This is a genomic window from Streptomyces sp. MMS24-W38 (assembly GCF_059889265.1).
The window spans coordinates 3,378,532-3,436,202 of the sequence record NZ_JCBCPP010000001.1 but is presented as its reverse complement, the minus strand read 5'-3'; the positions used below and the strand labels follow the sequence as shown (position 1 = coordinate 3,436,202).

Below are 57,671 nucleotides of genomic sequence, written 5' to 3'. Positions count from 1 at the left end.
TGCTGGGCCTGCCCCGGTGGGCGGTGGAGATCATCCCCTCGCTCACCCCGGGCATCGCGGTCTGGGACGTCAACGGCAATGTGCAGGTGGTCAAACACCTGATCACCGAGACCGAGCGCCCGCTGGTCTTCACCGACCGCGCGATGACCGAGTCCTCCGCCGACCTGTCCCACGACGCCCTGCTCGCCGCCGAACTGGAGGCGGAGGAACGGGCGGCGGCCTTCGTGGAACAGCACGTCGGCGACTCCCGGTCGACGGTGGCATAAGGGCGTCGGTGGCGTAAGGGCGTCGGTGGCGTGAGGGCGTCGGGCGACAGGGGAAAGGAACACGCGTGAGACCGGAGGGCCACGGCAACGGACGGAACGGCCAGGGGGGTGTCCCGGACGGGCTGCTGGTCGGGTTGCTCGCGTTCCTGCTCGGCATCACCCTGCTGGTCTGGACGGCCACCGGCCTCGCGGGCCTCGTCGCCCGCGGCTCCTGGCCGTCCGGCGTCACCTTCACCCGCACCCCGGTCGCCATGCGGCACCTCGTCGCCGAACCCCACGACATCCCGGGCGCCTGGCCAGACGCCCCCGCCTCCGCCCTCTCGGGGTACGGACTGTTCTGGGGCCTGTTCATCGGCCAGCTGATGCTGCTGCTGGTCCTCACCATCTTCGTCCTGGGCACGGTGACCCGGTGGCGGGCGGTACGGGCCCGGCGGAAGGCGGAGCGGGCGGCGGGCCCGACTGCGGCGCCGGAGCCGATCCAGCACGAGGTACCGACACCGAGAGCGGCACCCGAGCCCAAGCCCGTACGGGAACGGGAAACGGTGCCACCACAGGAAGCCGCCCCCTCTGCGGCTCCAGCGCACCCGGAACCTCCGGCGCTCTCGACCCACCCGGTGTTCTACGGCTCCCCGGACACCCGGCACACCACCGCCGCCTCGGCCGTACGGGACGCGGAGGGCCCCGTCCTAGTCGTCACCTCCAACCCCTCCCTCTGGGCGGAGACCAAGGACGCACGGGCGAAGCTCGGTCCCACCCACCTCTACGACCCGACCCACCGCTGCGACACCCCGGCCCGCCTCCACTGGTCCCCCACGGCCGGCTGCGAGGACAAGGAGACGGCCGTCGCACGCGCAGCCGCCCTGCTGGCCCCGGTCCGCCCCGCCTCCCGGCTCGACCAGGCCGTCAGCGACACCGCCCAGACCCTCCTGCGGAGCTACCTGCACGCCGCCGCCCTCGACGGCCGCACCGTCCGCCACGTCCACCGCTGGGCGCAGGGCATCCAGGTCCAGGACGCGGTACGCGTGCTGCGGACCAACCCCGAGGCCGCCCCGGGCGCCGCGGGCGAACTCGAGGCGACCCTCACCGCGTACCCGGAACGCCGGGACATCGCCCAGCAACTGACGACGCGTGCGCTCTCCGCCCTGCTCACGGTCAACATCCGCGAGGCCTGCACCCCGAACCGAACTGATGCCCTCGCCCTGGATTCCTTCGTCCACGAAACGGGCACGCTTTATGTGGTGGGTGAATCCATCGAGGATCCCCGCACCCAGCCGGGTGCGATGCCGTTGCTGACGGCCCTCACCGCAAGCGTGGTCGAGCACGGCCGGCGCATGGCCGAACGGTCATCCTCCGGTCGGCTCGACCCACCATTCACCCTGGTCCTGGACGACGTGGCGGCCGTGGCCCCCCTCCCCCAGCTCCCGGAGCTCCTGGCCACCGGCGTGGACCGGGGCATGCCCACCCTGGCCCTCCTCCGCTCCCGCGAACAGGCCCGCACCCGCTGGCCGCACGACGAACTTCCGGTGTAGGCACCTCAGGTCAGCGCTCGACGACCATCTCCAGCTCGTGCTCGTCCGGCTTCCCCGCCAGCGGCAGGCTCACCCCGCTCTCCACGAAGCCCGCCTTGCGGTAGAAGCCGAGGGCACGCGCGTTGTCCGGGTGCACGATGAGCCGCACCCGCTCCAACCCCACCCCCCACGCCCACTCCAGCGCAGCCTCGAACAACGCCTTGGTGAGCCCGTTCCCCCGGTGCTCGGGCCGTACGAACACCCCGAAGAGATGTCCCTGCCGCCGCTCGACGGTGAACCCGGCCAAGTCCGTCGTACCGGGCTCCTCGACCAGCACGGCGACCGACCCCACCCAGGTGCCGTCCGCGGTCTCGGCGATGAACTGCCGCATCCCGTCCACACCCTCGGCCGCCCGCGCCGTCCGCTCCTGCCAGTACGTGTCGGGCCGCGTCACCGCCGTCTCGTACGTCTCCAGGAAGGCGATGTCCGCGACCGGGTCCCGCAGCGCGATGAGCCGCAGCCCCTTCACCGCGGCCCACTCCTCGGCCCGCACCTGCCGGATCACATAGTCCCCGAAGGCGGTGCCGATCCCCGCCCCGGAACGCGTAGTAGTCATACCGGCCACCGTAGTACCGGGGTACCCCCGCCCTCACCCGAATTGCTGCCCGTGGTCCGACGCCCGCTGCCCCCGCGCGGACGAGCATCGAACCATGATGACGGCACAGGAACTCACCGAACGCCACGGCGACCGGACCGTCGTCACCGACCTGTCCTTCGCCGGCCGCCCCGGCACCGTCACCGGCTTCCTCGGCCCGAACGGCGCCGGCAAGTCCGCCACCCTGCGCATGATCCTCGGCCTGTACGCCCCCACCCGCGGCCACGCCACCGGCCGCTCCCACGCCGCCCACCCGGCGCCGCTGACCGAGGTCGGTGCCCTGCTGGAGGCCCGCTCGATCCCCCGCGCCACCGGCGCCTGCATCGGCCTCGTCACGATCGCCCCCGAGGTCCTGCGGATGCTCCCCCACTCCGTCGTCGAGGACGCCGTCCGCCACCTCCCCGCCAAGGCCTTGGAGTCCCTCACCACCGCCCAGCACGGCCCGGGTGCGGCGGCTCCGGGCGCCGCGCTGCTCGCCCTGACCCTGTGGGCGTCGGCCTCCCTCGCGGCAGCGGCAGTGACCCTGCGCCGCCGGAACGTCTGACCGCCGTGGCGCCCACCGTGTTCCGCCCGACGGCCGGACCGGCCACCATGAGCCTCGTGGCGAACGACGACCGGGAGACACCCACGGCAGAACAGCCGTCTGAACGGCCCGCGGAACCTCTCACCCAGCACGTGCAACGCCTCAACCAGCGGGTGCGCGCGTTCGACCGGCGCCACCCGCTGCTGTGGGACCTGCACTTCACCGGCTTCTGGACGACGGCCGCCCTCATCGACTACGGCGGCGGCGGATGGCGCACCGTCACCCACAACCCGGACACCCCCGGCCCTCTCCTGCTCGTCCTGAGTCTGGGCCTGTCCCTCCCTCTCCTGTGGCGCCGCACCCACCCCGCGGCGGTCCTGCTCGCCATGGCGCCGTTCGCCCTGGTCAACGCCTGGTCAGGCGCTGTCCTCCAGGCAGCCCTGCTACAACTCGTCGCCGTCCACCACGTCGCCCTGCGCCTCCCCTTGCGACACCTGTGGTGGACGACCGCCCTCGTCCTCACGCCGGTCGCGGTCTCCACGGCCCGCCACGGGGAGGGCGACTGGAGTCAGCAGATCGGCTCGCATCTGACGTCCGTCATCGTGGCGGCCCTCATCGGCGTCACGGTCCGCACCCGCCGGAACTACACCGAGGCTCTGGAGGACCGCGCCCACCGCCTCGAGATCGAACGCGACCAGCAGGCCCAGCTCGCCGCCGCCGCCGAACGCGCCCGCATCGCCCGCGAGATGCACGACATCATCGGCCACAACCTCTCCGTCATCACGGGCCTGGCCGACGGCGGCAAGTACGCGGCCACCAAGTCCCCGGAACGCGCCGCTCAGGCACTGGACGCCATCGGCACCACCAGCCGCCAGGCGATGAGCGAACTCCGCCGCCTCCTGGACGTCCTGCGGGACGACGAGAGCAGCCGCCACCTCGCCGAGCTGACTCCCCAGCCCACCCTCACCGACCTCGAGCAGCTCGTCAACGGCGTCCGCGCCGCGGGCCTCCCCGTTCACACCACTGTCGACGGCCGAGCCGGCCTCCCTCCAGGCCGCCAGCTCACCGTCTACCGCGTCATTCAGGAGGCCCTCACCAACACACTCAAGCACGCCGGCCCGAACACCACCGCCGAGATCACCCTCGCCTACGGCGACCAGGGCTCCGTCACGGCCACGATCACCGACACCGGAACGGCCGGAAACACGGGGACCACCGCAACGGACACTCCCGCCGACGGCCGCGGCCTCCCCGGAATGCGTGAGCGAACCGCCCTGTACGGCGGCACACTTGAAGCCGGCCCACGGCCCCACCCCGAACAGGGCTGGCGCGTCCACCTGCACCTTCCGGAGGAACCCCCGCAATGACCACCGTCCTCATCGCCGACGACCAGCCTCTTCAGCGATTCGGCTTCCGCATGCTGCTGGAGAGCCAGGACGACATGACAGTCCTCGGCGAGGCATCGGGAGGCAGCGAAGCAATCCGTCTGACGGCCGAACTGCACCCCGACGTCGTTCTGATGGACATCCGCATGCCCGGCATGGACGGTATCGAGGCCACCCGCCGCATCGTCGCCGCCGGCGACCGCACCCGTGTCCTCATCCTCACGACGTTCGACCTCGATGAGTACGCCTACGCAGGACTCCGCGCCGGCGCCTCCGGGTTCCTGGTCAAGGACGCCCAGCCGGAGGAACTCCTCTCCGGCATTCGCTCCGTCGCCACCGGGGACGCGGTCGTCGCGCCCGGCCTGACCCGCCGTCTCCTGGACGCTTACGTCCACCATTTGCCGACACCGACTCGACGGGGCCCTTCCACGCCCACAACCCCGCACGCCGACCCCCGCCTGGGCGCTCTCACCGAGCGCGAACTCGAGATCCTCACGGTTATCGGTCAGGGCTGGACCAACACGGAGATCGCCACCCGCCTCCACCTCGCCGAATCAACGGTGAAAACACACGTGGGCCGCATTCTCGCGAAGACAGGCTCGAGGGACCGCATCCAGGCAGTGATCCTGGCGTACGACACAAAACTGGTGGAGCCGTCGTAAACACAACGGGAAATGCAGAAAGCCCCGCACCTGTCGGTGCGGGGCTCTCCCACGATTTGTTCGGCGGCGTCCTACTCTCCCACAGGGTCCCCCCTGCAGTACCATCGGCGCTGTAAGGCTTAGCTTCCGGGTTCGGAATGTAACCGGGCGTTTCCCCCACGCTATGACCACCGAAACACTATGAAACACTCAACCGCACCACACCCAACGGGCGCGGGGTCGTTCGTGGTTTCAGAACCAACACAGTGGACGCGAGCAACTGAGGACAAGCCCTCGGCCTATTAGTACCGGTCACCTCCACCCCTTACGAGGCTTCCAGATCCGGCCTATCAACCCAGTCGTCTACTGGGAGCCTTACCCCATCAAGTGGGTGGGAACACTCATCTCGAAGCAGGCTTCCCGCTTAGATGCTTTCAGCGGTTATCCCTCCCGAACGTAGCCAACCAGCCATGCCCTTGGCAGAACAACTGGCACACCAGAGGTTCGTCCGTCCCGGTCCTCTCGTACTAGGGACAGCCCTTCTCAATGTTCCTGCGCGCGCAGCGGATAGGGACCGAACTGTCTCACGACGTTCTAAACCCAGCTCGCGTACCGCTTTAATGGGCGAACAGCCCAACCCTTGGGACCGACTCCAGCCCCAGGATGCGACGAGCCGACATCGAGGTGCCAAACCATCCCGTCGATATGGACTCTTGGGGAAGATCAGCCTGTTATCCCCGGGGTACCTTTTATCCGTTGAGCGACGGCGCTTCCACAAGCCACCGCCGGATCACTAGTCCCGACTTTCGTCCCTGCTCGACCCGTCGGTCTCACAGTCAAGCTCCCTTGTGCACTTACACTCACCACCTGATTGCCAACCAGGCTGAGGGAACCTTTGGGCGCCTCCGTTACCCTTTAGGAGGCAACCGCCCCAGTTAAACTACCCATCAGACACTGTCCCTGATCCGGATCACGGACCCAGGTTAGACATCCAGCACGACCAGACTGGTATTTCAACGACGACTCCACCACCACTGGCGTGGCGGCTTCACGGTCTCCCAGCTATCCTACACAAGCCGAACCGAACACCAATATCAAACTGTAGTAAAGGTCCCGGGGTCTTTCCGTCCTGCTGCGCGAAACGAGCATCTTTACTCGTAATGCAATTTCACCGGGCCTATGGTTGAGACAGTCGAGAAGTCGTTACGCCATTCGTGCAGGTCGGAACTTACCCGACAAGGAATTTCGCTACCTTAGGATGGTTATAGTTACCACCGCCGTTTACTGGCGCTTAAGTTCTCAGCTTCGCCAGGACGAATCCTGACTGACCGGTCCCCTTAACGTTCCAGCACCGGGCAGGCGTCAGTCCGTATACCTCGCCTTACGGCTTCGCACGGACCTGTGTTTTTAGTAAACAGTCGCTTCTCGCTGGTCTCTGCGGCCACCCCCAGCTCACCGAGTAAATCGGATCACCGGGCGTGGCCCCCCTTCTCCCGAAGTTACGGGGGCATTTTGCCGAGTTCCTTAACCATAGTTCACCCGAACGCCTCGGTATTCTCTACCTGACCACCTGAGTCGGTTTGGGGTACGGGCCGCCATGAAACTCGCTAGAGGCTTTTCTCGACAGCATAGGATCATCCACTTCACCGCAATCGGCTCGGCATCGGGTCTCAGACACATGTCAGGCGGATTTGCCTGCCTGACGTCCTACACCCTTACCCCGGGACAACCACCGCCCGGGCTGGACTACCTTCCTGCGTCACCCCATCACTCACCTACTACAGGTCTGGTCCGTCGGCTCCACCACTCCCCTTCACCCGAAGGATCCGGGGCGGCTTCACGGACTTAGCATCGCCTGGTTCGATGTCTGTCGCTTCACAGCGGGTACCGGAATATCAACCGGTTGTCCATCGACTACGCCTGTCGGCCTCGCCTTAGGTCCCGACTTACCCTGGGCAGATCAGCTTGACCCAGGAACCCTTGGTCAATCGGCGCACACGTTTCTCACGTGTGAATCGCTACTCATGCCTGCATTCTCACTCGTGAACCGTCCACAACTCGCTTCCGCGGCTGCTTCACCCGGCACACGACGCTCCCCTACCCATCACGATCCCCGTTGGGGGTACATATCGCAATGACACGACTTCGGCGGTACGCTTGAGCCCCGCTACATTGTCGGCGCGGAATCACTAGACCAGTGAGCTATTACGCACTCTTTCAAGGATGGCTGCTTCTAAGCCAACCTCCTGGTTGTCTGTGCGACTCCACATCCTTTCCCACTTAGCGTACGCTTGGGGGCCTTAGTCGATGCTCTGGGCTGTTTCCCTCTCGACCATGGAGCTTATCCCCCACGGTCTCACTGCCGCGCTCTCACTTGCCGGCATTCGGAGTTTGGCTAAGGTCAGTAACCCGGTAGGGCCCATCGCCTATCCAGTGCTCTACCTCCGGCAAGAAACACGCGACGCTGCACCTAAATGCATTTCGGGGAGAACCAGCTATCACGGAGTTTGATTGGCCTTTCACCCCTAACCACAGGTCATCCCCCAGGTTTTCAACCCTGGTGGGTTCGGTCCTCCACGACCTCTTACAGCCGCTTCAACCTGCCCATGGCTAGATCACTCCGCTTCGGGTCTTGAGCGTGCTACTGAAACGCCCTGTTCGGACTCGCTTTCGCTACGGCTTCCCCACCCGGGTTAACCTCGCAACACACCGCAAACTCGCAGGCTCATTCTTCAAAAGGCACGCAGTCACGACATGCAGGCAAGCCTGCATGCGACGCTCCCACGGCTTGTAGGCACACGGTTTCAGGTACTATTTCACTCCCCTCCCGGGGTACTTTTCACCATTCCCTCACGGTACTGTCCGCTATCGGTCACCAGGGAATATTTAGGCTTGGCGGGTGGTCCCGCCGGATTCACACGGGATTTCTCGGGCCCCGTGCTACTTGGGTGTCTCTCCAACGAGCCGTACAGATTTCGGCTACGGGGGTCTTACCCTCTGCGCCGGACCTTTCGCATGTCCTTCGCCTATCCATACGGTTTCTGACTCGTCCCACGGCCGGCAGACCGTGGAAGAGAGATCCCACAACCCCGCATGCGCAACCCCTGCCGGGTCTCACACGCCTGCGGTTTGGCCTCGTCCGGTTTCGCTCGCCACTACTCCCGGAATCACGGTTGTTTTCTCTTCCTGCGGGTACTGAGATGTTTCACTTCCCCGCGTTCCCTCCGCATACCCTATGTGTTCAGGTATGGGTGACAGCCCATGACGACTGCCGGGTTTCCCCATTCGGAAACCCCCGGATCACAGCCTGGTTGACGGCTCCCCGGGGACTATCGTGGCCTCCCACGTCCTTCATCGGTTCCTGGTGCCAAGGCATCCACCGTGCGCCCTTAAAAACTTGGCCACAGATGCTCGCGTCCACTGTGCAGTTCTCAAACAACGACCGACCACCCGTCACCCCGAGCCGAGGCTCGGGTGCACCGGGGCCGGCACCGAAGGCTTCCCGGCCGTGCGGCCGTGCCCTCAGACACCCAACAGCGTGCCCGGCCGGCGTCCGTCCGGAGATCATGCGTTCCACGCTCCGGGGAGCAGTACTTGCAGTCTCCGGCCCGAGACGGCCGGCCGAATAATCAACGTTCCACCCATGAGCAACCAGTGCGAGACGTTCGCCCGCATGCTGGCCCCTGAACCGGGCAAGCCCGGTTGAGAAGTGCTCCTTAGAAAGGAGGTGATCCAGCCGCACCTTCCGGTACGGCTACCTTGTTACGACTTCGTCCCAATCGCCAGTCCCACCTTCGACGGCTCCCTCCCACGAGGGGTTGGGCCACCGGCTTCGGGTGTTACCGACTTTCGTGACGTGACGGGCGGTGTGTACAAGGCCCGGGAACGTATTCACCGCAGCAATGCTGATCTGCGATTACTAGCAACTCCGACTTCATGGGGTCGAGTTGCAGACCCCAATCCGAACTGAGACCGGCTTTTTGAGATTCGCTCCACCTCGCGGTATCGCAGCTCATTGTACCGGCCATTGTAGCACGTGTGCAGCCCAAGACATAAGGGGCATGATGACTTGACGTCGTCCCCACCTTCCTCCGAGTTGACCCCGGCGGTCTCCCGTGAGTCCCCAGCACCCCCGGAGGGGCCTGCTGGCAACACGGGACAAGGGTTGCGCTCGTTGCGGGACTTAACCCAACATCTCACGACACGAGCTGACGACAGCCATGCACCACCTGTACACCGACCACAAGGGGGACCCTGTCTCCAGGGTTTTCCGGTGTATGTCAAGCCTTGGTAAGGTTCTTCGCGTTGCGTCGAATTAAGCCACATGCTCCGCTGCTTGTGCGGGCCCCCGTCAATTCCTTTGAGTTTTAGCCTTGCGGCCGTACTCCCCAGGCGGGGCACTTAATGCGTTAGCTGCGGCACCGACGACGTGGAATGTCGCCAACACCTAGTGCCCACCGTTTACGGCGTGGACTACCAGGGTATCTAATCCTGTTCGCTCCCCACGCTTTCGCTCCTCAGCGTCAGTATCGGCCCAGAGATCCGCCTTCGCCACCGGTGTTCCTCCTGATATCTGCGCATTTCACCGCTACACCAGGAATTCCGATCTCCCCTACCGAACTCTAGCCTGCCCGTATCGACTGCAGACCCGGGGTTGAGCCCCGGGCTTTCACAACCGACGCGACAGGCCGCCTACGAGCTCTTTACGCCCAATAATTCCGGACAACGCTCGCGCCCTACGTATTACCGCGGCTGCTGGCACGTAGTTAGCCGGCGCTTCTTCTGCAGGTACCGTCACTTGCGCTTCTTCCCTGCTGAAAGAGGTTTACAACCCGAAGGCCGTCGTCCCTCACGCGGCGTCGCTGCATCAGGCTTGCGCCCATTGTGCAATATTCCCCACTGCTGCCTCCCGTAGGAGTCTGGGCCGTGTCTCAGTCCCAGTGTGGCCGGTCGCCCTCTCAGGCCGGCTACCCGTCGTCGCCTTGGTGAGCCGTTACCTCACCAACCAGCTGATAGGCCGCGGGCTCATCCTCCACCGCCGGAGCTTTCGACCCCCGCCCATGCGGGCGGGGGTGGTATCCGGTATTAGACCCCGTTTCCAGGGCTTGTCCCGAAGTGGAGGGCAGATTGCCCACGTGTTACTCACCCGTTCGCCACTAATCCCCACCGAAGTGGTTCATCGTTCGACTTGCATGTGTTAAGCACGCCGCCAGCGTTCGTCCTGAGCCAGGATCAAACTCTCCGTGAATGCTTCCGGGATGTCCCGGTGACACACACGAGAGCGGAACCACCGGAGGAATAGTCCGGCGGTTCACAGCGTCCTCGCTGTGATTCTTCAAAGGAACCTCGTCCCGGCCTGATGACCGGAGACGGGGTATCAACATATCTGGCGTTGATTTTTGGCACGCTGTTGAGTTCTCAAGGAACGGACGCTTCCTTCGTACTCACCCCTGCGGGTTTTCCTCCGGGCGCTTCCCTTCGGTCTTGCGTTTCCGACTCTATCAGATCTTTCCGATCCGATTTCCTCGGGTTTCGCTTTCCGGGTTCCCGCTTTCCGCGTTTCCCTTTCCGGCGTTTCCGACTCTATCAGATCTTTTTCTTCGACCTGACCCCCGGTCAGCGGGGTTTGTCTTTCCGGCCGTTGGGCCGTTCCGACGTCTCAAACCTTAGCGGACTCCCTCGCTGCTTCTCAAATCGGAGCCGTTCGGATCCAAATCGAGTCGCAGAGTCCCGTACGAATTGAATTCGGGCACGCCGAAATCGGTCCGCTTGGGAGGTCATGCTGTTGGTGTGAGTGCCGCTGTCGCGGCGGATGTGTTGCCGCAGAACCGTTACGGCCTGATGGCAACTCGAAGAACACTACGGATCGGGCAGGGGAGTGTCAAGCGAGCCCTGTCAAGATCTTTTCAGTCGGCCGCAGCTGCCCGGCCGACCCGTCGGTCCGGGGCCGTCAGTCCAGGTCCGTGAGGCGTCCGCCGGCGTCGGGCTGGGCGTCCTCCACCCTACGCAGGAGGCGGGTGAGCATCTCACCCAGGGCGGTCCGCTCGTCCGCGGAGAGGTCCTGGAGGAGGTCCCCCTCGAAGACCGTCGCCATGCGCATCACCTCCATCCACTTCTCGCGGCCGGCATCCGTGATCTCGACGATGACCCGTACCCGGTTCGTCTCGTCCCGGTCCCGGCTGACGAGCCCTTCGGCGACCATGCGGTCGATCCGGTGGGTCATGGCGGCCGGCGTCAGGCCCAGCCGCTTGGCGAGGTCGCTGGGTCCCATGCGGTAGGGAGCGCCGGAGAGGACGAGGGCCTTGAGCACCTCCCAGTCGGCGTTGGTGATGCCCAGCTCGGCGGTCTGGCGGCCGTAGGCCACGTTCATACGGCGGTTGAGGCGGGACAGCACCGAGACGATCTTCTCGACCTGGGGGTCGAGGTCCTGGAACTCGCGCTGGTACGCGGCGAGCTGCTCTTCGAGTGTCGGCTCTGTCGGCCCGCCGGGGCCGGGAGTGTCGCCCATGGCCGCAGTATGGCACGCCACCTTCATCCTGAAGCCCTTCGTGCTGAAGCCGTTCGATGTGTACTCTTTACCTTCGAACTTTAGCTTCTAAGTCTTCACGTCTAACTTGTCGAGAGAGGTGAACGTGACCAGGGCGATGGGCGCCGCGATGCGCCGGATCCACGTGGGCAACGCACTCAGTGCGTTCGGGCTCGGTTTCACCGTCCCCTACCTGTACGTCTATGTGGCGCAGGTGCGGGGGCTCGGGCCCATGACGGCGGGGCTGGTGCTCGCCGTCTTCGCCGTGGCCGCACTGATCGTGCTGCCGTTCGCCGGACGGGCCATCGTCCGGCGGGGCCCGCTGCCGGTGCTGCTCGTCGCCCTGTTCACGGCCGCCGTCGGCGCGCTGAGCCTGGGTCTGTCGGGCGGTGCGCCGAGCGTGCTGCTGTCGGCGGCGGTGCTCGGGGCCGGGCAGGCCGTGATGCAGCCGGCGCTGGCGACGATGATCGTGGACTGCTCCACCGCGGAGACCCGGTCGCGGGCGTTCGCCATGCAGTTCTTCCTGCAGAATCTCGGGCTCGGGATCGGCGGTCTCATCGGCGGACACCTCGTCGACACCACGAAACCCGGCTCCTTCACCCTGCTGTTCTCGATCGAGGCGGCGATGTTCCTGCTGCTGGTCGGGGTGATGGCCACGGTGCGGATGCCGCACTCGCCGCGGGTCGCGGGCGCTCCGACGGCATCGGCGAAGGGCAGCTGGAAGCAGCTGCTGGGCAACCGGGCCATGGTGCAGCTGTGCGTCCTGGGCTTCGTGGTGTTCTTCGCCTGCTACGGGCAGTTCGAGTCGGGGCTGAGCGCGTACGGGGTCGAGGCGGCCGGCATCTCGCCGTCCACCCTGGGGACGGCGCTGGCGGCGAACACGCTGGTCATCGTGATCGCGCAGTTCCTGGTGCTGCGGTTCGTGGAGCGCCGCAGGCGCACCCGCGTGATCGCGTCGGTGGGGCTGCTCTGGGCCGTGGCGTGGGCCGTGGCCGGGTACGCGGGCCTCGGCAACGGCAGCCAGGCGATGGCCACCGCCGCCTTCATCTCGACGTACGCCCTGTTCGGGCTGGGTGAGTCGTTGCTGTCGCCGACGCTCGCCCCGCTGGTGGCGGATCTCGCGCCGACCGGTCTCGCGGGGCAGTACAACGCGGCTTTCGCCCTGGTGAAGCAGCTGGCGCTGGCCATCGGTCCGGCTGTGGGCGGGCCGATGGGTGCCTCGTTGCACGCGCCGTACATCGTGGTCTTCGTGCTGGTCTCGCTGGGGATCACCGTGCTCGCGCTGCGGTTGGGCCGGCAGCTCACGGACGTGCAGAACCAGCCGTCGGTGGCGCGGAGCCTGGTGGTGACGCAGGGCGGAGGCGCATCGGCGGAGCAGGCTCCGGCACCCGCCTGACCTACCCGCCCCGTCGGAGGGCTTCGCCACGAGCCCGCCCTACGAACCCGGCGGCTTCGGCAGGGCGAACTCGCACCAGACGGCCTTGCCGCCGCCCGGGGTGCGTCTGCTTCCCCAGTTGGAGGCGATCGTCGCGACGATCGCGATGCCCCGGCCGGACTCGTCGGCGGGTTCCGCGCGGCGGCGCCTCGGGAGGTGGTCGTCGCCGTCGGTGACCTCGACGATCAGCCGGCGATCGGTGCGGCGCAGACGCAGTCGCATGGGCGGTGTGCCGTGCTGGAGGGAGTTGGCGACGAGTTCGCTGGCGGCCAGGACGCCCAGGTCGTGCAGGTCGGCGGGGAACCGCCAGCTGGTCAGCACACCGGAGGCGAAGGCACGCGCGCGTGGGGCCGCTTCGACGCCGCCCAACAGCTCCAGGGCCGCGTTGCGGAAGAGCTCGCTCTCCGGGCCCTTGCGGGCGGGGTGCTGGAGCACCAGCACGGCGACGTCGTCGTCGTGGTCCGGGGTCACACCCGCCGAGCGGACCAGGCGGTCGCAGACCACTTGGGGGGTGCCGGTCGCGCCGGCCAGGGCGCGCTCCAGGACCGCGATGCCCTCGTCGAGGTCCTCGTCGCGGCGCTCGACCAGGCCGTCCGTGTAGAGGACGGCGGTGGAGCCGGGGCCCAGCGGGATCGAGCCGGAGGAGTGCATCCAGCCGCCGGTGCCGAGCGGGGGCCCGGTCGGCTCGTCGGCGCGCTGGACGGTGCCCTGCTCGTCGCGGACCAGGATGGGCAGGTGGCCGGCGGAGGCGTAGACGAGGGTGCCCTCGTTGGGGTCGTGGATGGCGTACGCGCACGTGGCGATCTGGTTGGCGTCGATCTCCATGGCGAGGCCGTCGAGCAGTTGGAGCACCTCGTGCGGGGGGAGGTCGAGACGGGCGTAGGCGCGCACCGCGGTGCGGAGCTGGCCCATGACGGCCGCCGCGCGGACGCCCCGGCCCATGACGTCGCCGATGACCAGGGCGGTGCGCCCGCCGCCGAGGGTGATCACGTCGTACCAGTCGCCGCCGACCGCGGCCTCGGTGCCGCCGGGGTGGTAGGTGGCGGCGACCCGCAGGTCGTCGGGCTCCTCGAGTTCCTGCGGGAGGAGAGAGCGCTGGAGGGTGACGGCGGTCTCGCGCTGGCGGCGTTCGCTCGCGCGCAGCCGTTCGGCGGCCTCGGCGTGGTCGGTGACGTCGGTGGCGAAGACCAGCACACCGCGCCCGCGGCCGCCACGGCCGCGTCCGCCGCCCTCGGCCCCGTCGGCGTGGCCGTCGGTGACCGGGGTGCAGGTGAAGGTGTAGGAGCGGCCGTCGGGGGCCTTGCGGGACTTGACCGTGCGGGGCTTGCCGCTGCGCAGGACCTGGTCGAGGAGGGTGAGCAGGCCGAGTTCGTCGAGCTCCGGGAGCGCTCCTCGCGCGGGGGCGCCGACCGGGCGGGGGCCGAAGGCTGCCGTGTAGGCGTCGTTGAGGTAGGCGATGCGGTGGTCGGGGCCGTGCACCAGGGCGACGAGGGAGGGGACGTGGTCGAGGACCTCGCGCACCCTGAGGTCGTCGACGGCGGGCACGGGCGGTGGTCGGTCGGCGGGTTGTTCGGCGCGGGCGGCGGGCACGGAGCCCTCTCCCCGCCGGTCCGGGGAGACCGTGTGCTCGCTGCGCGCTGTGGCGCGGCGCTGCGTTCCGGGGAGCCGGGCGCTCCAGCGCGTGAAGTTCACGAATCCTTGCCTCGGGTAGTCGTCGGCGGCCGGGAACCGGGACCGGCCGGGGCCCCGGGGCCGCACCGGGGGCGGACGGCCGCCCGCCCCCGGTGGTGGACCAGTCTGGCAGGCTGCCGACCGGGCCGACATCCGTCAGACGTCGGGCCGGTCGGTGGAGTTCCTGGGTCCGGTCAGGACGACCCCTTCGGGTTGTGCGGGGGTTCCTGAGAAGGCTTTCCACCGGCCGCCAGTTCGAACTCGGCCCGCGGGTGTTCGAGTGAACCCAGGGAGACGATCTCCCGTTTGAAGAGCCCGGCGAGGGTCCATTCGGCGGCCACGCGCGCCTTGCGGTTGAAGGTGGGGACGCGGCTCAGGTGGTAGGTGCGGTGCATGAACCAGGCCGGGTAGCCCTTGAGTTTGCGCCCGTAGACGTGGGCGACGCCCTTGTGCAGTCCCAGGGAGGCGACCGACCCGGCGTAGGAGTGGGCGTATTTCTCCAGGGGTTCGCCGCGCAGGGAGTGCACGACGTTGTCGGCGAGGAGTTTGGCCTGGCGGAGTGCGTGCTGCGCGTTGGGGGCGCACTCCCGGCCGGGCTCCTTCGAGGTGACGTCGGGGACGGCGGCGGCGTCGCCCGCGGCCCACGCGTGCGTGGCGCCCTCCACGGCGAGTTCGGCGGTGCATTTCAGCCGCCCGCGCTCGTCGCGCGCCAGGTCGGTGGCGGCGAGAACGGGATGCGGTTTGACCCCGGCGGTCCACACGACGGTGCGGGTGGGGAACCGGGCGCCGTCGCTGAGCACGGCGACGCGGTCGGCGCAGGACTCGAGGCGGGTCTCGAGCCGTACGTCGATGTTGCGGCGGCGCAGTTCGCTGACCGTGTACCGGCCCATCGCCTCGCCGACCTCGGGCAGGATGCGGTTCGAGGCCTCGACGAGGATCCACTTCATGTCCTCGGGGCGGAGGTTGTGGTAGTACCGCGTGGCGTAGCGGGCCATGTCCTCCAGCTCGCCGAGTGCCTCGACGCCCGCGTAGCCGCCGCCGACGAAGACGAAGGTGAGGGCCGCGTCGCGGACGTCGGGGTCGCGGGTGGAGGAGGCGATGTCCATCTGCTCGAGGACGTGGTTGCGCAGCCCGACGGCCTCCTCGAGGGTCTTGAAGCCGATGGCGTGGTCGGCGAGACCGGGGATCGGCAGGGTGCGTGAGACGGAGCCGGGCGCGAGGACGAGTTCGTCGTACGCCATCGGCCGGCCGCCGCCGCTGCCCTCCTCCTCGCTGGCGAGCGTGGCGACGGTGGCGGTGCGGGCGGCGTGGTCGAGGGCGGTGACCTCGCCGATGACGATGTGGCACCGGTCCAGGACACGACGCAGCGGTACGACGACATGCTGAGGAGAAATGGCACCGGCGGCCGCTTCCGGGAGAAAGGGCTGGTACGTCATGTACGGGTCCGGTGTGACCACGGTGATCTCGACGGCGCCCCGGGCGAGTTCCCGTTTCAGCTTCCGCTGCAGGCGCAGGGCCGTGTACATCCCGACGTATCCACCGCCGACAACAAGAATGCGCGCACGTTCCTTCACCATCCCATGACGCACCCGTCGCTCGCGTTTGTCCACAGCCCCGACGAATTGTGTGACCGGAGGCCGTGGACGGGCCGGAGGAGCCGGATGGGCCGACCGAACAGCGTGTCCGCAGGTCAGCGGCGATTTTCCGGTGCTGCCCCGGGGGCGCATTCGGGATCAATGCGCTCCGTACTCCGATCGAGGGGCGCTCAGTGCGGAACCTGCCCCTTCTGAATTGACCCTCACTCAACTATGTTCTTACGTCGACGGGGTGTAGGGGGATGCGCTCTCCGGGTCCGCGACGGGCGGATCCGGCCACCGGGCATGTTCCTCGAACCCCAGCCATCTGTGGCGGGGAGTCTCCGGGGGGAGACGTCATCATTACCGGGGGAAAGCGTATGCACGTTCAGGATTCTCATTGGTCTTCCGCGTCCGCTGTCGCGCCCGGCGCCGCGCTGAGCGCGCCGTCGGGCCGCGGACGCGCGGGCGGACCGCGCACGGCACCGCTGCGTGTGGACGCCCAGCGCAATCTGGAGCACGTGCTGCGTGCGGCCCGCGAGGTCTTCGGCGAGCTGGGCTACGGCGCGCCGATGGAGGACGTGGCACGCCGGGCACGGGTCGGTGTGGGCACGGTGTACCGGCGCTTCCCGAGCAAGGACGTCCTGGTGCGGCGGATAGCCGAGGAGGAGATCTCCCGGCTGACCGACCAGGCGCGTGCGGCGCTCGGTCAGGAGGACGAACCGTGGTCGGCGCTGTCCCGCTTCCTGCGCACGTCGGTCGACTCGGGCGCGGGGCGGCTGCTGCCCCCGCAGGTGCTGCGGGTGGGTGTGGCGGACGAGCACGGCGCGGCGGACCACGCGCGGGTGCCTCAGCAGCGGGCGCAGCCCGCGACGGGTGAGCTGCGGCTGGTGCCCGGGGAACCGTCGGCCGGCAGTGCGGAGGACGACGCCGGCGCGGCACAGCTCCTCGACGTCGTCGGCCGGCTGGTGGAGCGGGCCCGCGAGGCGGGCGCACTGCGGCCGGACGTGTCGGTGTCGGACGTGCTCCTGGTGATCGCCACGGCCGCGCCCTCGCTGCCGGACCCGGCGCAGCAGGCGGCGGCCTCGGCACGTCTGCTGGACATCCTGCTGGAGGGCCTGCGCTCACGCCCGGCGTGAGCCTCGTACGGCTTCTCTCCCGAACGGGGGGCACGGCCGGGCCTGTCCGGCGGAACCGGGCCTGTCCGGCGGGCAGGTTCACCTGCACGTGAATCCGTACAGGGCGGGTCCGGACCGCCCACGGCGGGAAGGTGACGGGGCTGGGGTGGCTGCCCGCGGCGGCCGGCGCGTCGACGTCGGCCACCGCGCGGTCACCCGGTTCCGCGCCGGGCCGAGGACGGATTCCCCCATCGGCCCGCGCTGACACCCGACCCACATCTGCCCGAGCGCCGCAGGCACCTCCGCTCAGGCTCCGCGAGCCAGCGCCCCCCGTTGTGGCGCGATGCCCTCGGGGACCGCGCGCTGCCGCCCGGGCGTGCCCGTCCAGCAGGTGCCCCGCCGGGCCAACAGCCGCCGCAGCCACAGCTCCAGCGAGACCAGGTCCGCCAGCCCGTCCAGCGGCAGCGGCTCTCCCTCCGCCGCCGCCCGCAGCGCCTTGCGCACCACCCGGGCCTCGACCAGTCCCGCCTCCGCCAGCAGCGGCGTGTCGAACAGCGCCATCAGCGTGTCCGTGGCCACCCGCAGCCCGGTCCGCGCCGCGGCCGCCGTGGTCGCCTGGGTCGGCGCGCCCCACCCGGCGGGCAACTCCCGCACGCCCGCGCCTTCCAGCACGGTCCGCAGAATCGCGGCGCGCGCCCCCGGCTGCACCCGCAGCGCCTCGGGCAGCGCCCGGCACGCGCGGACGACCTGGTTGTCGAGGAACGGCGTGTGCAACCGCTGGAAGCGGACCTCGGCGGCCTGCTCCAGCACCCGCAGGTCCGCCGCGTACCGGGCCAGTGCCGCACGCGCGCGGAAGTCGCCTGGCCGCTGCCCCGGCCCCACCTCGGACCGGCTCGTCGAGGCCTGGAGGCGAACCGATACTTCAGCGAGCGCCTCACCGGTCAGCCAGCGCGCCGCCGGCCCGGGTCTTCCCCAGGTGAGCGCGGCCAGCGAGGCGTCCGCCGCACCCCCGGGAGCCTCGTCGTCCAACTGGTGGCGCAGCAGCCGCTCCGCGAGGCCCTCCAGCCCCGTGCGGTAGGGCGTACGGGCGAGGCGCCGGGCCGCGGCGTACACCCGCGCGGGCACCATCACGGACCCGTCCGCCTTCGCCAGCGCGGCGACGGGCCGTACGAGATGGCGGCGTTTGCGGTCCATCAGCAGGTCGGCGAGCCGGGCGGGATGCGCGTCGAGCACCTGCCGGGCCCCGTACCCGGTGAAGTGGTCCGCGCTGCCCGCCGCCAGCCGCGCCCGGTGCCGGGCCGCGATCACGAGGGAGCGCCCCGGCTCGTCCGTCAGCGGCCCGTCCAGATCGGCGTACGGCAGGGTGTCCTCGCCGCCCGCGACCACCACGTGGTGCAGCCGGGGGTTGGCGGCCAGCGCCCCGGCCCGCGCCAGTTCGTCCTCCCGCCCGCCGGGCGGACCAACCGCGGAGCCCCCCGCGAGATCGTTGAAGGTGACGGCGAGCAGCCGTTCCCCCGCGCCCGTGCCGTGCCCCAGCACGGTCCCCGGCATGCCCGGCAGCCCGGCGGCGAGCAGTGCCAGCGTCCCGGACGCGGGTCCGCCCGACAGGTCGGCCCCGATCCCGGGCACCGGCATCCCGCGCGCCGCGCGCCGTTCGGCGGGCCCCATGCCCGGGACCGGGCCGGGGTCGATGTCGGCGCCGGGTACATGACGGGGAGCGGCGAGCCGGGTGCGTACCGCCTCGACCAGCGCGTCCCGGACGGCGTCCACCGCGCTGTCGGGATCGGCGGGAGGCGCGGCGACGGCGAGCGAGGCGACGGGCTCGTACCCGGCGATCTCGCGCGCCCCGGCGCGCAGGATCAGCGCATGCCCCGGCGGAACGCGCTTCACGCCGTCGTACGGCGTGGAGTCGTACAGCGCGGCCGGCACGTCGGGTGCGGCGAGGAGCGCGGCGAGGTGACCGAAGTCGAGGTTGGCCTCGACGAGATCGGCGAGCGGGAGCGCGGCGGTCGCGAACGCCGTGCCGCCCTCCCAGGGGGTGTGGAACACCGGCCGGGCGCCCGCGAGGTCGCCGCAGACGGTGATCCGGCGGCCCACCCGCACTACGGCGGTGTAGCTGCCCGGCCAGGCGGTCAGATGGCGGAGCGCACCGCCGCGCGCGGCGAACAGGGCGACGCGCAGCTGTTCGTCGGTGGCGCCGCAGGTGCCGAGGACGGCGATCCGGGTCTCGGGGTCGGCGGACACCACCCGCACCTCGTCGGGGCGCCAGTCGCCGACCGCCCACAGCGGATCGGGGTCGCCCCACAACGGTTGCGAACCCACCGGCTGCACGGTCTCGCCGTCGGATCCGGTGGCGCCGGCGGAGCCGAACGCCAGGGCACCCGCGGCGGTGCTGCTCCATCCCACCAACCACCGCATCGACGCCTCCACAGGCTGTGGACAACAAGTGCGCCGTGCGCACCGGTTCACCATGCTGCCATGAAGGAGGCGCTCAAGAGGGGTGCCGGTGCCGCATGTGCTCCGTCGAATGCGCCCCGGCGGATACACCCACCCCGCTCCGAACGCCCGCCCGACGCGAGGAGATCGCCCGACCGCGGCCGTGCACCCACCCCCGCCAACGCGACGCGAATGCGCCCCCCAGCGCGCCCCAAAAAACCTCTAACGCGCCCTCAACTGCCAGGACAGACACGGTGACAGCCCTCGAACGAGGGGGTCGATTTTCAGCCAATTCGGAGATGCGAGGAGAATCTCGAACACGCTCCGTACAGGCTCTGCGCACCGCTGAACGGTCGCACGGTCCGGGAGGCGGAGTGCGCCTCCCGGACCGTCTCCGCCGCCCGCGGGGATGAAGGCGGCGGTGTCCCCCAGCCCACTGGATCCAGTACAGCGGGCCGACCCACGCCCGACCATGGAACCGCTCCCGCCATGGCCGGAGTAGAGCGCACACACGGGCGCACGGCCACACGACGGGAGCATGCCGCAACCGCGCGTATCGGACCCGCACTTCAGTACGGACCACAATCCCGCCATCCGGAAGAATGCCCCTTAACGCTTGGGATGCGGCGAACTACGCTGGGTTTACGAATGCCGCCGGGTTATGCCAGAGCGGCAGCCGTCTGTGTCGAGGGGTGGCGCATGTCCAGGGAGCAACGCGGGCCGAACGAAAAACTCGGCACCGTTCTCGCCCTCGCGGGAATCTCCAACGCGGGCCTCGCGCGGCGCGTCAACGACCTTGGCGCCCAACGCGGATTGACCTTGCGCTACGACAAGACGTCGGTGGCGCGCTGGGTGTCGAAGGGGATGGTGCCACAGGGCACGGCGCCGCACCTGATCGCCGCCGCCATCGGCCAGAAACTCGGCCGCCCGGTGCCGCTCCACGAGATCGGCCTGGCGGACGCGGATCCCGCACCCGAAGTGGGCCTCGCCTTCCCCCGGGACGTCGGGCAGGCGGTGAAGTCCGCCACCGAGCTGTACCGGCTGGACCTGGCCGGCCGCAGAGCGGGATCCGGCGGCATCTGGCAGTCGCTCGCCGGATCGTTCGCGGTGAGCGCGTACGCGACGCCTGCCTCGCGCTGGCTGATAACCCCGGCCGACAGTTCGGTCGCGCGCGAGGTGAGCCCGGCGGAGGGCTCGGCCGCACCGGCCAAAGTCGGCCACAGCGATGTGCGCAAACTGCGCGAGGCGGCCGAGGACGCGCGGCGCTGGGACTCCAAGTACGGCGGCGGTGACTGGCGTTCCTCGATGGTCCCCGAGTGCCTGCGGGTGGAGGCGGCGCCGCTGCTGCTGGGCTCCTACGCCGACGACGTCGGCCGCGCCCTGTTCGGCGCGTCCGCCGAACTCACCCGGCTCGCCGGCTGGATGGCCTTCGACACCGGTCAGCAGGAGGCCGCCCAGCGCTACTACATCCAGGCCCTGCGCCTGGCCCGAGCGGCGGCCGACGTCCCCCTGGGGGGATACGTTCTGGCCTCCATGTCCCTCCAGGCCACCTACCGCGGTTTCGGCGACGAGGGCGTCGATCTCGCCCAGGCCGCGCTGGAGCGCAACCGCGGCCTGGCCACGGCCCGCACCATGAGCTTCTTCCGGCTCGTGGAGGCACGCGCGCACGCACGCGCGGGTGACGCCCCGGCGGCCGGCGCGGCCCTGAAGTCGGCCGAGGGCTGGCTGGAACGTTCCCGCCCCGGCGACAGCGACCCGGGCTGGCTCGGCTTCTACTCCTACGACCGGTTCGCCGCCGACGCCGCGGAGTGCTACCGCGATCTGAAGGCGCCCCGCCAGGTCCGCCGCTTCACCGAGCAGGCGCTGTCGCGTCCGACGGAGGAGTTCGTGCGCTCGCACGGTCTGCGGCTCGTCGTCTCGGCGGTCGCCGAGCTGGAGTCGGGCAACCTGGACGCCGCCTGCGAGCAGGGGGTGCGCGCGGTGGAGGTGGCCGGCCGCATCTCGTCCGCCCGCACCACCGAGTACGTCAAGGACCTCCTGCACCGCCTGGAGCCCTACGGCGACGAACCCCGCGTGGTCGAGCTGCGCGAGCGGGCCCGGCCGCTGCTGATGACACCCGCCTGAGCGCCCCGCCCGACCGGGCCGCCGGGGCCGCCTCGCCGAAGCCGGCGTCCCCGACGCCGCCGGGTTCACGGGCGTTGTCAGTGGCGTGGTGCACTATCGGGAGCGGGAGGTGGTGCGAGTGGTGCGGGCGGTGCGGCGGTCGTACGACTGCGACGTACTGGTGATCGGCGGCGGCATCGTCGGCCTGTCGACGGCGTACGCGATCACCCGCGCGGCGCCGGGCACGCGGGTCACGGTGCTGGAGAAGGAGCCCGGCCCCGCCCGGCACCAGACGGGCCGCAACAGCGGCGTCATCCACAGCGGCATCTACTACCGACCCGGCTCCCTCAAGGCGCGGTACGCGGTGCGGGGCGCGACGGAGATGGTCAAGTTCTGCGCGGAGTACGGCATCCCGCACGCCGTGACGGGCAAGCTGATCGTCGCCACCGACCGGGACGAACTGCCCCGCCTGCACGCCCTGGTCCAGCGCGGCCGGGAGAACGGGCTGACGGTCCGCGAACTGGGCGCGACGCAGATCGCCGAGTACGAGCCGGAGATCGAGGGCCTGGCCGCCATCCACGTCGGCACCACCGGCGTCTGCGACTTCGCGGCAGTGGCCCGCCACCTGGCGGAGGCGTCCGGCGCGGAGATCCGCTACGGCGCGCGGGTCGTCCGCGTCGACCGCCGCCCGGAACTGGGCGTCGCGGCCCTGACCGCCGTCGGGGACGTCGTGCGCGGCCGGGTCCTGGTGAACTGCGCCGGGCTGTACTGCGACGAGATCGCCCGCCTCACCGGTGACGATCCCGGCATGCGCATCGTGCCGTTCCGCGGCGAGTACTACGAGCTGACCCGGCCGGAGCTGATCCGCGGCCTGGTCTACCCGGTGCCCGACCCGGCGTTCCCGTTCCTCGGCGTCCACCTCACCCGCGGCGTCGACGGCGGCGTCCACGTCGGCCCCAACGCCGTACCGGCGCTGGCCCGCGAGGGCTACGACTGGCGCACGGTCCGCCCGCGCGAGCTGGCCGCCACCCTGGCCTGGCCGGGCTCCCGGCACCTGGTCCGCCGCCACTGGCGGCACGGCACGGGTGAACTGCACCGCTCGCTGTCCCGGCGGGCCTTCACCGAGGCGGTCCGCCGGCTCCTGCCCGCGGTCCGGGAGGCCGACCTGATCCCCGCCCCGGCCGGCGTGCGGGCGCAGGCCGTCCTGCGGGACGGCAGCCTGGCCGACGACTTCCTGATCCGGGAGACCCCCCGCGCGATCCACGTGTTCAACGCCCCCTCCCCCGCCGCGACGGCGTCCCTGCCCATCGGCCGGGAGATCGCCCGCCGAGCGCTGGCCACCCTGGCCGACCCGACACGGCGGAGCGCCGACGCGACCGCGAAGTCACCGTGAGGGCCGCCGTGCGGGCCGCCGTAAAATCGAGAGCACTGTGTCTGACTCCTTGAACACCCCCGCAGCCCCGCACACCGAGCACGCGCCCGGTGTGTCGATCCGCCGTACCCGGGAGAGGGGGGAGCCCCGCTTCCCCGACGGGCCGAAGGCCGATCCCGCCGGGTCGCACTTCGAGCGGCGGATCCGGAGTTTCCAGCCGCGCCGGAGCCGGGTCACCGCCGGGCAGGCGGACGCGCTGCAGCGGCTGTGGCACCGGTGGGGCTTCGACGTCGACGGACGCCGACTCGACCTCGCCGACTTCTTCGGCAACGACCGCCCCGTCGTCCTCGAGATCGGCTTCGGCATGGGTGAGGCCACCGTGCGCATGGCCGCCGCCGACCCCGGCACCAACGTCCTCGCCGTGGACGTCCACACACCCGGCCAGGGCCATCTGCTCAACCTCGCCGACCAGCACGGCCTGGACAACGTGCGCGTCGGCAACGGCGACGCGATCATCCTGCTCCGCGAGATGCTCACCCCCGACTCCCTGAGCGGGCTGCGCGTCTTCTTCCCCGACCCCTGGCCCAAGAAGCGGCACCACAAGCGCCGGCTGATCCAGCCCGACTTCCTCGCCCTCGCCGCGACCCGTCTGGCACCGGGCGCGGTCGTGCACTGCGCGACCGACTGGGAGCCGTACGCCCAGCAGATGCTCGAGGTGCTGACCGCGCATCCCGCCTTCGAGAACACCCTGGCGGACGGCGGTTTCGCACCGCGTCCGGAGTTCCGCCCGCTGACCCGTTTCGAGGGGCAGGGGCTGGAGAAGGGCCATGTGGTGAACGACCTGCTCTTCCGTCGCGTACCGCACGACGACCGACCCGGTGGCCGACCCGCCGGGCAGCCCCCCGCCGGCCCCTGAGCCCACCCGGCGTACCTGCGGGCAGCGCCCTTCCCTCGTTAGGGTCAATGCCGTGGACACCAGCCGTCCGTACCCGCCGCAGCCCAGCCCGGTGGCGCACCCCGCCGGGCCGCCCCGGCGGGCCCCGCGGCACGTGCACTGGTGGCAGCGGCCCTGGGTGCGCTACGGAGCACTGATCGTCCTCCTCGCGCTCTCCGGCCTGGTCATCCTGGGTCTGGTCCGCGAGCAGACCGGCACAGAGGGCTTCCTGGTCGGTCTCGGCCTCGCCGTCCTCCCGGTGCCGCTACTCATAGCCGCCTTTCGCTGGCTGGACCGCGTCGCACCGGCCCCCTGGCGCAACCTCGTCTTCTCCTTCGCGTGGGGCGCCTGCGCCGCCGCGCTGATGGCGATCGTCGCCAACAGCTTCGCCACCCAGTGGATAGCGACGGAGACGGCGGACCCGTCCCGCGCCGACACCCTCGGCGCGACCGTCATAGCCCCCGTCGTGGAGGAGTCGGCGAAGGCCGCCGCCGTCCTGCTGGTCTTCCTCTTCCGCAGACGCGACTTCACCGGAATCCTCGACGGCGTGGTGGTGGCCGGGATCACCGCCACCGGCTTCGCCTTCACCGAGAACATCCTCTACCTGGGCAACGCCTTCGGCACCGACCAGCTCACCGGCGGCAGTGGTGTCGCCTCCGTCACCGCGGCGACCTTCTTCGTCCGCGTCGTCATGTCGCCGTTCGCGCATCCGCTCTTCACCGTGCTCACCGGCATCGGCTTCGGCATCTCCGCGCTCGCCACCGAACGCCGGCGCCCGGGGCGCGTCCTGTCGCCCCTGGGCGGTCTGCTGCTCGCGATGGGCATGCACGCGCTGTGGAACGGCTCCTCGGTCCTCGGCGAGTACGGCTTCTTCGCCGTGTACGGGGCGTTCATGGTGCCGTCGTTCGGCCTGCTGACCTGGCTGGTGGTGTGGACGCGGCAGCGCGAGCTGCGGACCGTGCGCACGGAACTGCCCGTGTACGTCGCCGCCGGCTGGCTGACCCCGGCCCAGCCGTTCGTGCTCGGCTCGATGCGGGCCCGGCGCATCGCCCGGCGGTACGCGCGCCGGCACGGGGGCCGGGCGGCGGCACGGACGGTGGCGCGGTACGAGGCGTACGCCACGTCCCTGGCGTTCCTGCGGCACCGGGCACGCCGCGGCCGCGTGGGCACGGGCTTCGCCGCACGGGAGGGGGAGCTGCTGCGGGAACTGTGGCGCCGCCGCGACGCGGCCCGCCCGGCCCTGGAGCACGCGGCCCGCGCCACCGCGCCGCCCGTGCCGCCCTGGCCGGTGTACGGCGTGCACGGCGTGCACGGCGTGCACGGCGCGACGAGCCTCGCGTATGCCCCGCACCCCGCGTACCTCGGGCATTCCGCGTACCGGCCGAACCCGTACGCGTACCCGTACCACCCCTGAAACGCCTGACCGGCAGCCCTGACGTCGGGGGGTCGTCGTCAGGACTGCCGGGGCTGTGGTCGTCTCAGACGGTGAGGCCCTTCGACTGGAGCCAGGCCATCGGGTCGATGCCCGAGGCGGAGCCGGCGGTGTGGACCTCCAGGTGGAGGTGGGCGCCGGTGGAGTTGCCGGTGGAGCCGACGCGGCCGATCACGTCGCCGGTGTTGACCTGCTGGCCGACGCTGACGCTGATGGAGGACTGGTGGGCGTACCAGATCTCGGTGCCGTCGTCGAGCGTCAGCACGGTCTTGTAGCCGTAGGAGCCGTCCCAGCCGGCGGAGGTGATCGTGCCGGTGTGGACCGCCTTGATCAGCGTGCCCGTGGGGGCGGCGAAGTCCAGGCCGGTGTGCTGGCCGGAGGACCAGTAGGCGCCGGCCTGACCGAAGGTCGAGGAGACGGTGTACGAGGAGGTGGGCAGCGCGTACTGCCGGGCCAGCTCGGCGAGGCGCTCGGCCTCGGCCTTCTTCTTGGCCTCCTCCTCCGCCTTCCGCTTCGCCTCGGCGGCCTTCTCCTCCGCCTCCTTCTTCGCGGCGGCGGCCTTCTCCTTGGCCTCCTTCTCCGCGGCGGCGGCGGCCTCGGCGGCGGCCTTGTCCTCGGCCTGGCTCTGCTGCTGCTCGACCTGGGCCATGATCCGGGCGTGCAGCGCCTCGCCGGCGTCGGAGGCGCCCTGCTCGGTGGCCTCGTCGGCGACCACACCGATGTCGCTGAGCGCGGTGGCGGAGCCCTCGGGGGTTTCCTCGTCGGAGATGAGGGAACCGACAGAGGGAAGGTCCGGCATCGAGATCGAGACCGGCGGCTTGCCGGTCTGGGCGCTGGCCATGCCGCCACCGGCGACGGCGGCTATGACACCGACGCCCAGGACCGTGGAGCTGCGGGCGAGGCCTCCGCCGCGCTGCTTGCCGACGCGGTGCCGACCGCGCACGGGGCGGACGGACTCCTCGGTGGGGTTCCACTCCTGGAAGGGGCCCTCGTCGGGGCGGACGTCGCCGTAGACGAAGGTGTCGCCGTCGTACTGGTCCGGCATGAAGGGGGCCTCGGGAGCAGGCCGGTTCGACGCCACGTGGGCGTACTCCTTTCCTTCCTTCTCGCCTACCGGGTTAGCTGACGGGTTCGGAGCAGGAAGGTCTCCTACGCGCGTATACCCTCCGTGTCTCCACGGAGGCATCCACGCGATTCACCCCAAGATGTTGGTTCCCCGGTTCCCTTGCGGGATTCGGCGCGTGCGCACGGAGCCGACTCGTGTGACGGCTGGGACGACCGCGCTGCGTTATCGAACGTTAATAGAGGTAGGGGTCGGATTCCAAGCCGTTCCTCTTGATCGTTAACGATTTCCGCACGGACTTAAGCGCCATGATCGGGCAAAAACGGGCGAGTTGGCTCTGCCTCGCGCGTCACACTGAAACTGACGGTTTATCAGTTGTTATGCGCAGCGCGGCGACCCGATCACCCGGCGTCACAACGGTGCGGAGGGTGGGACGACAAGCCGGGACGGCGGGACGGAAGCCAAGAACGACCGAGGGCCGGAACCCTTTCGGATTCCGGCCCTCGGCCTTCAGTAGCGGGGACAGGATTTGAACCTGCGACCTCTGGGTTATGAGCCCAGCGAGCTACCGAGCTGCTCCACCCCGCGTCGTTGTGTCACCAGCATACGGCATGCGGGGGACACTCCGCACACTCCTTTTCGTCGCCGTCGCCGCCGTCGCGTCACCGGCCGATCAGATGGCCGTTCGGCGCCGTGGCGGCCTTCTCGTGCTCGGGCAGCACGACGACCCGGGCGCCCCCGGCGGTCAGCACTCCGCTGCCGTCGGCGTCCGTCACGAAGGTGTCCGGCTCCCGCCAGGCGGTGACCACCCGCCGTACCCCCGCGTCCAGGATCAGCCGCGCACAGGGCGCCGGACGCGAGGCGCGGCGCGCGCAGGGTTCCAGACTGGAGTACACGGTGGCGGTCGCGAGCCGCGGATCCGTGGGGTCGGCCTTGGCGAGGGCGGCCTCCTCCGCGTGCACCACCGGGTCGCCGCCCTCCCGGGAGTGGCCGCGGGCCAGCTCGGTGCCGTCGGCCGCGACCACCACCGCGCCCACGCTGAAGGCCGTCTCCGACGGCGGGCACTGAGCCGCCAGTTCGCAGGCGAGGGCCAGCCAGTGGTGGTCGGCGGCGACGGGGAGCGGGCCGGCGCCGGGGGCGGTGGGCTCGTAGCGCATGAGGACGACGTCGCCGACCGGGCGGGTCTCCAGCAGCCGCAGCCGGCCGCCCTGGTAGGCACCGGGGCCGAAGAGGCGGGCGGCCTCCGGGTCGCCGACGAAGAGCGGGGCGAGGACCAACTGGAGCTCGTCGGCGAGGCCCTGGGTGAGGAGCTGGGTGTGGATCAGGCCGCCGCCCTCCACCATGAGCCGCCGGACGCCGTACACGTCGTACAGGTGCGTGAGGAGCCGCCGCCAGTCGAGTGCGGCGCCGAGCGGCACGACGTCGGTGGCGAGGCCGTGCGCGCGGGCGCGCTCGGCACCCTCGGCGGTCGTGTAGAGGACCTTCTCGCCGCCGGTGTGCCAGAACCGCGCCGCCGGGTCCAGGTCGCCGGAGCCGCTGACGGTGACCTTCAGCGGGTACTCGGGCCGGCCCTCGGCGACCCGGACGGCCCGCCGCTCGGGCGAGTTGACCAGCAGGCGGGGGTTGTCGGCGCGGATCGTGCCGGCGCCGATCAGGATCGCGTCGACCGACGCCCGTACCTCGTCGACCCGGTCGAAGTCGGCCGGGCCGGACAGCAGCAGCCGCTCGGGGCCGGTGTCGTCGAGGTAGCCGTCCAGGGAGACGGCGGCGGACAATAGGACGTACGGGTGGGGCATCGACGCGCTCCTGGGAAGACGGGAACTTCGGAAACTGCGGGGACTGCGGGGACTGCAGACCGCTGAACTGATTCAAGTCTGACAACCGGATCGTGGGACGGGACGGTCTCCTATGAGGGTCGTCCCCCATCCCGTTTGGGTGGCACTACGGATGGTCATCGCGCGGGGGCGGATGTGAGCGTGGAAGCAACGTGAAAACAACTGAAACAACTGAAACAACACGGCAAGACGGGACAGGCACGACGAAAACCCCGGACCCCTGTCCCGTGACGCACCGACCGCGGCCCCGTATGGCGAAGAACCCCCATCAACGTGAAGGAGCGGTCCCCACTCGGCTCGGTCGATGAGATCACGCTCCGTTCCCGTGCTGCGGAAGGTGGTGACCGTGGGACATGCCGACACACTGCTCGCCATGGGTGGCGCCTTCCTCACCGCCGCTTTCCTCGCCCGCCTCGGCAGCCGGATCGGGCTGCCGACCATCCCCCTGTTCATGCTCGCCGGCATTCTGCTCGGCCCGCACACCCCGGGCCCGGTCCTGGTCGAGGACGCGCACGACTTCGGGATGCTCTCGGCTCTCGGTCTCGTCCTGCTGCTCTTCCACCTGGGCCTGGAGTTCCACCTCGACGATCTGAGACGGGGCGGCAGGCGGCTGCTCACCGCCGGTGGCATCTACCTGCTGCTCAACGTCGGCGCGGGGCTGGGCTTCGGGTTCGCCCTCGGCTGGGGAGCACGGGAGGCCCTGGTACTCGCCGGTGTGCTGGGCATCTCCTCCTCGGCGATCGTCACGAAGATCCTCATCGAGCTGGGCCACATCGGCCGGCCCGAGACCCGCCTCATCCTCGGCGTCACCGTCGTCGAGGACATCTTCCTCGCCCTCTGTCTCGCCGCTCTGCAGCCCGTCCTCAGCGACGCCCGGGGCCTCACGGACATGGCGCTCCAGGCGGCCAAGGCGTTCGGCTTCCTGATGGTGCTCGCCGTCGCCGCCCGCTTCGGCGGCCGGCTGTTCGGCCGGCTGCTGGCCGTGCGCGACAACGAGTTGCTGGTCGTCACCTTCCTCGGCACCGCGATCCTGGTCGCGGGCGTCTCCGAGGTGCTCGGGGTCGTCGACGCCATCGGCGCGTTCATGGTCGGTCTGATCGTGGCCGGCACCCCCTCCGCGCCCCGGATCCGCACCCTGGTGCATCCGCTGCGCGACGCCTTCGCGGCGATCTTCTTCTTCGCCTTCGGGCTGGCCATCGACCCCGGCGACATCGCCTCCGTCGCCGGTCCGGTGTCCGTCGCCGTGGCGCTGACCCTCACCATGAACCTGGCCGCGGGCCTGCTGGTCGCCCGCCTGTACCGCCACGGCGTCGACATCGCCGCCGACATCGCGACCACGCTCGTCGCCCGTGGTGAGTTCACGCTGATCCTGGCCGCCATGGCCACCGGCGCGGGGCTGGACGGCCGGCTCACCGCGTTCATCGCCGGATACGTGCTCGTCCTCGCCGTCCTCGGCCCGGTGCTCGCCGGACGGGCCTGCCTGCTCGCGCGCGCCCTGCGCGCCGTACGGGTGCGGCGGTCCGAGCACAGGCCCCCGCCCGACGCCCCGGACGACGGACCCGCACCCGACCTGGACGCCGGGCACGGCCGGGAGGCGGAGCCCCTGCCCGCCGAGGCCGAGCGGTAGGGCCGGTCCGGGCGCCCTCGTCGACGCCGGTGGCGGTCAGGGCTCGATCAGGCCGACGCGGATGGCGTACCGGGTGAGTTCCAGCCGGTCCTTCAGGTCGAGTTTGGCCAGCAGGTTGGCGCGGTGGCGCTCCACGGTCTTGGGACTGATGACGAGGAGGTCGGCGATCTGCTGCGAGGTGTGCCCCTCGGCGACCAGTTTGAGGATCTCCTCCTCCCGGTCCGTGATGGCCTTGGCGGGCAGGTTCCGGCCGTCCCGGGCGAGTTCGAGGTAGTTGCGGATGAGGGCGTTGACGGCGCCCGGGTAGAGGAACGGCTCGCCGCGCATGGTGGCCCGGCAGGCCTCCACCAGGTCGCGGTCGGCGACGGACTTGAGGACGTACCCGGAGGCACCGGCGCCGAGCGCCTCGAAGAAGAACTGCTCGTTGTCGTACATGGTCAGGATGAGGATCCGCGTCTGCGGGAGGGTGCGGGAGAGCTCGCGGGCCGCCTGGAGGCCGGTCAGGCGGGGCATGGCGATGTCGAGGATGGCCAGGTCGGGTTCGTGGGCGCGGGCCTGCTCGATGGCTTCGGCCCCGTTGTCGGCCTCGGCGACGACGGTCAGGTCCGGTTCGCCGTCGAGGATGAGGCGTACGCCTCGGCGGACCAGCGCGTGGTCGTCGGCGAGGAGGATGCGGGTGGGGGACGGGCTCGCGGCGGGGCCGGTGGGAGTGCCGGCGGGGGCCGGGTCGGTCATGGTCAGCGTTTCCGGTCGGGAGCGGCGGTCACGGGCGGCATGGCCCGCACGGGCGCGGGACCCCGTACGGGAACGGGTACGGCGAGGCGCACCCGGGTCCCGCCGCCGGGAGCGGGACCCACATCGAGGTCGGCGCCGACGAGCAGGGCCCGTTCACGCATCCCCCGGATACCGGCGCCCTCGGACGCGGCACCGATGCCGTGGCCGTCGTCCCGGACCTGGAGATCGACTCCGGCGGGGGTGCGGCGCAGGGAGACCTCCGCTCGGCGGGCCTGCGCGTGCCGGGCGATGTTGGTGAGCCCTTCCTGGGCCACCCGGTAGAGGACCAGTTCGGCCTCCTGCCCCAGGTCGGGCAGGTCGGGGTCGAGGCGGTGCTGGACCATCAGGCCGGTGGAGCCGCCGAACTCGGTGGTGAGAGCCTTGAGGGCGCTGGCGAGCCCGAGTTCGTCCAGGACACCGGGGCGCAGCCGGCGGGCGATGCGCCGGATCTCGTCCAGGCTGCTCCGGGTGATCTCCTGCACCAGGCTCAGCTCCTCGCGCAGCTCCACCGGGGCGTGGTCGGCGACCCGCTTGAGCTGGAGCAGGACGGCGGTGAGGCTCTGGCCGACCTCGTCGTGCAGTTCCTGGGCGATGCGGCGGCGTTCGTCCTCCTGCGCGGAGAGGGCGCGTGCGCTGCTCGTGGCGCGTTCGTCCTCCAGCCGGTCGAGCATCGTGTTGTACGTGCTGATCAGCTCGGCGATCTCCCCGCGCCCGGCGACCTCGGGGCGCTGCCCCGGGCGGAGCAGGTCGGTGGTGGACATGGCGCGGGTGACGCGCTGCAGCGGGGCGAGGCCGACGCGCACCAGCAGCGCGTTGGCGAAGAGCATGGCGGCCAGCCCCACGGTCAGTACGGCGGCTTCGGTGAGCAGGACCGGGGTGGAGACGGTGACCGGTCCGAGCAGCAGGGCGGTGGCCGTGATCAGCACGACGGCGTTCAGCAGGAAGATCCGCCAGAACAGTGGCACTCAGTACCACCTCCTCACCGTGCGCCGTCTGCCGTACTGTCTGCCGTAGGCTCCCGGTGCGGCGGGAGCATCCCGGCGGCCCATCGGTTCCGGGGGCGCGGGCACGCGGGCCGCCACGACCCAGCGTGAGCGCTGTTCCGACTGTGCGCCATCCGTGCCAGCCCCCATTTTTTCACGGGGCCCCTGGGTGTCCGGGCTCCCCACGTACATCGTCGACCCCCACGAAGATGAGGGCCGGACCCGATGGTCTCGAGGCACCCGGCGGGTGATCCTTGAAGTGGACGCGGGCCCGGGCCCCGTCGGACCACTCGCACCGGGCGGGTGATGACCTCGGCACCCGGGCAAGCTCCCCTGTGTCGGCCCTGGTTCGCGGGCCGACGGCTCACTTTTCCGCCCCGGCGTCGGTGTCATGGAACCGACGCCCGGAGGTGTTTTTCAGGTGGCGGTCGGAGGTCTCCCCGTGCTGCCACCGTTCGGGAAGGAGGAGACGTGCCCCAGTCCGACGACAAGCGCCTCGTCGATCTCGCGGCCCGAATCGAGCAGGACGACCCGCACTTCGCGCGCTCCCTGTCCAGCGGTCGGCCGGCCAAGCCGCGCGAGTACCGGCACACCCGCGCTTGGTGGGTACTGGGAATCGGCGTGGTCCTGCTGTTCATCGGTCTGGTCGTGCCCCACGGGCTGCTCATCGCGACCGGTCTGGTCCTCAGCGGAATCGGCGTTCAGTTGTTCGACCCCTACCCGCCCCGGAGGGGCAGTCGGCACCGGAACTCGGCTCGCTGATACGGCTCGAACCCGCATCCGGACACGATTCACGACCGCCGCTTTGCCACATTGAGCGGCTTTCCTCACAGCGCACCCCGGTTTGGGGTGCGCTAAAATTTTTACCAAGCGCTTACGCTCCGTTGAGCAGTGTTCCGCTCCTCCGTTGAGCGTTGACCGCCGAACGTCGAGCGCCGAGCACCGGCTGCTCGGCGTCGGCCGTCGAGCGTCGGGTGCTGATGTCCGGTTGGGCCGACGACGAGAAGACAAGAACGGGGGCGTGGCATGGGTCGAGTGATCCCCGTGCGTGTCGACAACGCCGCCCGTGACGCCGTTCCCGATACCGGCGGCACCGCCTTCCGGCCCTAGCGCCTGTCCCACGCCGTCTCCGCCCCCTGCCCGAGGCTCGGCACCGGCTCCTCACCCCGTAGGGGACGACCCGCCCGCAGGGGACACACCGGACGCTCCCACTCCACACCCTGCACCCGACAGTCGCCCCCCGCAGCACCTCATCCCGGCACCTCGTTCCCCGGCTTCCGACTCCCGACGCCCGACTCCCGGGATCCGCCCTCCAGCCCAGCGAGCCCCAGCCCTCAGGCACAGACGCCGCCACCGAACCGATCCACGGAGGTCAGCCGCCCGTGCACAACACCACCGCCCTGCTCATCGAACTCGGAGCGATCATCCTCGCCCTCGGGCTCCTGGGCCGCCTCGCCGGACGAGTGGGCTTCTCCCCCATACCCCTCTACCTGCTCGCCGGCCTCGCCTTCGGCCATGGCGGGATCCTGCCGCTGCAGGCCAGCGAGGAGTTCGTCGCCACCGGCGCCGAGATCGGTGTCATCCTGCTGCTGCTCATGCTCGGGCTGGAGTACAGCGCGTCGGACCTCGTCACCACCCTCAAGACCCAGTACCCGTCGGGCGCGGTCGACTTCGTCCTCAACGCCGCCCCCGGCGCCGTCGCCGCGCTGCTGCTGGGCTGGGGCCCGGTCGCCGCCGTCGCCCTCGCCGGCGTCACCTGGATCTCCTCCTCCGGGGTCATCGCCAAAGTGCTCGGCGACCTCGGGCGCCTGGGCAACCGCGAAACACCGGTCGTGCTCGGCGTACTGGTCCTGGAGGACCTCGCCATGGCCGTCTACCTGCCGATCCTCACCGCTCTGCTGGCCGGTGTGAGTCTCGCGGGCGGCAGCGTCACACTGCTGATCTCCCTGGGCACGGTCGGCGCCGTCCTCTACATCGCCCTGCGTCACGGACGCGTCGTCAGCCGCGCGGTCTCCTCCGACAACGCCGAGATGCTGCTGCTGGTGGTGCTGGGGCTGACCCTGCTGGTCGCGGGCGTCGCCCAGCACCTCCAGGTGTCGGCGGCGGTGGGCGCGTTCCTGGTCGGCATCGCGCTGTCCGAGGAGGTCGCCGAGGGCGCGCACGGCCTGCTGTCCCCGCTGCGGGACCTGTTCGCGGCGGTGTTCTTCGTCTTCTTCGGGCTGCACACCGACCCGGCGGACATCCCGCCGGTGCTGCTCCCGGCGCTCACGCTGGCCGTCGTCACCATGCTGACGAAGATCGCCACCGGCTGGTTCGCCGCCCGGCGGGCGGGCATCCCGGCCAAGGGCCGCTGGCGGGCCGGGGGCACGTTGGTGGCGCGCGGCGAGTTCTCGATCGTCATCGCCGGTCTCGCCGTCGGCACGGAACCACGGATCGGCCCGCTGGCCACGGCGTACGTCCTGATCCTGGTCGTCCTCGGCCCCCTCACCGCCCGCTGGACCGAACCGCTGGCCGGCCGTCTCACGCGCCGCAAGCCGGACGAGCGGCAGGGCACCGCCGCACCGGTCGACCAGACGGAACCGGCCCGTGCGAGCGGCTGACCACACACGACGGCCCGTTCACGACGCCGGCGGTGCGAAAATCAGCCCGGGAAACCCGGGAAACCCGGGATGCACTCCAGGGGAGCGGCAGCATGACCACCAGGGCACCGGCATGATCGAGTGGGTCACCGTCGGCACCGGCTCGCGGCCGGTCCCCCGGCCCGTCGCCACTCCGCTGATATGGGCGGGTGCCTTCGGCGGCGCGCCGGCCCTGGTGGCCCTCCTCCACACGGTCGTGGGCCCGCACCGCCCCGGGCTCTTCCTGGTGGCCCTGTCCCTGCTCGCCGCCGTCCTCGGCGTGTGCGCACGGTTCACCGCGGCCCCCGGCACGGCCGTCCTGTGCTGGCTGGTCCTCAACGGCTTCGCGATACCGCCCACCGGCACCCTCACCTGGGCCGGCCCCAGGGACACGTTCTGGCTCGGCTGTCTGCTCGCCGCCGCCCTCGTCGGCACGACCGCGTCCCGCCTGGCCCACGCCCGCGCGGCCTACCACCGCCTCACCCCCCGGACGGACCCCGAGGGCGGTCACCCGGCCTGACCGCCCGCAGCCTTGCGACTCGGCGCGACCCGGTACGACCCGGTGCGACTCAATTCAAGAACGCTCGTTCTTGACCGGTCGTTCTCATACCCCGTACCGTCATGGCCATGGGACGACCACGCGCCTTCGACACCGACCAGGCCGTCAGCACCGCAGCCGCCCTCTTCGCCACCCACGGCTTCGAGGGCACCTCGGTGGACGACCTGGTCACCGCCACCGGCATCCACCGGGGCAGCCTCTACAAGGTCTTCGGCTCGAAACGGAGCCTGCACCTGACCGCGCTCCGCCGGCACCTCGACCACGAGATCCACCCGGCCACCGCGGCCATCGCCACCCTCACCGACCCCGCGCAGGCACTGACCGCCGCCACCGCCTCATACGACAACGGTCCGGCCGCCGGACTCCTCCTCCTCGCCGCCGTCGAACGCGCGCCCCACGACCCGGAGGTCGCCGCACTGGTCGCGGAAGGGATCGCAGCACTGGAGGACGCCCTGCGCCCCTCCCACGGTGAGGCCGCCCCCCGACTCGCCTCCACCGTCCTCGGTACCCGCCTGCGCCTGCGCGCCCTGCCGGCCACCACTCCCAAGGAGCACTGACATGGCCCTGATCTCCATCGACCGCGAACGCGGCATACTGACCGCCGAGTTCCAGGGCCTCGACAAGCTCTGGACCCTCAAGAGCCGCCTGGAGATCCCCCTCGCCCACGTACGCGGCGCCACCCACGACCCCGGCATGGCCCGCGAACCCAAGGGCGTCCGCGTCGCCGGCTCCTACTTCCCCGGACTGATCACCGCGGGCCGCTTCCGCCGCAACGGTGAACGCCTGTTCTGGGACGTGAAGAACCCGGACAAGGCGATCGTCATCGAACTCGCCGACGCCGAGCACTACGACCGGCTCGTCCTCGAGGTCGACAACCCCCGCGCCACCGTGGACCTCATCGAACAGTCCGTCTCCCGCGGTTGAACGAACCCGCACCGCGCCACGACGCACTGGTGTGCGGGCGTAGGGGGCCGTCGACGTCACGCGTCGCGCGGGGTCACCAGGCCGGGTCCGTGGGCCAGGACCACCAGTTGGGCCCGGTCACGGGCCCGGAGCTCGGACCTGTCCCGGTTGATGTGGGTCTTCGCGGTCAACGGGCTGACCACCAGCCGGCCCGCTCAGGGGCCCGACAACGGGACAACGAAACGGCGTCCGGGGCGGCCGAAGCCGACCCGGACGCCGAAGAGCAGGTCGGAGGGGGACTGCCCCTCCCCTGCGCCGGTAGGCCCTGTGGGACTCGAACCCACAACCAATGGATTAAAAGTCCACTGCTCTGCCAATTGAGCTAAGGGCCCTTGGCGATGTTGCCCTCACGAGCATAGCGGGATGTGGGCGCTTCTTTGATCGGGTATCGGCGAGGGGGACCCGGACGTGTTCCGTGGAGAACGCGGGAGGGCCCGCACGACGGGTGTCGTGCGGGCCCTCCCGGGTCGGTCCGGTGCGCCGGGGTCAGCCGTTGCGCTTCCAGCGCGGCTTGTCCTCGCGGCGGCCGAAGGAGCCGCCACCGCGGTGGTCGTCACGGCGGCCGTACGGGCGGTCGTGGGAGGCACCGGAACGGAAGCCGGGGCGGTCGCCCTGGCGGTCACGGTTGAACGGACGGTCGCTGCCGCGGTGGCCGCCACGCTCGTCGCGACGGAAGCCACCACGGTCACGGTCACCGTCGCGGTTGAACCCGCCACGGTCGTCACGGCGTTCGAAGGAACGGCCACCGCGGTCACGGTCACGGTCGAAGGAACGGCCACCGCGGTCGCCGCGGTCGTCACGACGGAAGCCACCACGGTCGCCGTCACGGCGGTCGTCACGACGGAAGCCACCACGGTCGCCGTCACGGCGGTCGTCACGGCGGAAACCGCCGCGGTCGCCGTCACGGCGGTCGAAGGAACGGCCGCCACGGTCGCCGCGGTCGCCCCGCTCGTCACGGCGGAAGCCACCACGGTCGCGGTCGCGGTCCCTGTCGCGGTCACGGTTGAACCCGCCACGGTCGTCACGGCGTTCGAAGGAACGGCCGCCCCGGTCGCCCCGGTCGCCCCGGTCGTCACGGCGGAAGCCGTCCCGACGCTCGGGGCGCTCGAAGCGCTCCGTGTCACGCGCGGTCGGCTGCTCCGGCAGCGAGACCGCGGCCTGGGCCTGGGCCACCGCCTCGGTGGCCGCCTCGGCCACCGCCGTCTCCGGGTCCTCGCCCCGCTCCCGGGCTGCCCTGGCGACCAGCCGGTCCGCCTCGTCACGCAGTTCGGACGCGCGGCGCTGCGCCCGCTCCAGCTCCTTGGTGAGCTGGGCGACCTCACGCTCCGCGTGCTGCGCCGCGTTGCCCGCCGACTCCGCCTGGACCTCGGTCATCGACCGGGCCCCGGTGATCTCGGCGAGCTCCGGGTCGAAGGCCGAGCCTCCCTGGATGATGTGGCGCGTGGCGTCCACGCCCGCGTCCTCCATCAGCCGGAAGATCTGGCGCCGCTGGTGCGGCAGCGAGAGGGAGACCACGGTGCCGGTACGGCCCGCGCGCGCCGTGCGGCCGGCCCGGTGCAGGTAGTCCTTGTGGTCGCCGGCCGGGTCGACGTTCAGCACCAGGTCGATGCCGTCGACGTGGATACCGCGCGCGGCGACGTCCGTGGCGACCAGGACGTTGACGTAGCCGTCCTTGAAGTCGGCCAGCGTCCGCGTCCGCGCGCCCTGCGTCATGCCGCCGTGCAGCGCGTCGGCCTTCGCACCCGCCTCGCGCAACTGGTCGGCGACCCGGTCCGCGCCCAGCTGGGTGCGGACGAAGATGATGGTGCGGCCCTTGCGGGAGGCGATGGCCGCGGTGACCGGCGCCTTGTCCTTCGGCTTCACGACCAGGATGTGGTGCGACATGGTCGTGACGGCACCCTGGGCGGCGTCGACCTCGTGGCTGACCGGGTCCTTCAGGTACCGGTCGACGAGGGTCTTGATCTCGTTCTCCATCGTCGCGGAGAACAGCATCCGCTGACCGCCCGCCGGAACCTGGTCCAGCAGCTCCGTCACCTCGGGCAGGAAGCCCAGGTCGGACATCTGGTCGGCCTCGTCGAGGACGGCGATCTGCACGTTCTCCAGGGAGCACGCGCCACGGTTGATGATGTCGCGCAGCCGGCCGGGCGTGGCGACGAGGATGTCGACACCGCGCTCGAGGGCGTAGATCTGGTTGCCCATGGAGGTGCCGCCGCAGACGACCTTCATGCGCAGGCCGACGACGTCGCCGTAGGGCTGGAGGGCGTCGGCCACCTGCATGGCCAGCTCACGGGTGGGCGTCAGGATGACGGCCCGCGGCTTGTGCTTCTCGGTCCGGCCACCGGCCAGCGTGGCCAGCGTCGGCAGACCGAAGGAAAGGGTCTTGCCGGAGCCGGTACGACCCCGGCCGAGGATGTCCTTGCCGGCCAAGGCGTCCGGGATGGTCGCCGCCTGGATCGGGAAGGGGCTGGTCACGCCGTTCTGCGCGAGCTTGCGCACGATGCCCTCGGGAAGACCGAGGTCGGTGAAGGTGAGCTCGGGGGTGTCGGCGGTGTCGTCGGCGGCACCGTCGTCGGCGGCATCGGTGACGGTGTCGTCGGTGACGTCGGTGACGTCGGTGACGGTGTCGGTGATGACGGCGGTGATGTCGGTGTCCACCGAGCTCCCTGCGTTCTCAGGGGTCTCGGGCACGACGACGTGATCAGTACTGGCGATGGGCATACGAATGCGAAACCTTCCGGAGTCTCTTCGGCACGCGCCCGTCAACTCCGTGATTCGCGATTCGCAATATGACCGCCTCGATGCGGTCCACCACGGTAAGGGGAGAGTACGCGCCACACGGCGCGCTCTGCAGTGGCGCCGGGCAAATAGGATCAAACGATCTGCCACCATACGCACCCTCCCCCACCGAAAGCAAACCGATCTCCCATCACTCCACAGACCCGCAGGTCAGCAGAGTGAAGGCCAATCGGCCCACGCATCGACAGGACGGCAGGGCAAGTGCGCATACCGGCGAGGAAACACTGGAGAAGCCGCTACACCGGCACCCCCGCCTCCGACGCGGGCTCCCGCCGCGCCAACTGGGTCTCCAACGGCTCGTGCGCCGGCGAGGACGGCTCCGCGACCGTCGGCTCCGGTGTGACCGACGGCTCCGGCGGCGGGGGTGCCGGCTCCGGGTCCGACGGCCGGCTCGGCTCCGGTGGATCGGGCCGGCTGTCGGGCGTCGTCGGCTCCGTCGGCCCGCCCGGCCGCCCGGTGTCGTCCGGCGCCGGACCGCTCACCCCCGCGGAGGGCGACGCCTCGGCCGAGGCCGACGCCCCCGCCCCGCCCTTCTCACGCTTGCCCTTCCCGCCCTGGCCCGCACGACGCCCGCGCTCGCCCTCGGCCGCCGCGCCGCCCTGGCCGTCCACACCTCCCGGCCCCGGCGGCAGCCCTCCGCCGGGCGCCGCACCACCCGGCCGACCCTCGGAATGCGACGGCTTGGCGGCCCCGCCCGCCCCGTCCTCACCGACACTCATACAGCCGGCGACGGCGGCGACGGCCACGACGGTGGCGGCCAGGCGGACGGGTACGTACAAGGGGCGCACGAGGCCACCTCCGGTCGCGATGCTGGGTCGATGTGTCCAACTCCCGCCGCCCGCCGGAGGACACGCCAACGACGCACCAGTGACAGACCGGTGACCTACCCGTAGCCGAGAGCGTGCAGTCGGGCGTCGTCGATCCCGAAATGATGCGCGATCTCGTGCACCACCGTGATCTCCGCCTCCGCGACGACGTCCTCCCGGGACTCGCACATCCGCAGGGTCGGGCCCCGGTAGATGGTGATCCGGTCCGGCAGCACGCCGGCGTACCACTCGCCCCGCTCCGTCAACGGAGTTCCCTCGTACAGCCCCAGCAGCTCGGGATCGTCCGCCGGGGGCTCGTCCTCGACGAACACCGCGACGTTGTCCATCAGCCTCGTCAGCTCCGGCGGAATCCGGTCGAGCGCCTCGGCCACCAGCTCCTCGAACTCCCCGCGCGTCATCTCCAGCACACCGCCATTGTCAGCCATGACCCGTCCGTACGAGCGCCATCGGACACCCCGCATATCGACTGCTCCGTATGGGCATACGGGACCAATGGTCCGCGTCCCCTCCGTAGTCAGGAACCTCCGACACCGCTCCCCAAGGGGCCCGCGCGCACTCAGTCGGCGCCACCGCTCCCGCCACCCCGTCCCTCCGACGACGACCACCACGCTCGCCCCCCGCCCCCACCCCTGGAAGCGGGTCCTGGGACTCATCGCCGTCGTTCTGCTGGGCGCCTGGCTCGGCCTGCTGGTCGTGGGCGACGTCCGGGTCCCGGTCGGCCCCATGGACACGACCATGACCCTGCGCCCCTCCCTCACCGGCGGCACGAAGATCAACGTCTCTCCCCTGGGCGCCCTCGAACTCGACAGCCACAACGCCCCCGTCCGCCTCGACGTCAACGTCGACCAGCTCGACCCCGCCCGCTCCCAGGCCCTCGTCGACCACCCCGAACGCCTCTCCGGGCTCCAGGACGAAGTCACCCAGGACATCGCCCGCGGCACCGCCGACCTCGCCGTACGCTCCGTCGCCGCCGTCGTCACCGGCGCCACCGCGCTCGGCCTCATCGTCTACCGCCGGCCCCGCCGCGCCCTGGCTGCGGGCGGCCTCGCCCTCAGCCTGCTGGCCGCGTCCGGCGGCACCGCGTACGCCACCTGGAACCCGGACTCCGTCCTCGAACCGAAGTTCTCCGGGCTGCTCTCCTCCGCGCCGTCCCTGGTCGGCAACGCCCGCAGCATCGTCACCGAGTTCGACGTCTACCAAAAAGAGCTGGCCCGCCTGGTCACCAACGTGACGAAGCTCTACGACGCCACCTCCACGCTGCCCGTCTACCAGCCCGACCCGACCACCATCCGGGTCCTGCACGTCTCCGACATCCACCTCAACCCCGCGAGCTGGGCGATCATCGCCTCGCTCGTCGAGCAGTACCGGGTGGACGTCATCGTCGACTCCGGCGACACCATGGACCACGGCACCGCCGCCGAGAACGGCTTCCTCGACCCCGTCGAGGACCTCGGCGCCCCCTATGTCTGGGTCCGCGGCAACCACGACTCCCTGGTCACCCAGCGCTATCTGGAAGGCCTCAGGAACGTCCACGTCCTGGACGAGGGCCGGGCCGAAACCATCGCGGGCCTGCGTTTCGCCGGCACCGGCGACCCCCAGTTCACCCCCGACCGGTCCAAGAAACCCGGAGCCGAGCAGTCCCAGGAACTCGCCGGCGCCCGCCTCGCCTCCGCCCTGCGCGACCAGAAGGCGGCCGGCACCCCGGTCGACGTGGCCGTCGCCCATGAACCGTCGGCGGCCCGCGAGGTCGACGGCACGGTGCCCCTCGTCCTGGCCGGGCACATCCACCACCAGAAGACGGAGGTCATGAAGTACGGCACCCGGCTCCGCACCGAAGGCTCCACCGGCGGCAGCGGCCTGCGGGCGATCGAGGGCAAGCACCCCGACCCGATCGAGACCTCGATCCTCTACTTCGACCGCGACACCCGCCGCCTCCAGGCCTGGGACGCGATCAAGCTGGGCGGCCTGGGTCTCACGACAGCGGAGGTCAGCCGCCACCTCCCGGAGGAGAACCAGCCGGGCGCGACGCCGTTCGAGTCCCCCTCCGAGACCTCCTCCGAATCCCCGTCCCAGCCCCCGCCCCGGCCCCCCTCGGCAAGCGCCCCTTAAATCGTTTTGGCGATCGCTCCCGCCATCCCATATGCTTCTCACGTCCCCGACGCGCTGAGAAGCGCCCAGGCGGGCCGATAGCCCTCATCGTCTAGCGGCCTAGGACGCCGCCCTTTCAAGGCGGTAGCACGGGTTCGAATCCCGTTGGGGGCACGCACCACCTTGTGCGACACTGTCGTACGAAGCTTGGTCCTGTGGAGCAGTTAGGAGTGCTCGCCACCCTGTCAAGGTGGAGGCCGCGGGTTCAAATCCCGTCAGGACCGCTGAGGTTTCACGTGAGACCTCGTGGCTGGGTAGCTCAGTTGGTACGAGCGATCGCCTGAAAAGCGATAGGTCGCCGGTTCGACCCCGGCCCCAGCCACAACAACACCCCCTCCGGATTTCCGGAGGGGGTGTTCGCGTGCGCCGCACCGCCAAAACTGTTGGCCACAAAATTCTCGATGATGAGATCCTGGTTCCCGTATGTCCACGCAACCTGTCTCCGCTTCCGCGACCTCCTCCGGCGCCCCATCTCCCGGCGCACCGTCCTCCAGCGCTCCCACCTTCGGAGCCCTCGCCTCCCGCCTGACCGAGCTCTCACTGCGCGATGCGCAGCGGCTCGGGCGCAGGCTCGAAGGCGCACGCAAGATCCGCAAGCCGGAGGCCCGGACCGCCGTGCTCGACGAGATCGATGCGGAGGTCGCGAAGGCCGAGGAGCGGATGGCCGGGCGACGTGCGCGTGTCCCGATGATCACGTATCCGGAGCAGTTGCCGGTCAGCCAGAAGAAGGACACGATCGCCGAGGCCATTCGCGATCACCAGGTGGTGATCGTCGCGGGCGAGACGGGTTCGGGCAAGACCACGCAGATCCCGAAGATCTGTATGGAGCTGGGCCGGGGCGTCCGCGGGATGATCGGGCACACACAACCCCGCCGGATCGCCGCCCGCACGGTGGCGGAGCGTGTCGCCGAGGAGCTGGACACTCCGCTCGGGGAGGCCGTCGGCTGGAAGGTGCGGTTCACCGATCAGGTGAGTCCGGACTCCACCTTCGTGAAGTTGATGACCGACGGCATCCTGCTCGCCGAGGTCCAGACGGACCGGGAGCTGCGCGCCTACGACACGATCATCATCGACGAGGCCCACGAGCGGTCGCTGAACATCGACTTCCTGCTGGGGTATCTCGCTCAGCTGCTGCCGCGGCGCCCGGACCTGAAGGTCGTCATCACCTCGGCGACCATCGACCCGGAGCGGTTCTCCCGGCATTTCGGCGATGCTCCGATCATCGAGGTCAGCGGTCGTACGTATCCCGTCGAGGTCCGGTACCGGCCGTTGCTCGAGGAGGACTCGCAGGACGCCGACCGTGACCAGATCACCGCGATCACGGACGCCGTCGAGGAGCTGATGGCCGAGGGTCCGGGCGACATCCTGGTCTTCCTCTCCGGCGAGCGGGAGATCCGGGACACGGCGGACGCGCTGACGAAGAAGCAGTACCCCCGCGCCGGAGGCGCTGATTGGCGCAGCACCGAAGTGCTGCCGCTGTACGCGCGGCTCTCGCACGCCGAGCAGCACCGTGTCTTCCAGCAGCACAGCGGCCGCAGGATCGTTCTCGCGACCAACGTGGCGGAGACGTCGCTGACGGTGCCGGGCATCAAGTACGTCATCGACCCGGGCTTCGCCCGTATCTCCCGGTACAGCCACCGGACCAAGGTGCAGCGGCTGCCGATCGAGCCGGTGTCGCAGGCCAGCGCCAATCAGCGCAAGGGCCGCTGCGGGCGTACGTCGGACGGCATCTGCATCCGGCTGTACAGCGAGGACGACTTCGACGCCCGCCCGGAGTTCACGGACGCGGAGATCCTCCGTACGAACCTGGCGTCGGTCATCCTGCAGATGACGGCGGCGGGTCTGGGCGACATCGAGAAGTTCCCGTTCATCGATCCGCCGGACCACCGGAACATCCGGGACGGCGTGCAGTTGCTGCAGGAACTCAACGCGCTGGACCCGGCGCAGAAGGACCCCCGCAAGCGGCTGACGGAGACCGGGCGGAAGCTGGCCCAGCTGCCGGTCGACCCGCGGCTGGCACGCATGGTGCTGGAGGCGGACCGCAACGGCTGTGTCCGCGAGGTGATGGTGATCGCGGCGGCGCTGTCCATCCAGGACCCGCGTGAGCGACCGTCCGACAAGCAGACCCAGGCGGACCAGCAGCATGCCCGGTTCCGGGACGAGACCAGCGACTTCCTCGCCTACCTGAACCTGTGGCGCTATGTGCGCGAGCAGCAGAAGGAGCGCGGCTCGTCGTCCTTCCGGCGCATGTGCAAGCAGGAGTACCTGAACTTCCTGCGGATCCGTGAGTGGCAGGACATCTACACGCAGTTGCGCACGGTCGCCAAGCAGATGGGCATCCACCTCAACGAGGAGGAGGCGCCCGGGGACCGTATCCATGTCTCGCTGCTCGCGGGTCTGCTCTCCCACATCGGGATGAAGGACGTGAAGGAGTCGAAGGACTCCGGTGCGGCCGGGCGCAAGGACGGGAGCGGGCGCAAGGACGGAGGCGGGCGCAACGAGTACGTGGGGGCGCGCAACGCCAAGTTCGCGATCTTCCCCGGTTCGGCGTTGTTCAAGAAGCCGCCGCGGTTCGTGATGTCGGCGGAGCTCGTCGAGACGTCCCGGCTGTGGGCCCGGGTCAACGCGAAGATCGAGCCGGAGTGGGTCGAGCCGCTCGCCGGGCATCTGCTGAAGCGCACGTACAGCGAACCGCACTGGGAGAAGGACCAGGCCGCGGTGATGGCCTACGAGAAGGTCACGCTGTACGGCGTCCCGATCGTCGCCCACCGCAAGGTGAACTACGGCCGGATCGACGCCGAGGTGTCGCGCGAGCTGTTCATCCGCAATGCCCTGGTCGAGGGTGACTGGCGCACGCACCACAAGTTCTTCGCGGACAACCGCAGGCTGCTCACCGAGGTCGAGGAGCTGGAGCACCGGGCGCGGCGCCGGAACATCCTGGTCGACGACGAGACCCTGTTCGACTTCTACGACCAGCGGGTTCCCGAGCATGTCGTGTCGGGGGCCCACTTCGACTCGTGGTGGAAGCGCAAGCGGCACGAGCAGCCGGACTTCCTCGACTTCGAGCGCGAGATGCTCATCCGTGAGTCTGCGGAGGCCGTCAGCAAGGCCGACTATCCGGATTCCTGGCGGCAGGGCGCCCTCACGTTCCGGGTGACGTACCAGTTCGAGCCGGGTGCGGACGCGGACGGGGTGACGGTCCATGTTCCGCTCCAGGTGCTGAACCAGGTCACGGAGGAGGGCTTCGACTGGCAGATCCCGGGCCTGCGGGAGGAGGTCGTCACGGAGCTGATCCGTTCCCTCCCCAAGCCGATCCGCCGCAACTACGTGCCGGCGCCGAACTACGCGAAGGCGTTCCTGGAGAGAGCGGTTCCGCTGCAGGAGCCGCTGACCACGACGATGGCGCGTGAGCTGAAGCGCATGGTTGGGGTGCCCTTCGACGCGGACGACTTCGACTGGTCCAAGGTCCCCGACCATTTGAAGGTCACGTTCCGGATCGTCGACGAGCGTCGTCGCAAGCTCGACGAGGACAAGGACCTCGAAGCGCTCCGGCTCCGGCTCAAGCCGAAGGCCCGCAAGGCGCTCTCGCGGGCGGCGGCCGCCACGGCCGAACGCCGGGGTGGCGAGTCCCTGGAGCGTACGGGGCTGACCGACTGGACCGTCGGCACACTGACCCGCGTCTTCGAGACACGGCGGGCCGGTCAGCCGGTGAAGGCGTTCCCGGCACTGGTCGACGACGGAGACACGGTCTCCGTACGGCTCTTCGACACGGAGGCGGAGCAGCAGCCGGCGATGTGGAAGGGCACGCGTCGGCTGATCCTGCGCAACATCCCGGTGAGTCCCGCGAAGTTCGCATCCGAAAAGTTGACGAACCCCCAGAAGCTCGCTCTGTCGGCGAATCCACACGGTTCGATCCAGGCACTGTTCGACGACTGCGCGATGGCGGCGGCGGACCGGCTGATCGCGGACTTCGGTGGGCCCGTGTGGGACGAGGAGTCGTATCGCAAGCTGTACGACAAGGTGCGCGCGGAGATCGTGGACACGACCGTCCGTGCGGTGGGTCAGGTGCAGCAGGTACTTGCCGCCTGGCAGGCGTGCGAGCGCCGGCTGAAGAGCGTGCGCAGCCCCGCGCTGCTGGCGAACCTCCAGGATGTGCGGGGGCAGCTGGACGCCCTGGTGAAGCCGGGGTTCGTGACGGAGACGGGGTTGCGGCGACTGCCGGACCTGATGCGGTACCTGGTGGCCGTGGACCGTCGTCTGCAGCAGATGCCGGCGAACGCCCAGCGGGACACGACCCGCATGGAGAAGGTCCAGGAGATGCGGGACGAGTACGCCTGGCTGCTGGAGCAGATGCCGCAGGGGCGGCCGGTGCCGCAGCAGGTGCTGGACATCCGCTGGATGATCGAGGAGCTCCGGGTCAGCTATTTCGCCCACGCGCTGGGCACGGCGTACCCGGTGTCGGACAAGCGGATCGTGAAGGCGATCGACGCCGCCGCTCCGTGACGGAAGCGGCACGCAGGGTGAATTCGACCAGCGGGCCACGACTCCTGTACAGTCTCTTCTCGCAGCGCAAGACAGTAATCGCGCCGCGAAACCTGGTCCTGTGGAGCAGTTAGGAGTGCTCGCCACCCTGTCAAGGTGGAGGCCGCGGGTTCAAATCCCGTCAGGACCGCTTTCACGAAGGGGCCCGCACCGTACGGTGCGGGCCCCTTCGTCGTACTTGAGACCAGGCCAGGCCAGGCCAGGACAGAGGCCGCGCCCGCGGCGGCTGCCGCCGTCGAACACAGCGCATCCCGTCAGGACCGCTTCCGCCAAGGCGCCCGCATCACACGGCGCGGGCCTCTTCGCCGCACCCGAAACCAGGCCGTGCCCGCGGCGGCCGCCGTAGCGGTGAGGCCCTTCTCACCAGGTTCCGTCGTCGCCCTCTCTCGCACGCCCCCCTCGCGGCGCCGCCATTCGCCACCCGAAGGCCCTCACCGGCGGCGTGAGGGCCTTTCAGGTGGTCCCACGTATTCGAGGGCCCCGCGCCCGTGCCGAGCGCCTCTGAGGCTTCCCGACGGAACTCCCCGTGTCTTGACGGGGCGGGATTCCCTGGGTACCCCGGACGGCAGGGCAGGCCGCTCTCCGTGCGGCCCTCGGGAGGTGGCACATGACCGAATCGGCCAGGCACGAAACGCGGGCGTTACTCCGCGCGCACCTGTCGGCCGCGTCGTCGCTCGGGGGGCATCTCACCCACCACTGCGCCGTCTGCCACCGCCTGTTGCGGCTGGCGATGGACTCCGCTCCCCACGACTCCGCCCTCCGCCCCGCCGAACACACGGAATCCACCGGGAGCCCCCAAGGCACGGAGCGGCCACCGGAGCCCGTCGAGGACGAGGGCGCCGCGACCGCCCGGCCCACCACCCGGACCACCGCCCCGCCCAGCACCCCAGCCACCCAGTTACCGGGCCCCGACGCCGAGTTGCTCGCCTCACGCGCAACGCCCGCCCCCCTCTAGCGCATATGCCGGTGGCTCAACAACCCAGCCGGTGTGTGACGGGTGTCACCGCACGAGTTTTGGAATGTGCGGTACTTACTCCCGCCCCACACCAAGTCAATTTAATATGTGCAATTGCACTCTCCTCAGGGGCCCGCACATGCCTCCGCACAGATGGCCCCACAGTCGCCCCCGGAGTCGGACAAGCTCGCGCACGAAGCCCCCGTCGCCCCACCCGGCCGGCCTTTCCGGGGCCTCGGCCAGCACCGATCACCGAGCGTTCACACCGACCGGCCGACAGTCCACCGCACAAAAAATCGCGCTGGACTCGGCGGAGTCCAGCGCGATCGACGACGCACCCTGTGCAGCTGCCTGGAAAGTTCTGTTCGGCGTGGGAGAGGGGCCTGTTGGGGCAGTCCCCGCGTCGTGTGGAGCTGTGGTTCCGGACGCTTCGGCCAGTTGGGGGACCAGCCGGTTCGTCCGGGTTATTCAGTTGTTCAGGCCTCGCTGCGCTGCTGCGGAATGCCCGCGAGCAGGGCGCGGACCTCAGCTTCGCGGTAGCGGCGGTGCCCGCCGAGCGTGCGGATCGACGTGAGCTTGCCGGCCTTCGCCCAACGCGTGACCGTCTTCGGGTCCACGCGGAACATGGTGGCGACCTCAGCCGGGGTCAGCAGCGGCTCGGCATCAGGGGTGCGAGCGGTCATGAGCGGCCTCCTCGGGAGAACCGAACCTTCTCGGTTCTTTCCTCTAAATTCTGCACCTTGACCCGCGTTGCCCGAAATGGTGGACGCGGGTCGAGTCGGTTATAGGACGAACGGCTTGTCCTCGGCACTACAACTACACCATCCGTCCAGCCGCGTCGGCCAAACCGATGGAATTGCCCTCCCAGGTGTTCATCAGCCGCGGAAGCCGATGGACCATGCCATAGCGGACAGTCACTCGCCTGTGACGATCAGTCACAGGCGAGATCAGGAGTCGCTCGACCCCCCAAAGCGGGCAATGCCGAAATTCCGCCCATAGTCGAGCACAGCAGGACGGAGGAGCCCTCCCGGACTCCTTGTCCTATTTTGGCACGAGGGGGTGCAAGGGGCGCAAGGGCCGCGTACGTGCGGTCCGTCACGCTTGACCCGCTTGGGACATACGCCCGGATCGGCAACCTACGTCCGTTGTCGGGTTCGGGTTGACGAAACCTCAGGGCGACGACAAAACCCCAAGAAGGGCGTTTGGTCAAACGCCCGTTCGCCACCTCGGCCGTACGGCGGGCGTCAGTTGGCCGACCGCAGATCCCGTACGGAACGCCACCGCTCCACCAGTCGCCCGTAGGCCTCCCCCGCGGCCACCCCGTCGCCGCGGCGCAGGGCCGCGATCCCCTCGGCCACGTCGGCCGCCGAGTGGTCGTCCTCCAGGGCGCCGGCCGGCAGGGCGTGCACCAGGCCGCCGTAGTCCAGCTCGACCAGTGAGCGCGGATGGAACTCCTCCAGCCAGCGCCCGACGTCCACCAGGCCGTCGATCAGCGGCCCTCCGTCCATGGTGTCCTTCAGCGCCCGCAGCCCGCGCGCCACCCGCCGCCGCGCCTCGACCATGGGCGTCCGGTAGCGCAGGACGGGAGCCCCGGTGGGGCCCCCGTCGGCGGAACCCTTGTCGTACTCGCGCTCCTCGTCCGAGACCAGCACGAACCAGTTGATCGGCACCTGCCAGGTCGCCGTGCGGATCCACGGCCGGGCGTCGGGATGGACGGCCAGCCAGCGCTCGTAGTCCTCGGCGGCCTGGCGTCGCACGAACGGGGGCAGGAGCGCGTCCAGGACGGGCAGGGGAAATTCCTCGGCGAGTTCGCCCAGGGCCTGCCAGCCGCGCAGCCGGGTGCGCCAGGGGCAGACGCAGACCACTCCGTCGACCTCCAGCACGAACGCGTCGTCGCTCTCCCGCGCCGGAACCGGGACCGGTGGGGTGGGCACGACGTCGGCCAGGGCCCGGCGGAGTTCGTCCTGGTAGGAGGGGAGGTCGGTGCGTCGGGCGTAACGGGCCCAGTGGCCGCGCTCCGGCTCCGGGAAAGCGGCCAGCGGTTCGTACACGCGCAGATAGGTCGCGTAGGGGACGACCACCGAGGAGACCTTGGGCACGCCTGCTCCCTCCCCCGCGCACCGGCGCGAAAACCTGCGGACCCGCTCACGCGCGCGCGGGTGACGCGGACGCACGGGCAATCCAGGCAAATGGTCGCACGGTGACACCCCGGGAGTGACCACGGGAACGTGATCCTGGACACGGCGCCGCTCTCGGGCGCGGCAGGGCCTAATCTCGTGCTCACAGCCTCCGCGGGCTCCCCCATCGCCACAAGCGGCGGGGGAGTTTTCGGGATCTGCGTCCACCCGCCGCTACTTACTCAGGAGTCACCACCGTGACCGACGTATCTGACGGCGTCCTGCACACCCTGTTCCGTTCGGGCCAGGGCGGTCACGAGCAAGTCGTGCTCTGCCAGGACCGTGCAAGTGGCCTCAAGGCCGTCATCGCCCTCCACTCCACCGCCCTGGGCCCCGCCCTCGGCGGTACGCGCTTCTACCCGTACGCGACCGAGGAGCAGGCCGTCGCCGACGCGCTGAACCTCGCCCGCGGGATGTCGTACAAGAACGCCATGGCCGGTCTCGACCACGGCGGCGGCAAGGCAGTGATCATCGGGGATCCCGAGACGGTCAAGACCGAGGAGCTGCTGCTCGCCTACGGCCGGTTCGTCGCCTCACTGGGCGGCCGGTACGTCACCGCCTGTGACGTCGGCACCTACGTCGCGGACATGGACGTCGTGGCCCGCGAGTGCCGTTGGACCACGGGCCGCTCCCCGGAGAACGGCGGCGCGGGCGACTCCTCGGTGCTCACCTCCTTCGGCGTCTACCAGGGCATGCGGGCCGCCGCCCAGCACCTGTGGGGCGACCCCTCGCTGCGCGACCGCAGGGTCGGCGTCGCGGGCGTCGGCAAGGTCGGCCACCACCTGGTGGAACACCTGCTCAAGGAGGGCGCGGAGGTCCTGGTCACCGACGTGCGCGAGGACGCCGTGCGGCGGGTCCTGGACCGGCACCCGCGGGGCGTCACGGCCGTCGCCGACACCGAGGCGCTGATCCGGACCGAGGGGCTGGACGTGTACGCCCCCTGCGCCCTGGGGGGTGCGCTGAACGACGACAGCGTGCCGGTCCTGACCGCCAAGGTGGTCTGCGGCGCCGCCAACAACCAGCTCGCCCATCCGGGCGTGGAGAAGGACCTCGCCGACCGCGGGATCCTCTACGCGCCGGACTACGTGGTGAACGCCGGCGGCGTCATCCAGGTCGCCGACGAGCTGCACGGCTTCGACTTCGACCGGTGCAGGGCGAAGGCGGCGAAGATCTTCGACACCACGCTCGCGATCTTCGCACGTGCGAACTTCGACGGGATTCCGCCGGCCGCGGCGGCCGACCGGATCGCCGAGCAGCGGATGGCGGAGGCCCGCGCGGCGCGCTGAAACGGGCTGCGGAAAGCAGACGGAAACGTAGATCAAGAGTGTAGACAGGAACGCAGATGCGGGACGGGGGTGGGGGCGGACCGGTGGGTCCGCCCCCACCCCCGTCCCGACGCTGTTCGTACGTTTGGCCGGTACCCGCGGCGGGGCACTTCGAGAGAACTCTCACTTCTCCCGGCGGGTCGGCCCTCGACAAGTGCTTGAAAACGCAGTTGACCTGCGAGAACAGGGTGCCGTAAGGGTCACGGAAGGGGGCACGTCATGCGGGCGACGTACCGTATGGGCGTGGGCTCAGGTACCGTGGGAGCCCTACGGACCGGCCTCTCCACGGAGAGTCCGTTCCGGACTATGAACGCGTGTCAAGACTCTGGGGCCGTCGAGCCCCGTCGTTGAGGGGGTCGAGCCATGGGGCGCGGCCGGGCCAAGGCCAAGCAGACAAAGGTCGCCCGCCAGCTGAAGTACAACAGCGGTGGGACAGACCTCGCACGTCTGGCCGAGGAGCTGGGTGCATCGCCTTCGAACACATCACCGAATATCAACGGTGACCCGGTCGAGGACGATGAGCAGGACGACGACCTGTACGCACGGTACGCCGACCTCTATGAGGACGACGACGAGGACGAGGACGGCCAGTCCTCTCCCCAACGTCGTGGCGCTTGACCTTGCACTGATTCATCAGCCCGGTCGGTGACTCCGGTCACCGACCGGGTTCTGTGCTGCCCGCACGCCCCGGTTTCCGGACGCGGCCCGGTGGTACCGGGTCCACTGGCTCCGGTCCGCCGGTCCGCGCGGGGAGTCACCGTGCTCGGTCTGCTGCTCGGTGTGCTCGTCCTGCATCAGCTCGCGTAGTCACCCACCAGTGCCGCTCCCGTGGTGTGCTCGCCGCGGTCGGTGATCTCACCGGCCACCCAGGCATCCACACCGCGGTCGGCCAGCGTGGTCAGCGCCGCGTCCGTGGACTCCTCCGGCACGATCGCGATCATGCCGACGCCCATGTTGAGGGTGCGCTCCAGCTCCAGGCGCTCGACCGAACCGGTCCGGCCGACGAGGTCGAAGACCGGGGCCGGGCTCCAGGTGGAGCGGTCCACGACCGCGTGCAGTCCGTCCGGGACGACGCGGGCCAGGTTGGCCGCGAGGCCGCCGCCGGTGACGTGGCTGAAGGCGTGCACCTCGGTGGTGCGGATCAGGGCCAGGCAGTCCAGCGAGTAGATCCGGGTGGGCTCCAGGAGCTCCTCCCCGAGGGTGCGGCCCAGCTCGTCGATCCGGCTCTCCAGGGCGAGCCCGGCCCGGTTCAGCAGGACGTGCCGGACCAGCGAGTACCCGTTCGAGTGGAGCCCGGAGGCGGCCATGGCGACGACCCGGTCACCCTTGCGGATGCGGTCCGGGCCGAGCTGCCGGTCGGCCTCCACGACGCCCGTACCGGCGCCGGCGACGTCGAAGTCGTCCTCGCCCAGCAGACCGGGGTGTTCGGCCGTCTCCCCGCCGACCAGGGCGCAGCCGGCCAGTACACAGCCTTCGGCGATGCCCTTGACGATGGCGGCGACCCGCTCGGGGTGGACCTTGCCGACGCAGATGTAGTCGGTCATGAACAGCGGCTCGGCGCCGCACACCACGATGTCGTCCATCACCATGGCGACCAGGTCGTGCCCGATGGTGTCGTAGACGCCCATGCGGCGGGCGATGTCGACCTTGGTGCCGACGCCGTCCGTGGCGGAGGCGAGCAGGGGACGCTCGTACCTCTTCAGGGCGGAGGCGTCGAAGAGGCCGGCGAAACCGCCGAGGCCGCCGAGGACCTCGGGGCGCCGCGCCTTCTTCACCCACTCCTTCATCAGCTCGACCGCTCGGTCACCCGCGTCGATGTCGACGCCCGCGGTCCTGTACGACGCCGCCGCGTGGCCGGCGCCAGTGTTCTCAGACATGACTGGGAGAGCCTTCGTCTCGTTACGGCAGGGCAGGGGCTTACGGGCGGCGGATCGCGTCGAGCGCGGCCGGCTCGGCCGTACCGGCGGCCAGCTCCGACTCCAGGAGCCGCTTGCCGAGGAGCTCCGGATCGGGCAGCTCCATCGGGTACTCGCCGTCGAAGCAGGCGCGGCACAGGTTCGGCTTGGCGATGGTCGTCGCCTCGATCATGCCGTCGATGGAGATGTACGCCAGGGAGTCGGCGCCGAGCGAGGTGCCGATCTCGTCGACGGACATGCCGTTGGCGATCAGCTCGGCGCGGGTCGCGAAGTCGATGCCGAAGAAGCACGGCCACTTCACGGGCGGCGAGGAGATCCGGATGTGGATCTCGGCGGCACCCGCCTCGCGGAGCATGCGGACCAGGGCGCGCTGGGTGTTGCCGCGCACGATCGAGTCGTCGACGACGACCAGGCGCTTGCCCTTGATGACGTTCTTGAGCGGGTTCAGCTTCAGGCGGATGCCGAGCTGGCGGATGGTCTGCGAGGGCTGGATGAACGTACGGCCGACGTACGCGTTCTTCACCAGGCCGTTGCCGAAGGGGATGCCGGAGGCCTCCGCGTAGCCGATGGCGGCCGGGGTGCCGGATTCCGGGGTCGCTATCACCAGGTCGGCCTCGGCGGGCGCCTCCTCGGCGAGGCGGCGGCCCATCTCGACGCGCGAGAGGTAGACGTTCCGGCCGGCGATGTCGGTGTCCGGGCGGGCCAGGTACACGTACTCGAAGACACAGCCCTTGGGCTTCGCTTCCGCGAATCGGGAAGAGCGCAGTCCGTTCTCGTCGATGGCGACGAACTCGCCGGGCTCGATCTCGCGGACAAAGCTGGCACCGCAGATGTCGAGGGCCGCGGACTCGGAGGCGACGACCCAGCCGCGCTCGAGCCGGCCGAGGACCAGCGGGCGGATGCCCTGCGGGTCGCGGGCGGCGTACAGCGTGTTCTCGTCCATGAAGACGAGGCTGAAGGCGCCCTTGACCTGCGGAAGGACCACATGCGCGGCCTGCTCCACGGTCACCGGTTCGCCGTCGGCGGCGCGCTGGCCGGCCAGCAGGGCGGTTATCAGGTCGGTGTCGTTGGTGGCCGCCACCTTCGGGGCGCGGCCGTTCTCCTTGGGCAGCTCGGCCACCAGTTCGGCGAGCTCGGCCGTGTTGACCAGGTTGCCGTTGTGGCCGAGCGCGATCGAGCCGTGCGCGGTGGCACGGAACGTCGGCTGGGCGTTCTCCCACACGGAGGCACCGGTGGTCGAGTAGCGGGCGTGACCGACCGCGATATGACCCTGGAGCGAACCGAGCGAGGTCTCGTCGAAGACCTGGGAAACCAGGCCCATGTCCTTGAAGACGAGGATCTGGGAGCCGTTGCTGACCGCGATACCCGCGGACTCCTGACCCCGATGCTGAAGGGCGTAGAGCCCGAAATACGTGAGCTTGGCGACCTCTTCGCCCGGAGCCCAGACACCGAAGACGCCGCAGGCGTCCTGGGGGCCCTTCTCTCCGGGGAGCAGGTCGTGGTTGAGTCGTCCGTCACCACGTGGCACGCCACCGAGTGTAGGCGAGGTCGAGTGCTGGTCCGAATTGGGTACACCACCTCAGCCCTGGATCACGTGGCGGCGAAGAATTCGACGGACGGACCGTTTTCGCTGGTCAGCGTCATGCTCCGGTGATCGACCCGATAGCTGAGCGTGGTGCCGAAGAGCCGCAGCAGCCGCTTCTCGGTCTTCATGAGTGAGTCTTCGCACACCATTCGGGTCGTGGTGGGCGTGCCGACGGTGATATGGCCGTCGCGGACGGTGGCGTCGGCGTTCACCTTGTTGCAGCCGAGGCTTCCGGAGACGGTGCCCTCCTTCTCGTCGAAGGTGAGGTGGGCACGGCCCGCGGAGTCGGGGGAGACGATCTTCCACTTCGTGCCGTACAGCGGGGTGTCCGCGTTGCCCTCGCTGAGACGGACGGTGGTGCCGTCCTCGGCGGTGAGGGTCAGCCGGTCGTCGTTCACCCGGGCCTGCGGAGCGCCGTCCTTGAGGGCGCGGGCGAGGGTGCGTTCGAAGGTGCTGCGCGGCTCGTCGTCACAGGCCATCAGGGTGGTGTCGACGGCGAACCGGACCCTGTCCCCGTCGAAGTCGGTCTCACCGCGGAAGTAGTTGCAGGCGTACCGGCCGCTGGTCCGGCCGTCGTCCTCGATGGTGACGTGTGAGTCGACGGGGGCACGGAGGGTGGTGCCGTTCGCGGTGATGCTGTCGACGTTCCAGCGCGTGCCGGTGAGGGACCGCTCCGTCGTGCCCGTCGTCGCACCGACCGCGCTCACCCGCCCGGCGTCCGCTCCCGCGCCCACCTGCTCACTGCCACAGGCCGCCACGAAGGGGACGGAGAGGGCGGCGGTGGCCGTCGCGAGAGCAGTGCGCCGTTTGCGTCGTTTGTTCCTCTGTGTGTACATGCCGCTTCGACGGAGACGGGACACTTCCGGTTCCTCTCACGTCGACCGCCCTCGCCTCACGTCATCAGCGGCAGGTACGGTCCCAGGTCCGCCCGCTCCCCGCTCGCGCTCACCTCGGCGGCGGCCACCGCGTCCTGCCACACCGTGCGCCCGGTGGCCAGCCGGATCCAGGTCAGCGGGTCGGTCTCGACGACGTTGGGCGGGGTGCCCCGGGTGTGCCGCGGCCCCGCCACGCACTGCACGACCGCGTACGGCGGGATGCGCACCTCCGTCGAGCCGCCGGGCGCCTTCGCCGCCAGCGTGTCGGCCAGCAGCCGGGTGCAGGCGGCGAGGGCCTGGCGGTCGTGGGGGACGTCGAGACCGGGCACGGCGGCGCCCAGGTCGTCGGTGTGGACGACGAGCTCGACGGTGCGGGTGACCAGGTAGTCGGTGAGGTTCATGGCCCCGGGGCGCAGGGCGAGCACACGGGTGGGCGGGGCGGTGTCTAGGTCCCGGGTCAGCTCCTCCGCGGTGCGGGTGAACAGGGCGTCGAGGTCCGGGGTCGCCTCGGCGAGCGCCCGGGAGCGCTCGGCGACGGCACCGGCGTGGGCGGCGGTCGCGGCGGGGTAGTCCAGCAGCGCCAGCTCGGGCTTCGCCGGTTCGTCCCGCTCCAGGGCCCGGCTGACGCTCCCGACGGTCAGGGCGAGGTGCGCGAGCAGGTCCCGTACGGTCCAGTCGCCGAGGCGGGTGGGCAGGGCGAGGTGTCGCGCGTCCAGGGTGCGTACCGCCTGCCGTACGTTCCCGAACTGGGCCAGGACGGCGGTGCGGGTCCTGGCGGGGTCGTAGGAACGGGTGCGCTTCTTGGCCGGGGGCATGGGGGCAGCCTAGGAGGTGCGCCGCGAGGCCGGCGCGGGCACCTCGCCGCTCCGGCCGGCCCCACGAACGACGAGGCCCCCGACCGGCAGCGGACCGGGCGGGGGCTTCGTACGGGAGACCGGGAAACCTGAACGACGCAGGCCTCGGATCAGGCCAGCAGGGCCGGGATCGTCTCCTCGTGGACCGTGCGCAGCTCCTCGAGGGGGAGCGCGAACTCGCCCTGGAGGTCCACCGTGTCCCCGTCGACGACTCCGATGCGGGTCGCCGGGAGGCCGCGCACACCGCACATGTCGGTGAAGCGGACCTCCTCCGAACGCGGCACGGCGACGATCGCGCGGCCGGCCGACTCGGAGAACAGGAAGGTGAACGCGTCGAGCCCGTCCGGTACGACCAGACGCGCGCCCTTGCCGCCGAGCAGCGCCGACTCGACCACGGCCTGGATCAGACCGCCGTCGGACAGGTCGTGCGCGGAGTCGATCATGCCGTCGCGGGAGGCGGAGATCAGGATCTCGCCGAGGAGGCGCTCGCGCTCCAGGTCGACCTCGGGCGGCAGGCCGCCGAGGTGGTCGTGGACGACCTGGGACCAGGCCGAGCCGCCGAACTCCTCACGGGTGTCGCCGAGGAGGTAGATCAGCTGCCCCTCCTCCTGGAAGGCGACCGGCGTGCGCCGCGCCACGTCGTCGATCACACCGAGGACCGCGACCACCGGGGTGGGGTGGATGGCGGCCTCGCCGGTCTGGTTGTAGAGCGAGACGTTGCCGCCGGTGACCGGGGTACCGAGCTGCAGACAGCCGTCGGCCAGACCGCGCACGGCCTCCGCGAACTGCCACATGACCGCGGGGTCCTCCGGCGAGCCGAAGTTCAGACAGTCGGAGACGGCGAGCGGCTTGGCACCGGTCGTCGCCACGTTGCGGTAGGCCTCCGCCAGGGCCAGCTGCGCCCCCGTGTACGGGTCGAGCTTGGCGTACCGGCCGTTGCCGTCGGTGGCGATGGCGACGCCGAGACCGGTCTTCTCGTCGACGCGGATCATGCCGGAGTCCTCGGGCTGGGCGAGGACCGTGTTGCCCTGCACGAAGTGGTCGTACTGCCGGGTGATCCACTCCTTGGAGGCCTGGTTGGGCGAGCCCACCAGCTTCAGGACCTGGTCCTTCAGCTCGTCGGACGTCTGCGGCCGGGGCAGCTTGTTCGCGTCGTCGGCCTGGAGCGCGTCCTGCCAGTCGGGGCGGGCGTAGGGGCGCTCGTAGACCGGGCCGTCGTGGGCGACGGTGCGCGGGTCGACGTCGACGATCTTGCCGCCGTGCCAGAAGATCTCCAGGCGGTCGCCGTCGGTCACCTCACCGATGACGGTGGCGATGACGTCCCACTTCTCGCAGATCTCGAGGAAGCGGTCGACCTTCTCCGGCTCGACGACCGCGCACATGCGCTCCTGCGACTCGCTCATGAGGATCTCCTCGGGCGAGAGCGTGGAGTCGCGCAGCGGTACGTCGTCGAGGACGACGCGCATGCCGCCGGAGCCGTTGGAGGCCAGCTCGGACGTGGCGCAGGACAGGCCGGCCGCGCCGAGGTCCTGGATGCCGACGACCAGCTTCTCCTTGAAGGCTTCCAGGGTGCACTCGATGAGGAGCTTCTCCTGGAAGGGGTCGCCGACCTGGACCGCCGGGCGCTTGGACGGCTTGGCGTCGTCGAAGGTCTCGGAGGCGAGGATCGA

Annotated in this window: 40 protein-coding genes, 6 tRNA genes, 3 rRNA genes, 2 pseudogenes and 1 riboswitch (2 of these 52 only partly in view); of the genes and pseudogenes, 26 read left to right on the top strand and 25 right to left on the bottom strand. The window is 70.3% G+C overall.

The window, feature by feature from the left end:
* Both AC6F7H_RS14465 and AC6F7H_RS14460 read left to right on the top strand, forming a co-directional pair.
* Positions 1-266, top strand: partial view of an ATP-binding protein gene (locus AC6F7H_RS14465; RefSeq protein ID WP_500757394.1) — the end only. Its footprint begins 1,144 nt before the window's first position; only the last 266 of its 1,410 coding nucleotides appear in the window; its start codon lies beyond the left edge, outside the window; it ends in the stop codon at positions 264-266.
* Positions 267-331: 65 nt separating this feature from the next.
* Positions 332-1,795 (top strand): type IV secretory system conjugative DNA transfer family protein, encoded by a 1,464-nt coding sequence (locus AC6F7H_RS14460; RefSeq protein ID WP_500757393.1) that lies wholly within the window; start codon positions 332-334, stop codon positions 1,793-1,795.
* A gap of 10 nt (positions 1,796-1,805) precedes the next feature.
* Here AC6F7H_RS14460 and AC6F7H_RS14455 read toward each other — a convergent pair whose 3' ends face one another.
* The gene (locus AC6F7H_RS14455; RefSeq protein WP_500757392.1) at positions 1,806-2,390 is read right to left on the bottom strand and encodes a GNAT family N-acetyltransferase; all 585 of its coding nucleotides are present in this window, start codon (positions 2,388-2,390) and stop codon (positions 1,806-1,808) included.
* 94 nt (positions 2,391-2,484) lie between these two features.
* On the opposite strand from AC6F7H_RS14455, the pseudogene AC6F7H_RS14450 reads away from it, so the two are divergent.
* The 3 genes and pseudogenes from AC6F7H_RS14450 to AC6F7H_RS14440 all read left to right on the top strand — a co-directional run.
* Positions 2,485-2,731, top strand: a pseudogene (locus tag AC6F7H_RS14450) (ATP-binding cassette domain-containing protein); the annotation flags it as partial.
* A 289-nt stretch (positions 2,732-3,020) separates the two neighbouring features.
* The gene (locus AC6F7H_RS14445; RefSeq protein WP_500757391.1) at positions 3,021-4,319 is read left to right on the top strand and encodes a sensor histidine kinase; all 1,299 of its coding nucleotides are present in this window, start codon (positions 3,021-3,023) and stop codon (positions 4,317-4,319) included.
* Positions 4,316-4,999, top strand: coding sequence for a response regulator (locus AC6F7H_RS14440; RefSeq protein WP_500757390.1), 684 nt, complete (start codon positions 4,316-4,318; stop codon positions 4,997-4,999). Before AC6F7H_RS14445 ends, AC6F7H_RS14440 begins: the two co-directional genes overlap by 4 nt.
* Before the next feature lie 58 nt (positions 5,000-5,057).
* Here AC6F7H_RS14440 and rrf read toward each other — a convergent pair.
* The 4 genes from rrf to AC6F7H_RS14420 all read right to left on the bottom strand — a co-directional run bounded on the left by rrf (position 5,058) and on the right by AC6F7H_RS14420 (position 11,486).
* Positions 5,058-5,174, bottom strand: a 5S ribosomal RNA gene (gene rrf / locus AC6F7H_RS14435).
* Between the two features lie 86 nt (positions 5,175-5,260).
* A 23S ribosomal RNA gene (locus AC6F7H_RS14430) occupies positions 5,261-8,381 on the bottom strand.
* Positions 8,382-8,698: 317 nt separating this feature from the next.
* Positions 8,699-10,226 (bottom strand): 16S ribosomal RNA (locus AC6F7H_RS14425).
* The 16S, 23S and 5S rRNA genes sit together here, the layout of an rRNA operon.
* Before the next feature lie 702 nt (positions 10,227-10,928).
* Positions 10,929-11,486, bottom strand: a complete 558-nt coding sequence (locus tag AC6F7H_RS14420; protein ID WP_500757389.1) for a MarR family winged helix-turn-helix transcriptional regulator — start codon at positions 11,484-11,486, stop codon at positions 10,929-10,931.
* Positions 11,487-11,622: 136 nt separating this feature from the next.
* Here AC6F7H_RS14420 and AC6F7H_RS14415 point away from each other — a divergent pair, with 136 nt between their 5' ends.
* Positions 11,623-12,900 carry an MFS transporter gene (locus AC6F7H_RS14415; protein WP_500761816.1) on the top strand — a complete coding sequence of 426 codons (1,278 nt, stop codon included), beginning with the start codon at positions 11,623-11,625 and terminating at the stop codon, positions 12,898-12,900.
* A 39-nt stretch (positions 12,901-12,939) separates the two neighbouring features.
* Here AC6F7H_RS14415 and AC6F7H_RS14410 read toward each other — a convergent pair whose 3' ends face one another.
* Together AC6F7H_RS14410 and AC6F7H_RS14405 are read right to left on the bottom strand one after the other, a co-directional pair.
* The gene (locus tag AC6F7H_RS14410; protein ID WP_500757388.1) at positions 12,940-14,631 is read right to left on the bottom strand and encodes an ATP-binding SpoIIE family protein phosphatase; all 1,692 of its coding nucleotides are present in this window, start codon (positions 14,629-14,631) and stop codon (positions 12,940-12,942) included.
* A 173-nt stretch (positions 14,632-14,804) separates the two neighbouring features.
* Positions 14,805-16,187, bottom strand: a complete 1,383-nt coding sequence (locus AC6F7H_RS14405) for an NAD(P)/FAD-dependent oxidoreductase (protein ID WP_500757387.1) — start codon at positions 16,185-16,187, stop codon at positions 14,805-14,807.
* 377 nt (positions 16,188-16,564) lie between these two features.
* Here AC6F7H_RS14405 and AC6F7H_RS14400 point away from each other — a divergent pair, with 377 nt between their 5' ends.
* Positions 16,565-17,323: a TetR/AcrR family transcriptional regulator gene (locus tag AC6F7H_RS14400; RefSeq protein WP_500757386.1), complete on the top strand. Its 759-nt coding sequence runs from the start codon at positions 16,565-16,567 to the stop codon at positions 17,321-17,323.
* A 285-nt stretch (positions 17,324-17,608) separates the two neighbouring features.
* Here AC6F7H_RS14400 and AC6F7H_RS14395 read toward each other — a convergent pair whose 3' ends face one another.
* Complete coding sequence (locus tag AC6F7H_RS14395) at positions 17,609-19,720, bottom strand: asparagine synthase-related protein (RefSeq protein WP_500757385.1); 2,112 nt, start codon at positions 19,718-19,720, stop codon at positions 17,609-17,611.
* 717 nt (positions 19,721-20,437) lie between these two features.
* Between AC6F7H_RS14395 and AC6F7H_RS14390 the strand changes: the two genes are divergently transcribed.
* From AC6F7H_RS14390 to AC6F7H_RS14375, 4 genes are all read left to right on the top strand, one after another.
* Positions 20,438-21,862, top strand: coding sequence for an NsdA family TPR-like regulatory protein (locus tag AC6F7H_RS14390; protein WP_109382637.1), 1,425 nt, complete (start codon positions 20,438-20,440; stop codon positions 21,860-21,862).
* Between the two features lie 88 nt (positions 21,863-21,950).
* The gene (gene lhgD / locus AC6F7H_RS14385; RefSeq protein WP_500761814.1) at positions 21,951-23,234 is read left to right on the top strand and encodes an L-2-hydroxyglutarate dehydrogenase; all 1,284 of its coding nucleotides are present in this window, start codon (positions 21,951-21,953) and stop codon (positions 23,232-23,234) included.
* 37 nt (positions 23,235-23,271) lie between these two features.
* Positions 23,272-24,129, top strand: a complete 858-nt coding sequence (trmB, locus tag AC6F7H_RS14380; RefSeq protein ID WP_500757384.1) for a tRNA (guanosine(46)-N7)-methyltransferase TrmB — start codon at positions 23,272-23,274, stop codon at positions 24,127-24,129.
* A 91-nt stretch (positions 24,130-24,220) separates the two neighbouring features.
* Positions 24,221-25,561 (top strand): PrsW family intramembrane metalloprotease, encoded by a 1,341-nt coding sequence (locus tag AC6F7H_RS14375; RefSeq protein WP_500761812.1) that lies wholly within the window; start codon positions 24,221-24,223, stop codon positions 25,559-25,561.
* Positions 25,562-25,625: 64 nt separating this feature from the next.
* Here AC6F7H_RS14375 and AC6F7H_RS14370 read toward each other — a convergent pair whose 3' ends face one another.
* From AC6F7H_RS14370 to AC6F7H_RS14360, 3 genes are all read right to left on the bottom strand, one after another.
* Positions 25,626-26,660: a M23 family metallopeptidase gene (locus AC6F7H_RS14370; RefSeq protein WP_500757383.1), complete on the bottom strand. Its 1,035-nt coding sequence runs from the start codon at positions 26,658-26,660 to the stop codon at positions 25,626-25,628.
* 11 nt (positions 26,661-26,671) lie between these two features.
* Positions 26,672-26,829: riboswitch (cyclic di-AMP (ydaO/yuaA leader) on the bottom strand.
* 327 nt (positions 26,830-27,156) lie between these two features.
* Positions 27,157-27,230 (bottom strand) — tRNA-Met (locus AC6F7H_RS14365).
* A gap of 74 nt (positions 27,231-27,304) precedes the next feature.
* Positions 27,305-28,438 (bottom strand): dihydrofolate reductase family protein, encoded by a 1,134-nt coding sequence (locus tag AC6F7H_RS14360; RefSeq protein WP_500757382.1) that lies wholly within the window; start codon positions 28,436-28,438, stop codon positions 27,305-27,307.
* Positions 28,439-28,823: 385 nt separating this feature from the next.
* On the opposite strand from AC6F7H_RS14360, the gene AC6F7H_RS14355 reads away from it, so the two are divergent.
* Positions 28,824-30,104: a cation:proton antiporter gene (locus AC6F7H_RS14355; protein WP_500757381.1), complete on the top strand. Its 1,281-nt coding sequence runs from the start codon at positions 28,824-28,826 to the stop codon at positions 30,102-30,104.
* A 36-nt stretch (positions 30,105-30,140) separates the two neighbouring features.
* On the opposite strand, the gene AC6F7H_RS14350 is transcribed toward AC6F7H_RS14355, so the two are convergent.
* Positions 30,141-30,839 (bottom strand): response regulator, encoded by a 699-nt coding sequence (locus AC6F7H_RS14350; RefSeq protein ID WP_500757380.1) that lies wholly within the window; start codon positions 30,837-30,839, stop codon positions 30,141-30,143.
* Between the two features lie 2 nt (positions 30,840-30,841).
* On the bottom strand, positions 30,842-31,843 hold the full coding sequence (locus AC6F7H_RS14345) for a HAMP domain-containing sensor histidine kinase (protein ID WP_500757379.1): 1,002 nt from the start codon (positions 31,841-31,843) through the stop codon (positions 30,842-30,844).
* A 489-nt stretch (positions 31,844-32,332) separates the two neighbouring features.
* On the opposite strand from AC6F7H_RS14345, the gene AC6F7H_RS14340 reads away from it, so the two are divergent.
* The 5 genes from AC6F7H_RS14340 to AC6F7H_RS14320 all read left to right on the top strand — a co-directional run bounded on the left by AC6F7H_RS14340 (position 32,333) and on the right by AC6F7H_RS14320 (position 35,962).
* Positions 32,333-32,623 (top strand): DUF3040 domain-containing protein, encoded by a 291-nt coding sequence (locus AC6F7H_RS14340; protein WP_500757378.1) that lies wholly within the window; start codon positions 32,333-32,335, stop codon positions 32,621-32,623.
* Between the two features lie 620 nt (positions 32,624-33,243).
* Entirely contained in the window at positions 33,244-34,461 is a 1,218-nt protein-coding gene (locus AC6F7H_RS14335; RefSeq protein WP_500757377.1) for a cation:proton antiporter, read from the top strand.
* Positions 34,462-34,573: 112 nt separating this feature from the next.
* The gene (locus tag AC6F7H_RS14330; protein ID WP_500757376.1) at positions 34,574-34,999 is read left to right on the top strand and encodes a DUF4118 domain-containing protein; all 426 of its coding nucleotides are present in this window, start codon (positions 34,574-34,576) and stop codon (positions 34,997-34,999) included.
* 107 nt (positions 35,000-35,106) lie between these two features.
* Positions 35,107-35,595: a TetR/AcrR family transcriptional regulator gene (locus AC6F7H_RS14325; RefSeq protein WP_500757375.1), complete on the top strand. Its 489-nt coding sequence runs from the start codon at positions 35,107-35,109 to the stop codon at positions 35,593-35,595.
* A 1-nt stretch (position 35,596) separates the two neighbouring features.
* Positions 35,597-35,962, top strand: a complete 366-nt coding sequence (locus AC6F7H_RS14320; RefSeq protein ID WP_109382629.1) for a hypothetical protein — start codon at positions 35,597-35,599, stop codon at positions 35,960-35,962.
* Between the two features lie 56 nt (positions 35,963-36,018).
* Here AC6F7H_RS14320 and AC6F7H_RS14315 read toward each other — a convergent pair.
* The 5 genes and pseudogenes from AC6F7H_RS14315 to AC6F7H_RS14295 form a co-directional block, all read right to left on the bottom strand.
* Positions 36,019-36,156, bottom strand: a pseudogene (locus AC6F7H_RS14315) (DNA-binding response regulator); the annotation flags it as partial.
* Between the two features lie 104 nt (positions 36,157-36,260).
* A tRNA-Lys gene (locus AC6F7H_RS14310) sits at positions 36,261-36,333 on the bottom strand.
* Positions 36,334-36,487: 154 nt separating this feature from the next.
* The gene (locus tag AC6F7H_RS14305) at positions 36,488-38,719 is read right to left on the bottom strand and encodes a DEAD/DEAH box helicase (RefSeq protein ID WP_500757374.1); all 2,232 of its coding nucleotides are present in this window, start codon (positions 38,717-38,719) and stop codon (positions 36,488-36,490) included.
* A 314-nt stretch (positions 38,720-39,033) separates the two neighbouring features.
* On the bottom strand, positions 39,034-39,585 hold the full coding sequence (locus tag AC6F7H_RS14300; RefSeq protein WP_500757373.1) for a hypothetical protein: 552 nt from the start codon (positions 39,583-39,585) through the stop codon (positions 39,034-39,036).
* Positions 39,586-39,680: 95 nt separating this feature from the next.
* On the bottom strand, positions 39,681-40,031 hold the full coding sequence (locus AC6F7H_RS14295; protein ID WP_055593280.1) for a metallopeptidase family protein: 351 nt from the start codon (positions 40,029-40,031) through the stop codon (positions 39,681-39,683).
* A gap of 85 nt (positions 40,032-40,116) precedes the next feature.
* Between AC6F7H_RS14295 and AC6F7H_RS14290 the strand changes: the two genes are divergently transcribed.
* The 7 genes from AC6F7H_RS14290 to AC6F7H_RS14260 all read left to right on the top strand — a co-directional run bounded on the left by AC6F7H_RS14290 (position 40,117) and on the right by AC6F7H_RS14260 (position 47,269).
* The gene (locus tag AC6F7H_RS14290; protein ID WP_500757372.1) at positions 40,117-41,733 is read left to right on the top strand and encodes a metallophosphoesterase family protein; all 1,617 of its coding nucleotides are present in this window, start codon (positions 40,117-40,119) and stop codon (positions 41,731-41,733) included.
* 80 nt (positions 41,734-41,813) lie between these two features.
* Positions 41,814-41,886 (top strand) — tRNA-Glu (locus tag AC6F7H_RS14285).
* A gap of 35 nt (positions 41,887-41,921) precedes the next feature.
* Positions 41,922-41,996 (top strand) — tRNA-Asp (locus AC6F7H_RS14280).
* A gap of 24 nt (positions 41,997-42,020) precedes the next feature.
* A tRNA-Phe gene (locus AC6F7H_RS14275) sits at positions 42,021-42,094 on the top strand.
* Between the two features lie 101 nt (positions 42,095-42,195).
* Positions 42,196-46,275, top strand: a complete 4,080-nt coding sequence (hrpA, locus tag AC6F7H_RS14270) for an ATP-dependent RNA helicase HrpA (RefSeq protein ID WP_500757371.1) — start codon at positions 42,196-42,198, stop codon at positions 46,273-46,275.
* Between the two features lie 94 nt (positions 46,276-46,369).
* A tRNA-Asp gene (locus AC6F7H_RS14265) sits at positions 46,370-46,444 on the top strand.
* 477 nt (positions 46,445-46,921) lie between these two features.
* Positions 46,922-47,269 carry a DUF6274 family protein gene (locus tag AC6F7H_RS14260; RefSeq protein ID WP_500757370.1) on the top strand — a complete coding sequence of 116 codons (348 nt, stop codon included), beginning with the start codon at positions 46,922-46,924 and terminating at the stop codon, positions 47,267-47,269.
* A 476-nt stretch (positions 47,270-47,745) separates the two neighbouring features.
* Here the strand turns inward: AC6F7H_RS14260 and bldC are convergent, their stop codons facing one another.
* A complete protein-coding gene (gene bldC / locus AC6F7H_RS14255; protein WP_003949541.1) occupies positions 47,746-47,952 on the bottom strand; it encodes a developmental transcriptional regulator BldC in 207 nt (68 codons plus the stop codon).
* 561 nt (positions 47,953-48,513) lie between these two features.
* Positions 48,514-49,368 carry a DUF8083 family protein gene (locus tag AC6F7H_RS14250; RefSeq protein ID WP_500757369.1) on the bottom strand — a complete coding sequence of 285 codons (855 nt, stop codon included), beginning with the start codon at positions 49,366-49,368 and terminating at the stop codon, positions 48,514-48,516.
* 275 nt (positions 49,369-49,643) lie between these two features.
* On the opposite strand from AC6F7H_RS14250, the gene AC6F7H_RS14245 reads away from it, so the two are divergent.
* Positions 49,644-50,732, top strand: coding sequence for a Leu/Phe/Val dehydrogenase (locus AC6F7H_RS14245; protein ID WP_500757368.1), 1,089 nt, complete (start codon positions 49,644-49,646; stop codon positions 50,730-50,732).
* Positions 50,733-51,134: 402 nt separating this feature from the next.
* A complete protein-coding gene (locus tag AC6F7H_RS14240) occupies positions 51,135-51,389 on the top strand; it encodes a DUF3073 domain-containing protein (protein WP_500757367.1) in 255 nt (84 codons plus the stop codon).
* Between the two features lie 176 nt (positions 51,390-51,565).
* Here AC6F7H_RS14240 and purM read toward each other — a convergent pair whose 3' ends face one another.
* The 5 genes from purM to purL form a co-directional block, all read right to left on the bottom strand.
* The gene (purM, locus tag AC6F7H_RS14235; protein WP_500757366.1) at positions 51,566-52,648 is read right to left on the bottom strand and encodes a phosphoribosylformylglycinamidine cyclo-ligase; all 1,083 of its coding nucleotides are present in this window, start codon (positions 52,646-52,648) and stop codon (positions 51,566-51,568) included.
* A 40-nt stretch (positions 52,649-52,688) separates the two neighbouring features.
* Positions 52,689-54,215, bottom strand: coding sequence for an amidophosphoribosyltransferase (purF, locus tag AC6F7H_RS14230; protein WP_500757365.1), 1,527 nt, complete (start codon positions 54,213-54,215; stop codon positions 52,689-52,691).
* Between the two features lie 62 nt (positions 54,216-54,277).
* Positions 54,278-55,108, bottom strand: coding sequence for an META domain-containing protein (locus tag AC6F7H_RS14225; protein ID WP_500757364.1), 831 nt, complete (start codon positions 55,106-55,108; stop codon positions 54,278-54,280).
* 56 nt (positions 55,109-55,164) lie between these two features.
* A complete protein-coding gene (locus tag AC6F7H_RS14220) occupies positions 55,165-55,962 on the bottom strand; it encodes a maleylpyruvate isomerase family mycothiol-dependent enzyme (RefSeq protein ID WP_500757363.1) in 798 nt (265 codons plus the stop codon).
* 149 nt (positions 55,963-56,111) lie between these two features.
* Positions 56,112-57,671, bottom strand: the 3' portion of a protein-coding gene (gene purL / locus AC6F7H_RS14215; protein ID WP_500757362.1) for a phosphoribosylformylglycinamidine synthase subunit PurL. It continues 699 nt past the right edge of the window; 1,560 of the gene's 2,259 nt are visible here — the last part of the coding sequence; its start codon lies off the right edge, out of view — the gene reads right to left on this strand; it ends in the stop codon at positions 56,112-56,114.

What these genes read in the sequence shown, in the direction of transcription:
- bldC (WP_003949541.1), bottom strand. Translation starts at nt 47,952, where the DNA reads ATGACCGCTCGCACCCCTGATGCCGAGCCGCTGCTGACCCCGGCTGAG.
- AC6F7H_RS14360 (WP_500757382.1), bottom strand. Translation starts at nt 28,438, where the DNA reads ATGCCCCACCCGTACGTCCTATTGTCCGCCGCCGTCTCCCTGGACGGC.
- AC6F7H_RS14240 (WP_500757367.1), top strand. Translation starts at nt 51,135, where the DNA reads ATGGGGCGCGGCCGGGCCAAGGCCAAGCAGACAAAGGTCGCCCGCCAG.
- AC6F7H_RS14330 (WP_500757376.1), top strand. Translation starts at nt 34,574, where the DNA reads ATGATCGAGTGGGTCACCGTCGGCACCGGCTCGCGGCCGGTCCCCCGG.
- AC6F7H_RS14305 (WP_500757374.1), bottom strand. Translation starts at nt 38,719, where the DNA reads ATGCCCATCGCCAGTACTGATCACGTCGTCGTGCCCGAGACCCCTGAG.
- AC6F7H_RS14220 (WP_500757363.1), bottom strand. Translation starts at nt 55,962, where the DNA reads ATGCCCCCGGCCAAGAAGCGCACCCGTTCCTACGACCCCGCCAGGACC.
- AC6F7H_RS14440 (WP_500757390.1), top strand. Translation starts at nt 4,316, where the DNA reads ATGACCACCGTCCTCATCGCCGACGACCAGCCTCTTCAGCGATTCGGC.
- AC6F7H_RS14325 (WP_500757375.1), top strand. Translation starts at nt 35,107, where the DNA reads ATGGGACGACCACGCGCCTTCGACACCGACCAGGCCGTCAGCACCGCA.
- AC6F7H_RS14260 (WP_500757370.1), top strand. Translation starts at nt 46,922, where the DNA reads ATGACCGAATCGGCCAGGCACGAAACGCGGGCGTTACTCCGCGCGCAC.
- AC6F7H_RS14420 (WP_500757389.1), bottom strand. Translation starts at nt 11,486, where the DNA reads ATGGGCGACACTCCCGGCCCCGGCGGGCCGACAGAGCCGACACTCGAA.
- purM (WP_500757366.1), bottom strand. Translation starts at nt 52,648, where the DNA reads ATGTCTGAGAACACTGGCGCCGGCCACGCGGCGGCGTCGTACAGGACC.
- AC6F7H_RS14455 (WP_500757392.1), bottom strand. Translation starts at nt 2,390, where the DNA reads ATGACTACTACGCGTTCCGGGGCGGGGATCGGCACCGCCTTCGGGGAC.
- hrpA (WP_500757371.1), top strand. Translation starts at nt 42,196, where the DNA reads ATGTCCACGCAACCTGTCTCCGCTTCCGCGACCTCCTCCGGCGCCCCA.
- AC6F7H_RS14390 (WP_109382637.1), top strand. Translation starts at nt 20,438, where the DNA reads ATGTCCAGGGAGCAACGCGGGCCGAACGAAAAACTCGGCACCGTTCTC.
- AC6F7H_RS14445 (WP_500757391.1), top strand. Translation starts at nt 3,021, where the DNA reads ATGAGCCTCGTGGCGAACGACGACCGGGAGACACCCACGGCAGAACAG.
- AC6F7H_RS14350 (WP_500757380.1), bottom strand. Translation starts at nt 30,839, where the DNA reads ATGACCGACCCGGCCCCCGCCGGCACTCCCACCGGCCCCGCCGCGAGC.
- AC6F7H_RS14400 (WP_500757386.1), top strand. Translation starts at nt 16,565, where the DNA reads ATGCACGTTCAGGATTCTCATTGGTCTTCCGCGTCCGCTGTCGCGCCC.
- AC6F7H_RS14405 (WP_500757387.1), bottom strand. Translation starts at nt 16,187, where the DNA reads ATGGTGAAGGAACGTGCGCGCATTCTTGTTGTCGGCGGTGGATACGTC.
- AC6F7H_RS14395 (WP_500757385.1), bottom strand. Translation starts at nt 19,720, where the DNA reads ATGCGGTGGTTGGTGGGATGGAGCAGCACCGCCGCGGGTGCCCTGGCG.
- AC6F7H_RS14415 (WP_500761816.1), top strand. Translation starts at nt 11,623, where the DNA reads ATGGGCGCCGCGATGCGCCGGATCCACGTGGGCAACGCACTCAGTGCG.
- AC6F7H_RS14290 (WP_500757372.1), top strand. Translation starts at nt 40,117, where the DNA reads ATGGTCCGCGTCCCCTCCGTAGTCAGGAACCTCCGACACCGCTCCCCA.
- AC6F7H_RS14320 (WP_109382629.1), top strand. Translation starts at nt 35,597, where the DNA reads ATGGCCCTGATCTCCATCGACCGCGAACGCGGCATACTGACCGCCGAG.
- AC6F7H_RS14225 (WP_500757364.1), bottom strand. Translation starts at nt 55,108, where the DNA reads ATGTACACACAGAGGAACAAACGACGCAAACGGCGCACTGCTCTCGCG.